Here is a 46604-nt window from a genome sequence, read left to right on the forward strand (position 1 = left end):
CCTCGCGGCGGAGACCGGCGGCCACTACATGGACCAGTTCACCTACGCCGAGCGGGCCACCGACTGGCGGGGCAACAACAACATCGCTGAATCGATCTTCCGCCAGATGGAGTCGGAGCGGTTCCCGGAACCCGCGTGGATCGTCGCCACGGCCGGCACCGGCGGCACCTCGGCGACCCTCGCGCGCTACGTCCACTACATGCAGTACGACACCCGCGTCTGTGTCGCCGACCCGGAGAACTCGTGTTTCTTCCAGGGCTGGACCACCGGCGATCCGGGCGTCGCCTGCGACCGCGGCTCCCGTATCGAGGGCATCGGCCGGCCCCGTATGGAGCCGAGCTTCGTGCCCGGCGCGATCGACCGGATGATGAAGGTGCCCGACGCGGCCAGTGTCGCCGCGGTGCGGGCCCTGGAGCGGGTCATCGGCCGCAAGGCGGGCGGCTCCACCGGCACCGGGCTGTGGAGCGCGCTCAAGATCGTCGCGGAGATGGTGGCGGACGGGCGGCGGGGAAGCGTGGTGACGCTGCTGTGCGACCCGGGGGACCGGTACCTGGACAAGTACTACTCGGACGCCTGGCTGGACGGACAGGGCCTGGACATCGCGCCGTACACGGCGGCGATCGAGTCCCTGCTGCGGACCGGCGTCTGGCCCGGCTGAGAGCTATCCCGCGAGCCTGCGGTCCAGCGAGGTCACCGCGGAGCGGAACGCCCGATCCAGCCCCGGCCGGGCGGCCCTCGGCGCGAGCCGGAAGGGTGCGGTGCCGTCGGCCGCGAACGTCCACCGCACCCGCGTGCCCGTCCCGGCGGGGGCGAGCCGCCACTCCTCGGCCATGGCACGGGCGCCCGGCGCGTTCGTCACGTCGACGCGGTAGGCGTACACACCGGGCTCCTCGGCCACGAGGACCGTCTCGCGGAACCGGGTGCCGCCCCGGAGCCGGATCTCACGCCCCGCGCCGCCGTCGAGGGGGCGGGAGAGCGTGACCGCCCCGAACCACTCCGTCCAGCCGGTCACGTCCTCGGCGAGCGCGCGGTACACCCGTTCCGGCGCGGCGGCGGTCTCCCGCCCGAAGACCAGGCGTACGGGCGCCGCCCGGACGAACTCGTGTCCCACGGGGCGCAGACGGTGGGCCATGGGCGTGTCCCCTTCGACGAGTTCCCCGGCCCCGGCGGTCGGCTGCCGGGCCGTCAGATGTCCGCGGCCTCCGAGGTCTCCGCGTCTTCCGCGGGTTCGCCCGCCACGACCAGCCGCCGCAGATGCTCGGACACCTCCGCGCGCGCCCCCGCGGGCAGCCCGGAATCCGTCACCAGGGTGTCGACCTGCTCCAGGGACGCGAACGAACTCAACCCCACCGTGCCCCACTTGGTGTGGTCGGCGACCACGACCACCCGCCGGGCCGACTGCACCAGACGCCGGTTGGTCTCCGCCTCCGCGAGGTTCGGCGTCGACAGCCCCGCCTCCACCGATATGCCGTGCACCCCGAGGAACAGCAGATCGAAGTGGAGCGCCGCGATCGCCTGGTCGGCCACCGGCCCCACCAGCGAGTCGGACGGCGTGCGCACCCCGCCGGTCAGAACGACCGTGGCCGCGCCCTGCCGGGTCCCCGACGTGCGCTGCGCCGCGTGGAACACATCGGCCACCCGCACCGAGTTGGTGACCACCGTGAGGTCGGGAACGTCGAGCAGCCGGTGCGCCAGCGCGAAGGTCGTCGTACCGCCCGAGAGCGCGATCGCCGCGCCGGGGGAGACCAGTTCGGCCGCCGCCCGCGCGATGTCCTCCTTGGCGGTCGGCTCCAGGCCCGACTTGGCCTCGAAGCCGGGCTCGTGCGTGCTCGCCTCCACCACCGGGACCGCGCCGCCGTGCACCTTCTCCAGCACGCCCTGCCGGGCCAGCGCGTCGAGGTCGCGGCGGACCGTCATGTCCGACACGCCGAGCTTGCGGGTCAGCTCGTTGACCCGGACCCCGCCCCGGCGCCGGACCTCGTCGAGGATCAGGGTGCGCCGCTGCTCCGCGAGCAGGTTCTGATTCTCGCTCACGTACGCTCCGGTCCTTTCGCCGCAAACCGCCCGACACGCCCCGCACCCTCCGCGACGAGCAGGTTCCCGACCGTCATCGGTGCGCGGACGTCCCATCCTCGCATGCCGTGCCCCGCCCGGCGTCACCGGTGGCTCGTCGCGCACATGTCACTGATGTTCCGCATGTCGCTTGCCTGTCACACGGATCGGGGAGATTACGTGACGAGAGGTGCGAGCCGTTCCGCCACGGGAGATCCTGTGCCCGCACGGACGGAGCCGACGGGGCGTCACGGGGGAAGTGCGAATCAGTGAAGAGCGCGCAGCGAAACGGACCGGCCGGGGGCACCGAGGGGACCGCCCTGGAACTCCTGGTCCACGGGGTGGGCGGCACCACCCCCGAGGAGATGCTCGACGACCCGCGCACGGTGCGGATCACCGGTGACGACATCGCCGCCGTGTTCCGCCGCGCCGACGACGCCGACGCGGAGCACCGGCCCGCCGGACGGCGCGAGGGGCCCGTCCCCGAGGCCTACGTCTGGTGCAACCTCACCTCCGGGAACGGCACCCGCGCCCTGTGGCTGCTGCTGCTCCCCTTCATGGTGGTCAACCTCGCCCACTGGATGCGCCCCACCGCCCACGGCCGCCGGCGCGCGGTCCGGCTGTACGGGCTGCTGGTGCGGCTGGCCGGACTCAGCCTGACGGTGCTGCTCGTCGCGGCCGCCTGCGAGGTCGCCCTCGACCTGGCCGCCTGGCAGTGCGCGGGCACGCGCGCGTGCGCCGAACGGCACTCCTGGCTCGGCTTCCTCTCGCCCGGGATGTCCGACGGCGGCTGGTGGAGCACACCGGGCCGCAGGCTGGCGCTGGCCGCCCTGGTGCCGGCCGCCCTCACCGGCCTGCTGTGGTTCCTTTCCCTGCGCACCTGGAGCGCGTACGAGTCCCAGCAGCCGATGACCCACGACCCCGAGCCCGAGGAGGACGGCGGGCGCACCGCACTGAGCCGGCCCGGCTTCTGGTACGGCCGGCGCCTGGTCGCCCGGCTGCGCGCCGCGCACACCGCCGCCGGACTGCTCACCGTCGCCGCCGCGGTCGGCTCCGCCGCCGCCCGCCACGACCGCGAGCCGGGCGGCCCGGCCGTCCTGGGCGTCCTCGGCGTGCTCCTGGAGGCGGCGCTGGCCGCCGGGGCGTGCGCCGTGGTGGGGGTGGTGTGCCGACGGGGCCGCGCCGAACACCGGCTGGACGCCGGACTCGACCGGCACCTGGTGCGGTACCTGCCGCTCGCCGCGCTCGTCCTGCTCGCCCTCACCCTGCTCTACGCCGGGTGGGAGCGTCCCGGCTGGGAGTCGGCGGGCAGGCTGCCGGGCGACGTCACCTTCGGCGCCCTCGCCCTCGCCCAGGGCCTGCTGGTGATCGTGCTCGCCGGAGTCGCCCACAGCCTGCACCGCACCGACCCCGACCGGCGCGCCGCGGTACGGGGCCTGGCCGGACCGGCGGTCGCCATGCTCGCCTGCGCGCTGGGCGGCGTCATGTCCGGCGGTGTCTCCCAGCGGGTCTCCGACTGGCTGGACGGCACCGGGACCTCGATCCCCGGCCCGCCCGTGCTGCTGACCTGGCAGGCGTCCGTGATCCCGCCGCTGCTCGTCCTGGTGCTGCTGCTGTGCGGCCGGCTCGCCCGGCGCGCCTGGCGGACGGCGCGCGCGGAGCGTGCCGCCGTGGAACGCGAGTACCCCGGAGAGACGGGCGACCCCGGCCGCACCCGCCGTATCGCCTCCGTGCGCGCCATGGCCGCCCTCACCGACCGCGCACCACGCGTCCTCGCCGTCACCTCCGCCGCGACCCTGCTGCTGGGCGCCGGCGCCCTCGTCGGCGCCCTGACCACCGACAAGACACCCGGCGAGGCGGCACGGGGCTCGTACGCCGTCGTCCACGGCGCCGCCGAGACCGCGCAGGCGCTGGGCTCCTGGCTGATCGGACTCGGCTTCGTACTCCTCGTCGCCTCGGGCCGCCGCGCCTACAAGGACGCCTCCGCGCGGCGCACCATCGGCATCCTGTGGGACGTCGGCACCTTCTGGCCGCGCGCCGCGCACCCCTTCGCACCGCCCTGCTACGCCGAGCGCGCGGTGCCCGACCTGACCTGGCGGATCGCCACCTGGACCCGGGCCACCGGCGGCCGGCTGGTGATCTCCGGCCACTCCCAGGGCAGCGTCCTCGCCGCCGCCACGGCCTGGCAGCTCGCGCCGTCCACCCGCAGACGCGTCGCGCTGCTGACCTACGGCTCCCCGCTGGAGCGGCTGTACGGCCGCTGGTTCCCCGCCCACTTCGGACCGGACGCGCTCGGCTCCCTGCACCGGGAGGTCGACTGCTGGCGCAACCTCTACCGGCGCACCGACCCCATCGGCGGCCCGATGCGGCTGCCCGGCGACTGCGGCCCCGCCGTGGACCGACCCGCGCTCCAGGACCCCCTCGCCTACGGCCGCACCGAGGCGCACCCCCTGCCCTCGCCGATTCTCGGCCACTCCGACTACCAGGCGGACCCGGCGTTCGCCGAGGAACGGCACCTGCTGCTCGCCCGCCTGCGGCCGGACGTACCGGCACCCCGGCAGGTGGGGGAGCCCGATGACGCTCAGGGCAGCGCGGGCAGGTCCTCGGCGTAGAGCAGCGTCAGGTCGTCGGTGGTCGGCTCGTCGAGCTGGGCCACCCGGCTCGCGTGCCGCTCGACCATCGCCTCGAAGGTCTGCCGCGCGGTGCGCCCGTTGCCGAACGCGGGCCCCTTGGGGATGTCGGTGAAGTACGCGAGCACCGCCTCGTCGGCGCCCGGCGCCAGCCGGTACTCGTGCTCCTCGGCCTGCTGCCGCACGATCCGCAGCAACTCCTCGGGGCCGTAGTCGCCGAAGGTGATCGTCCGCGAGAAACGGGACGCCACACCCGGGTTGACCGACAGGAACCGCTCCATCTCGGCCGTGTAGCCGGCCACGATCACCACCACCGCGTCCCGCTGGTCCTCCATCAGCTTCACCAGCGTGTCGATGGCCTCCTTGCCGAAGTCGCGCCCGGCGTCCTCCGGGGAGAGCGCGTACGCCTCGTCGATGAACAGCACACCGCCGCGCGCCTTCTCGAACGCCTCCTGGGTGCGGATCGCCGTGGAGCCGATGTGCTCGCCGACCAGGTCGACCCGGGACACCTCGACCAGATGCCCCTGCTCCAGCACCCCGAGCGAGGCGAGGATCTCGCCGTACAGGCGGGCCACGGTGGTCTTGCCGGTGCCGGGGGAGCCGGTGAACACCAGATGCCGCTTGACCGACGCCGCCTTCAGGCCCGCCCGCTGACGGCGCCGGCCCACCTCGATCATGTCGGTGAGGGCGCGCACCTCGCGCTTGACGCTCTCCAGGCCCACCAGCGCGTCGAGTTCCCCGAGCACGGCCTTGGAGGCGCGGACCTCCCGCTCAGGCCCGGGGGCGGGCGGTGCCGGCTCGGCCGTGCGGGCGGCGGGAACGGAGCTCAGCAGGCCGGTGGTGTGGCTCACCGTCCGCACGGCGGCCGGCTCCGGTGCCTCCGCCGGCTTCAGGCTCCCGCTCTCGTCGCTGGTGCAGTCCTCCACGACGGGACCGCCCGAACCGGACGCCGCGTCGCCCTCGGCGAACTCGTACCCACCGCGCGCGCAGCGCTCCGTACGGCACTTCCGCAGCGTCGTACGGCTGCCGTCGATCACATGGAAGCCGTAGCCGCCGCTGCCCGTGACCCGGCAGCTCACGAAGGTGCCGCGGCCGCCCGCCGAGACGTAGACACCGGCCTCGGCGGGGGAGTCGACGGTGCAGCGCTCGACGGTCGGGTCGGCGCCCTTGGTGACGATCACGCCGGTCTGCACGCCGTCCAGGGAGCAGTTGTCGAGGGTGCCGCCGCTGCCGTGGTCGCGGAACCAGGCGCCCGTCGCCGCCTCCCGGATCCGGCAGTCGTCGAGCTGCGCGGTGGCGCCGTCGCTCACCGACACGGCCGTGTTGCGCACCTGCGTCAGATCGCTGTCGACGACGTCCGCGCGGGAACCGCGGTCGAGCACGAACAGGGCGTCCGGCACGTCGTGCACCCGGCAGGAGTCCAGTACGGCGGTGGCGCCGTCGCTCACCCACACCGCGGGGTAGTCACCGGTGCTGTCGAAGATCTCGCACTGGTTGGCGTCCACGCGCGTGCCCGGGTCCCACACCGACAGACCGTTGCGGCCGAACCGCCGCACGCTGGTGCGGGTCAGGGTGAGCACCGAACGGGACCGCAGGTCGACCGCGTTCTCCGGGATGTCGTGGATCCGGCAGTCGGCCAGCGTCAGCACCGCGTCCGTGTCGAGCGTGACGCCGTCCCCGGTCGTCCGGTGCACGTCGCAGTCGGTGAGGTGCGCGGTGGCCCGGCCGGTGACCTGGACACCGCTGCCCCGCACCTCGTAGACCTCGCAACCCACCGCCTCCAGCGCCGAGTTGTCTCCGGTCGCGGTCAGTCCCGAGCCCGAGGTGTGGTGCACCCGGCAGCGCTCAAGGCGGGGGTGGGCGCCGCCGTGCACGGTGACCCCCGCCTGCCCCGCGGCGACCACCTCGCACTCCTCGAACACCCCGCCCCCGCCGTCCAGTACGGCGATGCCGGCGCCCGCCGGATTGTCGACCGTGCAGCGGCGCACCGTGGGCCGGGCGCCGCCGCGCACCTCGATGCCGGCCGCGGACCGGGTGACCACGCGTATGTCGCGCAGCTCCGGGGTGCCCCCCTCGACCAGCACGGCCGGGGCGGTGGCGTCCTGCCCCTCCACGTGCAGGTCCTGGACCACCGCCGAGGCGCGCACGGTCAGCGGAACACCGTCCGGGGGCGCGATGCGCACCGAGCCGGGTGAGCCCTCGGGGCCGCGCAGGGTCACCGCCCGCTGCACGACGAGGTTCTCCCGGTAGGTTCCGGGAGCGACGGTGAGGACGTCGCCCTCGGCCGCGGCCTCCAGGGCGGCGGCGAGCGATGCGTACTCACCCGTGCGGCGCCGCCACCTCGATGTGCCGGTGTGCGTCACCTGGACCGTGCCCTGTGCCATGGCGTAGCTGTGCCCCCACCTTGTCGTACGTGGCTCGTTCGCGCGCGTGTCGCCGCCGATCGGTTCGGCCGGACCACCGTAGCGTGCGCGCGGGCACCGGGTTGACCAGAGCCCGAACGCGCGGCCCTAGCTGCCGGTTCCGGTCCTGCCCCAGTCCGGGCCCGCCTTCTCCCATGCCCGGTCCCAACGCGCGTACCGGCGGCGGACCATGCGCCGGACGGTCAGCCGTCTGAAGCCCTCGGCAAGGGCCGCGGTCACCAGGGCGGCGCCGATGCCGGCGAGCACGGCGTGCGTCGTGGCCGTCGCGGTGTCCAGGGGGCGGGCCACCGTTCTCCCGTGCCCGTCGGTCCATATCCGGAAGCGGTCGTCCGGCCGGGGGTCCTTCAGGCGTGTCGGTACCGGCCCGCTCCGCTCGGTGCCGTCCGGCGCGGTCCAGTGGGCGAGGACGCGGTGGCGCGGATCCCCGCCGGCGGATATCTCCGGGTCGCCGGCCGGCGGAGACGGATCGAGCTCGCGCACCACCGTGGCCGTCACCAGGTGCCGGGACTGGTGCTGTGCGCGGACGGAACGCTGAAGGGCGTCCTGGGCGGCACCTCCGACGAGGACGCCGGCCACCGGGGCGGCGACGAGGACGAGCAGCAGTGCCGTGAACGCCACCCATGCCTCGGCCAGGTCGGTCCCGCGGCACAACGGGTTGTGCCGCCAGCGCCAGAGTCCGCTGATCGCTCGCACGGTCCGCGCCCCCTTCCCCCCGCGGGTCCTTTCACGGATCTCTCATGAAAGGCCAACGCGCGAGCCCGGGGCCCGGTTCCCGCGCTCGCGACGGGAACCGCACAGCCGCGGACCTCCACGACGGCGCCGATGCCGGCGTTCCCGCCGCGGACAGCGGGACGCCGCCGGTCAGAAGCCCGGCGGCGTCCTGTACGAAGCCCGACGGCGCCCCGTACGAAGCGCGGCGGTCGGCGCTGTCCGAGGCGGAACTGCGTTTCCCGCCCGGCAGGGCAGAAGTCCGATTCCCTCCCCAGGGACAGCCGGAAGCGGCCTCGGGGCCTCCGGCGAATCGAGTGCGGACGGGCACGCCCGCGGGGCCGTCGTGCCGTACGGCACCGACAGCCCCGGGCAGGCTCAGTACCCGCGGTACTGCTGACTGTTGTACGGGTCCTGGTAGGGAGCGGGACCCGGCCGCGGAGCCGCGGGGCGCATCGCCTCGTAGCCCGCGGGCGGAACCGGACGCGGCGGCTGCGGCTGAGGGCCGGGGTAGCCGCGCGGCGCGGTCGCCTGCTGCGGGATGTACGCCGCGGGCGCCTGCTGGAGCGGGGCGGGCTGCGGCACCTGCGGGTAGCCGTAGGAGGGCTGGGACGGGGCCGCCGGGAGGGCGGGCAACGCCGAGGGGAGGGCGGGCAGATGACTGGCCGGCGCCTCGTACGCGGCGGGGACCCGGATCGGGGCGATCTGCGGGGTACCCCGCTCGGCCACGAGCGAGTCGTAGATCGGGGTGTCCGGGAAGGCAGCGGAGTAGTAGCCGCCGCCATAAGTGGAGCGGGGGGAGGTCATGGCACATAAGTTAAGCCCACGATGTGCTGGTTGGGGAGACCGATAAGAGGGTTGTTTTCCGTGCCCGGCGTGACTGGGGATCCCCAATACGAGCGAACTTGTGGAAAACGGGCACATCGGCAGGCGTATTTCGTGTAAAGGCCGAGTTCCGGGCGGGTTACCGGCGGTTGGCCACCGCTTCCCGCGCACTCCTCATGGGAGTTCCCCGCGCGGGGGAATAAGTTGTGCGCACGAACACCGACGGATGCCGGGTCCCGGCCCGGCGCGGCGACCCGTGATGGGGGCGGACATGTCAATGCCGAAGGGATCCAACACACCGGTGCCGACGACGGCGCTGCGGGTGGACGTGGGCCGGCGCTCCGGCCCCGGCGTACCCGACGCGGACGCCTCGGCCCTCCTGCTGGCCGGCGGGAAGGTCCGCTCCGACGACGACTTCGTCTTCTACAACCAGCCCGCCCACGCCTCCGGCGCCGTGCGCCACGAGGGCAAGCGGGACGCGGGAGGGCGGGTCACCGACACCCTGCTCGTCGACCTCACGCGCGTGGAGCCCGGCATCGGGACGGTGCTCCTGGCCGCCTCCTGCGACGGCGGTACGTTCGGACAGGTCCAGGACCTGTACATCGAGGTCAAGGACGCCGCGAACGGCACCGTGGCGGCCCGCTTCGACAGCACGGGCGCGACCACCGAGACGGCGTTCGTGCTCGGCGAGTTCTACCGGCGCCAGGGCGCCTGGAAGTTCCGCGCCGTCGGCCAGGGCTACAGCAGCGGACTCGAGGGCCTCGCCACCGACTACGGCATCACGGTGGACGAGCCGCAGCACGCCCCCGCGGCGCCCGCCGCCCCCGCGGCCCCGGTGCCGCCCGTCGCGCCCCCGGTCACCGTGCCCCCTCCGGTCGCACCGCCCCCGTCGCCGTCCGCGCCCCCCGCGCCGGTCCGGCTGACGAAGGTGACGCTCACCAAGGCGGCCCCCTCCGTCTCCCTCACCAAGCAGGGCGGCACGTCGGGCGCCCTGCACGTGAACCTCAACTGGGAGATCCGCAAGCAGTTCTCGGGCTGGGCCGGCAAGCTGGGCCGTCCGGTCGCCACGCACTCCGACCTCGACCTCGACCTGTGCGCCCTGTACGAACTCACCGACGGACGCAAGGGCGTCGTCCAGGCCCTCGGCAACGCCTTCGGGGCACTGCACCAGCCCCCCTTCGTCCACCTGGACGGCGACGACCGCACCGGTGCCGTGACCGGCGGCGAGAACCTCACCGTCAACCTCGACCACAAGCACCTCCTCCGGCGCGTCCTCGTCTTCGTCACCATCTACGAGGGCGCCCGCTCCTTCGCCGACCTGCACGCCACGGTCACGCTCAGGCCGCAGCACGGCGCGCCGATCGACTTCTCCCTCGACGAGTGCACCGTCCCCTCGACGGTGTGCGCGCTCGCCCTGATCACCAACACCGGCGGCGGCGAACTCGTCGTCCAGCGCGAGGCCCGCTACCTGGTCCCCGAACGCGGAGTGAGCCCCCAGCGCACCGTCGACCACGCCTACGGGTGGGGCATGAACTGGACCCCCGGCCGCAAGTGAGGTGACGCGTGGTCAGCCCTCGTCGGGCACGGCGTCCGGACGTGCGTAGGTGCGGCCCTTCCAGGCCGCACCGCGCCCCCGGTGATGCTGCACCGCCGAGTCCACCGTCATCAGCAGGTACAGCGCCGCGGTGAACGGCAGCAGGGGAGCGAGCCACAGCGGCTGCCGGTAGTACCGGAGCACCGGCACGTACGTCCCCGACATCACCAGCCAGGCCGCCGCGCCGAGGACCGCCGCCACCCCGTTCCCCGTCACCGCGCCCGCGACCACCGCGACGGGCGGCACCAGGTACACCAGCGCCAGCCCGGCGACCGTACCGGCCAGCACCACCGGGCTGTGCCTCAGCTGCGCGTACGCGCTCCGCGACACCATGCGCCACAGATCGCGCAGCCGCGGATACGGGCGCACGCTGTCCACCCGGTCCGCGAGCCCCAGCCAGACCCGCCCGCCGCTCCGCTTCACCGCGCGGGCGAGCGCCACGTCGTCGATGACGGCCTGCCGGATCGCGTCCGGGACCCTCGCCCGCTCGGCCGCCTCGGTGCGCAGCAGCACACAGCCGCCCGCCGCGGCGGCCGTACGGGTCCCCTCCCGCCCGATCCGGCGGAACGGGTACAGCTGCGCGAAGAAGTAGACGAACGCCGGTACGACCAGGCGTTCCCACAGGCTCGCCACCCGCAGCCGGGCCATCTGCGACACGATGTCGAACCCTCCGGTACGGGCCGCCGCCACCAGCCGGCGCAGACTGTCCGGGGCGTGCGCGATGTCGGCGTCCGTCAGCAGCAGGTACTCGGGGTCACGCGCGCGTGCCAGTCCCATGCCGTGCCGCACCGCCCACAGCTTGCCGGTCCAGCCGGCGGGCGGCTCGCCCGGAGAGCCCACCGTGAGCGGCAGCCCGCCGTGCCGGTCCGCGAGCTCCCGCGCCAGCTCCCCGGTGCCGTCCGTGCTGCCGTCGTCGACGAGGAAGACCTCGGCCCGGCCCGGATAGTCCTGGGCGAGCAGCGAGGGCAGGCTCGCGGGCAGCACCGCCGCCTCGTCACGTGCGGGGACCACGACACACACCGGCGGCCAGGTCTCCGGGTCGCGGGACGGCGGGAGTCGCACATCCGTACGCCAGAAGAAGCCCTGGCAGAACAGCAGCCACCCCCAGGCGGCGAGTGATCCGGCGGCACTCCACACGATGGCGCTCACCTGCCGCAGTCTGCCCCACGGCAGGAGCCCGAAGCGGCTCATCGTCTATCGTGGCCGGGTGAAGATCGCGCTCATGGACTCCGGAATCGGCCTGCTGGCGGCCACCGCCGCGGTGCGGCGCCTGCGCCCCGACGCCGATCTCGTCCTCTCCCTCGACCCCGACGGCATGCCCTGGGGACCCAGGACCCCGGAGGACCTCACCGGACGCGCCCTCGCCGTCGCCGAGGCGGCGGCCGCGCACCGGCCCGACGCGCTGATCGTCGGCTGCAACACCGCCACGGTGCACGCCCTCACCGCCCTGCGCGCCCGCCTCGAGCCCGGCCTGCCGGTCATCGGCACCGTCCCGGCGATCAAACCGGCCGCGGCCGGCGGCGGACCGCTGGCGATCTGGGCCACACCGGCCACGACCGGCAGCCCCTACCAGCGGGACCTGATCGAGAACTTCGCCGACGGCGTCGCCGTCACCGAGGTGCCGTGCCGGGGGCTCGCCGAGGCCGTGGAGCGCGCGGACGAGACGGCGATCGACGCCGCCGTCGCCGCTGCCGCCGAGCTGACCCCGGACGATGTGGCGACCGTCGTCCTGGGCTGCACCCATTACGAACTGGTCGCCGAGCGCATCCGGGCCGCCGTGCAGGGCCCCGGCCGCCCGCCGCTCGCCCTGCACGGCTCCGCCGGAGCGGTGGCCGCCCAGGCCCTGCGCCGCCTCGGTGAGCGGCCCGCCCCCCAGGCGCCGGCGAGCGGCACCCTGACGGTGCTGCTGAGCGGACGCGAGGGCGCGCTGCCCACGGCCGCCCTCACCTACGCGGAGGGCCGACTGCTGCGGCATGCCGCTGTCGCCCGGACGGCCCAGTAACGCTGCGCCACGCGGTACCCGCGGAGCGGATTCTGAGTAACCTCGATTCCATGAGGGACGACCGCCACGGCGAGCATGCCCCGTACTCCGAGGTCTGGACCGGTCGCGCGACCAACCGCTTCCAGTGGTTCCTGGCGCTGATCGGCGCCGCCTGCCTGGCGCTCGGCATCGCGCTGGCCGTCGACTCCCAGTGGACGTCCGGCATCGCGCCGCTGGCCATGGCCGTCGTCGGCTGCATCGCCGCCGGGCTGCTGGTCCTGTTCGGCACCCTCGCCTTCGTGCACGTCGCGCTGCGGGTCGACGAGGACCACCTGGAGGTGCGCTGCGGCCACATCGGCGTGCCCCGCCGCCGCATCCCGCTCTCGCACGTCGCGGGTGCGGAGTTCGCCCCGCACGTCACCCCGCGGCACTGGGGCGGCTGGGGATACCGCTGGCGCCCCGAGAAGGGCACGGCGGTCGTCGTACGTCGCGGTGAGGGCATCATCCTGCGCCTGTGGGACGGCCACACCTTCACGGTGACGGTGGACGACGCGGAAGCAGCGGTGACGGTCATCCGCGACCGCCTCCGCCCCCGCACACCGGGCGCGACCCACTGACCACCCCTCCGCTTCCGCGGGCAGTCGTGCCTCCCCCAGTGCCTCAAGGGCCTGGGAGGTACCCCCCAGGGCGGCACGGGTGGGCGGTGGGGGTCCCGCTCATGGGGGAGAAGCCGAGAGTGGGGGAGGCACCCCGCAAGAGCCGGGCCGGGCGCCCCCGGCCCACGGCGACGGGAGCACTCCGCGAACGCCGCTCACCCGCGCGGCGCGACGCCTCCTCCGCGGACCCCCGCGACGTGGCCGGCCCCGCTACGGGCCGCACGGCCAGGGCGCCGGAGCGCGATGACAGCCGGTGCCCGGTGGGGTACGTGTGGTGACGATCCGCGCGGAAACGACGCGGCGCGCAGCCGGCACACCCGGGGAAGCACGGGCCACCCGGCGTCCTCTGCCCCGCCGACCGTGCTGTCGGCCGCCAGGTCACGCGCCGTAGACTCCCGGAGTGACCGTCACCGCAACCTCCGTCGACGAGTCGGACCCGATGCCGCCGCAGACCGCGCCCCCGGCGCGGGGCGGGCGGCTCGTGCGCCTCCTCCCGGCCGCCGCAGCCGCGCTCTCGGGCCTGCTCCTCTACGTCAGCTTCCCGCCGCGCACCCTGTGGTGGCTGGCCCTGCCTGCCTTCGCCGTCTTCGGCTGGGTGCTGCGCGGCCGGAGCTGGAAGGCGGCGCTCGGCCTCGGCTACCTCTTCGGCCTCGGCTTCCTGCTGCCGCTGCTGGTGTGGACCGGTGTGGAGGTCGGGCCCGGTCCGTGGATCGCCCTCGTGGTGATCGAGGCGGTCTTCGTCGCGCTGGTCGGCGCGGGCGTCGCCGCGGTGTCGAAACTCCCCGGGTGGCCGGTGTGGGCGGCGGCGCTGTGGATCGCCGGCGAGGCGGTACGCGCGCGCGCACCGTTCAGCGGCTTCCCCTGGGGCAAGATCGCGTTCGGGCAGGCGGACGGCGTCTTCCTGCCGCTCGCCGCGCTCGGCGGCACCCCGGTGCTGGGCTTCGCCGTAGTGCTGTGCGGCTTCGGCCTGTACGAGATCGTCCGGCTGGTCCTGCGGGCCCGGCGCACCGGGACCGTACGGCGGGCCGCGGCGGTCGTCGGCGTGCTGAGCGTCGCCGTACCGCTGGTGGCCGCCCTCGCCGCCCGGTCGCTGGTCAGCGACAAGGCGGAGGCCGGCACCGTGACCGTCGCCGTCATCCAGGGGAACGTGCCCCGCCTCGGTCTGGACTTCAACTCCCAGCGGCGCGCGGTCCTCGACTACCACGCGCGGGAGACGGAGCGCCTGGCCGCCGACGTCGCGGCCGGCAGGGCCGAGCACCCCGACATCGTGCTGTGGCCCGAGAACTCCTCCGACATCGACCCCTTCACCAACCCCGACGCGCGCACCGTCATCGACAGGGCGGCCAAGGCCATCGACGCGCCCGTCTCGGTCGGCGGCGTGGTCGACAGGGACGGTGAGCTGCTCAACGAGCAGATCCTCTGGGACCCGGAGAAGGGCCCCGTCGACACCTACGACAAACGGCAGATCCAGCCGTTCGGCGAGTACCTCCCGCTGCGCTCGCTGGTGGGGGCGATCAACGAGAACTGGACGTCGATGGTCAGCCGGGACTTCAGCCGGGGCGGCGAGCCGGGCGTCTTCACCATGAACGGTGCCGGCGTCGGCCTGGTCACCTGCTACGAGGCCGCCTTCGACTGGGCGGTGCGCGACACGGTCACCGCCGGCGCCCAGATGGTCTCGGTGCCCAGCAACAACGCCACGTTCGGCCGCAGCGAGATGACCTACCAGCAGCTCGCCATGTCCCGGGTCCGCGCCGTGGAGCACAGCCGAGCCGTCACCGTGCCGGTGACCAGCGGGGTCAGCGCGATCATCATGCCCGACGGGGAGATCACGCAGAGGACCGGCATGTTCGTCGCCGACTCGCTGGTGCAGGAGGTGCCGCTGCGCACCTCCCGGACCCCCGCCACCCGCCTCGGCATCCTCCCGGAGATCGCCCTCGTCCTGGTCGCCGCGGGCGGACTGGGCTGGTCCGTCGCCGCCGGGGTGCGCGGGCGACGCGCCGGTGACGTGCGGTAGTACGCCCGCCGCACGCCCCCTGAAGCGCCGGGGAGGGCTCTGACCGGCCGGTTAGGGTCGGGGCATGGCTACTCCTGACTTCATCCGCACCCTGCGCGCCTCCGCCGGTCATCAGCTCCTCTGGCTCCCCGGGGTCACCGCCCTCGTCTTCGACGACGAGGGCAGAGTCCTGCTGAACCGCCGGACCGACACCCGCAAGTGGTCGGTGATCGGCGGCATCCCCGACCCCGGGGAGCAGCCCGCGGCCTGCGCCGTGCGGGAGGTCGAGGAGGAGACCGCGGTGCGCTGCGCCGTCGAGCGGGTCGTACTGGTCCAGGCGCTGGACCCGGTGACGTACGGCAATGGCGACGTCTGCCAGTACATGGACATCACCTTCCGCTGCCGTGCCCTCGGCGGCGAGGCACGGGTCAACGACGACGAGTCGCTGGACGTCGGCTGGTTCGCCGTGGACGCGCTGCCGGAGCTGAACGAGTTCGCGCACTTCCGGATCAAGCAAGCCATGTCCGACGCACCCACATGGTTCGACCCCACTGGAACTGGCTGAACTGTAGGGCTTGCCCACATGGGGCACCGTGGGGGTGCTGCCTAGGGTCGAGACATGACCGCGCCCCGTGCCCTCCCGGCCCCCCACGCCACCCCGCTCGACCTCGGTGGCCGTACCGCCCTCGTCACCGGCGCCGCCGGCGGCATCGGCCGCGCCTGCGCGCTGCGGCTCGCGGCCGCCGGGGCCAAGGTCAGAGCCGTCGACCGGGACGCCGCGGGCCTGGAAGCGCTCGCCGAGGCGGCCCGGGACGCCGGGGGCGCCGTCGAGCCGCACGTCCTCGACCTCACCGACCTGGACGCCGCCGAACTCGCCGCCGCCGGCACCGACGTGCTGGTCAACAACGCCGGACTGCAACTGGTCCGCCCCATCGAGGAGTTCCCGCCCGACGTCTTCCACACGGTGCTCACCGTGATGCTGGAGGCACCCTTCCGGCTCATCCGGGGCGCCCTGCCCCATATGTACGGCCAAGGGTGGGGCCGCATCGTCAATGTGTCCTCGGTCCACGGTCTGCGCGCCTCTGCTTATAAGTCCGCCTATGTGGCCGCCAAGCACGGCCTGGAGGGACTGTCCAAGACCACCGCCCTGGAAGGCGCGCCCCACGGCGTCACCTCCAACTGTGTGAACCCCGCCTATGTGCGCACCCCACTGGTCGAGAAGCAGATCGCCGACCAGGCCCGGACCCACGGCATCCCCGAGGAACGTGTCCTGTCCGAGGTGATGCTGCGGGACAGCGCCGTCCGGCGGCTCATCGAACCGGAGGAGGTCGCCGAGGCGGTGGCCTATCTGTGCGGCCCGCAGGCGTCCTTCGTGACCGGCACCTCACTGGTCCTGGACGGCGGCTGGACCGCGCACTGAGACATCGGCCACCAGCGGCCGGCCGTCGGCCGACAGAGTTCTCCACAGGCCTGACGGGGCGGCCGCGGGATGAGGAATCCTGTGAGCATGTCCCGCGATCACCTGCAGTCCGCCGAGCGTCCCGCCCCCGCCGCCGGAGCGCCGGGGCGGGCGTTTCCCGACGCCCGTCCCGTGTCCGGCAGCTCCGAGACGCCGTTCCTGGAGCTGCTGGCCCGCGGCGCCTCCGCCGAGGCGTACGAGCAGCCGGTGCTGCTCGCCCGCGCCGAGGGACTGCCCGCCGAGCGGATCGCCGCCCTCCAGCAGGCCAAGGTGCTCGCCCTGCGGGTGCGTGCGGAACTGGAGGGGCGCCGCCGCCGGGAGGCCGAGCTGTCCGCCCTCTTCGAGACCGCCCACGACCTCGCCGGACTGCGCGACCTGGACGCCGTGCTCCAGGCGATCGTGCAGCGCGCCCGCTCCCTGCTCGGCACCGACGTCGCCTACCTCAGCCTGAACGACCCGGTCAGGGGCGACACCTACATGCGGGTCACCGAGGGCTCGGTCGCCGCCCGCTTCCAGCAACTGCGCCTCGGCATGGGGGAGGGGCTCGGCGGCCTCGTCGCCCAGACCGCCCGCCCCTACGTCACCGACGACTACTTCCGCGACGACCGCTTCCAGCACACCCACAGCATCGACACCGGCGTGCGGGACGAGGGGCTCGTCGCCATCCTCGGCGTGCCGTTGACGCTCGGGCACCACGTCATCGGCGTCCTGTTCGCCGCGGACCGGCGGGCCAGGGTCTTCGAGCGGGAGCAGATCGCCCTGCTCGGTTCCTTCGCCGCCCTCGCCGCGGCCGCCATCGACACCGCCAACCTGCTCGCCGAGACCCGCTCGGCCCTCGCCGGCCTGGAACGCGCCAACGAGATCATCAAGGACCGCAGCGCGGTCATCGAGCGCGCCTCGGACGTCCACGACCGGCTCGCCGAGCTGGTCCTGCGCGGCGGCGGGGTGCACGACGTGGCCGCCGCCGTCTCCCAGGTCCTGGACGGCACGGTCGAGTTCACCGAAGCCACCGCGGCACCCGACCGGGCCCTGGAGTCCTCACGGGCGGAAGGCCACGCGGTACGGCACCGGGACGACTGGATCGCCGCGGTGGCCGCCGGCGACGAACTCCTCGGCGCGCTGGTCCTGCGCGGCCACCCCGGCCTCGACCCCGTCGACCAGCGCACGCTGGAACGCGCGGCCATGGTCACCTCACTGCTGCTGCTCGCCCGCCGCTCCGCCGCCGAGGCCGAACAGCGCGTCCGCGGCGAGCTGCTCGACGAGCTGCTCGACGCCCGCGCCCGCGACCCGCGCCTGCTGCGCGAGCGCGCGGCCCGGCTGCGCGCCGACCTCGACGCCACCCACGCCGTGCTCGCCGCCCGCCTGGAGGGCCCCGCCGCCGACGCCGACGAAGAGGCGGACGCCCGCAGACGGCTGTGGGCCGCGGCCTCCCACCTCGCGGCCACCCGGCAGGGCCTCGCCGCCGCCCGCGACGGCGGCACCGTCCTGCTGCTGCCCCTCGCCTCCGGTGACACCGCCACAGAGCTGGCCCGCCGCACCGCCCGCCACCTGGGCACGGCCGTCCACGGACCGGTCACCGTCGGCGCGTCCGCCCCGGTCGAACACCTCACCGCCCGCCCCGACACCGTGGCGTCGGCCTACGCGGAGGCCCGCCGCTGCCTCGACGCCCTCCGCCTCCTCGGCCGCGCCGGTGACGGCTCCGCCGCCGAGGACTTCGGCTTCCTGGGGCTGCTGCTGGCCGGCGAGCGGGACATCGCCGGCTTCGTGACCCGCACCATCGGCCAGGTCGTGGCGTACGACGAACGACGCGGCACCGAGCTGCTGCGCACCCTCGACGCCTACTTCGCCTGCGGCATGAGCCCCGCCCGCACCAAGGACGAACTGCACGTCCACGTCAACACGGTCGCCCAGCGGCTGGAACGCGTCGGCCGCCTCCTCGGCGACGACTGGCAGAGCCCGGCCCGGGCCCTGGAGATCCAGCTCGCCCTGCGCCTGCACCGCCTGTCCGGAGGCACGCCGCCTCCCGCACGGCACTGACCCCCGTACACGAGGTGCGCACGGGGGCCGGTGTCCTGCGGGATCAGACGGTGCGCGCGTCCTGGACCGCCTCGACCGGTTCGTCCGCGCCACCCGACGGGTCCGTGTCCGCCAGGTCCCGGTGCCGGGTCTCCTTGGCGGCCGCCAAGGCGACGACCGTCAGCAGGCTCGCCGCGATGACGTAGAGCGAGATCGGCGTGGAGCTGCCGTAGTCCGAGAGCAGCGCCGTGGCGATGAGCGGCGCCGGCGCACCCGCGGCGACGGAGGCGAACTGGGCGCCGATGGAGGCACCGGAGTAGCGCATCCGGGTCGCGAACATCTCGGAGAAGAAGGCGGCCTGCGGCGCGTACATCGCCCCGTGCAGCACCAGACCCACGGTCACCGCCAGCAGCAGGCTGCCGAAACCGCCGGTGTCGATCAGCGCGAAGAACGGGAACATCCACAGCCCCACCCCGACCGCGCCGATCAGATACACCGGGCGCCGTCCGAGCCGGTCCGACAGGGCACCCCAGGCCGGGATGACGGCGAAGTGGATCGCCGAGGCGATGAGCACGGCGTTGAGCGCGGTCTGCTTCGAAACCCCGGCGGACGTGGTCGCGTACACGAGGATGAACGCGGTGATCACGTAATAGCTGATGTTCTCCGCCATCCGCGCCCCCATCGCCACCAGCACGTCACGCCAGTGGTGCCGCAGGACCGCCACGACCGGCATCCGTTCGGCGCCCGCGTCCGCCTTGCGGGCCTCGGCCTGCTCCAGCGCCCGCTTGAACACCGGCGATTCGTCGACGGAGAGACGAATCCACAGACCGACGATCACCAGCACCCCGGACAGCAGGAACGGGATCCGCCAGCCCCAGGCCCCGAACGCGGAGTCCGACAGCACGGCGGTCAGCAGCGACAGCACACCGGTCGCCAGCAACTGCCCCGCCGGCGCGCCGGTCTGCGGCCACGAGGCCCAGAACCCGCGCCGCCGGGCGTCCCCGTGCTCGGACACCAGCAGCACGGCACCGCCCCACTCACCGCCGAGCGCGAACCCCTGGACCAGCCGCAGCACGGTGAGCAGCACGGGCGCGGCGCTGCCGATGGTCGCGTGCGTGGGCAGCAACCCGATCGCGAACGTCGCCCCGCCCATCATCAACAGGCTCAGCACCAGCAGCTTCTTGCGCCCGAGCCGGTCCCCGTAGTGCCCGAAGACCAGCGCGCCGAGCGGCCGCGCGGCGAACCCGACGGCGTACGTCAGGAACGACAGCAGCGTCCCGACCAGCGGATCGGAGTCCGGGAAGAACAACTTGTTGAAGACGAGCGCGGCGGCGGAGCCGTAGAGGAAGAAGTCGTACCACTCGATGGTGGTGCCGATGGGGGAGGCTCGTGTGACAGGTCCGGGTGAGCGCTGTTCAGGCGGTGATGGTTCAGGGCCGGATCAGTACACCCCCTCAGCGACGGCTGCGCGCGAGCGGACACCGGGTGTCGGCGGCTGATGTCGTTCGGCGAGCACACGCTCGCGCCGTGCACGGTCCGCAGCGGCGACGATCGTGATCCAGTCGGGCCCGAGACGGGCGATCAGGCGGGTACGCAACACGGTCCGCTGCCGGGCCGTGGTGCCCGCCCAGATACCCGTCGGTGTCTCCTCCGGATGTGCGAGTGCCCACTTGAGGCACTGAGGCGCGACCGGGCACACCGCGCACTGTGCCTGAGCAGCCGCTATGCGCTGGGTGACCTGGTACCCACGTTCTTCGTATTCGTGGACGAAGAGCTCAGGACTTGTCCGGCAGCTGGTCGGTTTGTGAATGCGGGGGAACGGGATGTCGGCGGCAGAAGGATCGGCGGAGCTCATCGGGTGTACCTCGATTCGAAGGTGGGGGCAGGCGGACGAGGGTTTGTGCGGCCGGATCGTGTCGGCGGTGAGCCGGTCACACAGCGTCGGGCGCTCGATTGCGCGCCGGGTGTTCGGTCGAGGGCGGTTCTCTTCGGTGCGGGGCGGGGGCGGTCATGGTGCTTGCGCCGGGTCGCGGGTGCCGGGGCGTCCGGCCCGGCGGCCGTTGACGGACGCATCCGCCCCGTGCCGGGCCCCGGCGAGGGTCGCCCGGCCGGTGTGCTTGCCGTCGTAGAGAGCAGCGTCGGCAGCTCTGAGCAAACGCGACAGGTCGGTGGTGCCGATCGCGCCGGGCGTCGCAGCCCCGACCGAGGCCTCGACGTGGACGACCTGGCCGTCCTCCAGAAGGACCGGCTGGGTGAGCGAAGACATCAGGCGTGCGAGGCATGCGTGCTGGAGACCGGAGCCGAGCCGGGTCGTGAGAGCGAACTCGTCCCCGCCGAGCCGGCCGACGGCGGCCGTGCTGCCCGCCCACTTGGCGAGCCGCTGTGCGGTCGCGGCCAGCACGGCGTCTCCGGCTGGGTGTCCGAGCCTGTCGTTGATCTCTTTGAAGTGATCCAGGTCGCAGATGAGCGTCACGGTGTCGTTGGCGTAGCGGTCGAGGATCTGCTGAGCCTTGGCGGTGTAGCCATCGCGGCGAAGAAGCCCGGTGAGCGGGTCGCGACTGGCAGAGGCGAGCCGGCGCCGAAGTGCTGTGGCGTGCAGCGCCCACCCGAGCAGCGGGACTGCTGGAACAGCCAGAAGAAGCGCACGACGTGCGCAGGAGACGTACGCCTGTGGATGGGCGGCCATGATGACTCCTTCGTGTCGTGCGGTGGCAACGGCTCCGCGCGGGCGGCAGATCGGACGCGGGGATGTGTCCCGTCCGGGGACACTGCAGATCGACGTGGGTGGGCGGATCCCTGTTGTGGAGATCCCTTCAACGGGTGGATTTCGCGACTGAACGGTGGAGCGGCCGGTCGGACAGCGGGCCTTGCTCTCGGCGGGCGCTCGCCTGTGACGACGCGTACTCACGGAGGCCGGGATGGCGGCTGGGGCGAAACGGGATCGTTCGTCATGTGGGGGTGATGTGACGCTGCGGCACTCACCCGGGCCTGGAAGGCTCGGGTGTCGGCCGCGCACATGACGCTCATCAGGAACGTCCGCGGATGGGTGAGGGCTGGCCGGCCTGGACGAGGTTGGGCAGAGGTTTCATGAGTGGTTGTCCTTCGGTGTGCGGAGCTTCCGTCGGCTTTGACTCCGTGACGTAGCGATCGGTCACTGGCGAGGGACGGCGAGGCACTGGCGTCTCTGCTCGTCAGGGAGTCTGCGCATCCGTCACGGCGGGCCGGCGCGGAAAGGCTGTGGCGGCCTGGTACGGAACCGGCGCCGGCCGTACGTCATGGAGGGCGTCGGAGAGTTCGTCCGGCGTCACGCGAACGTCGGTATGGAAGCGCCGAAGCCAGTACGGCCCGAGGGGCTGCTTATGAAACGTTGGTGGAAAAGGAATCCGCCACGGCGCGGAGACCCATGCTCCGTACGGGTTGGCCCAGCGCCTTTCGTGCCGGGCGGGACGATCCAGTACATCCATGGGTGGCCCTCCTCGGCGATGATCGGTCCGCAGCCTCCGGGGTTCGAACCCATGAGGGAGAGCAACTGTTCGCCTGCTTCATGAGCTGCGGTGATCACGACGTCGTGGTGCTTGCCCGGAGATTTGATCGTCGGCAAGTGGGCCACGTTCTCGAGGCGACGTAACAGCGACGTCGGATGGGACCAGTCGTGCACCAGGTGGGAAGTCATGGCTGTAGCGCTTTGTCCGTGATGTGCATGTGGGCCGGGTAGGGGCCCGGCCGGGTTCGGCGACGTAGTCGTCCTGACCGTGCGACGGGTCGGCATCAAGCCGAAGGAACGTCCCCGTTGCAGTGCTCTGCGAGGGTTTACGACGCCACACGACACCCTCGACCTCTGAACTTCCTTACATCGACAACTGGCGAGATCCCGATGGGCCTCGGGGCGAACTAATCTGGTACCTCGACCCTTCCGTCACAGGCTCCCCGCTCGTGGCGGAGCTGAGTTCCCTCTGACTGCGGGGACACGGCGGGGTCGATCGCGTAAGGGCTTGGCGGAAGGCGTTCGGTGGACTCACAGCAGGATTTCGGGATGCAGTTGCGGACGTTCCGGCGCGTTCGGAGCTTGTCACTGAACCAGCTGTCGGCGTTGACCCACTTCAGCAAGGGGTATCTCAGCAAGATCGAGAACGGCGTGAGGCCGCCGACGCGCGAGCTCGCGGTTGCGTGCGACCGGGCCCTCGAACTGGACGGTGTGTTAGAAGCACTGGTGTCCGTTTCCCCGCCGAGAGCGGCGGTCGAGCGCAGAGCACCCGTTTCGGTCCCGGCTCAACTGCCCTCTGCTGCATTGATGGTCGGCCGGTCGGAGACGGCTCGTGACCTGCTTGAGGCGGTGACGGGCGTGACCGGCCGGACCGTGGTGATCGGCATCGACGGGATGGCCGGGGTGGGCAAGACCACGATGGCTCTGCATGTCGCGTACAGCCAGCGGGATCACTACCCCGATGGTGCGTTGTACTGCGACCTGCAGGGCCACTCGGAGGCAGCGGCGCCGCTCCCGCCGGGACAGGTGCTCGGAGACTTTCTGCGTGCGTTGGGCGTTGAGGCCGACGTCATCCCCGACGCCACGGCCGAGCGTTCCAAATTGCTGCGCTCGACACTGAACGGGCGACGCGTCCTCATGGTGCTCGACAATGCGGCGACCAGTGCCCAGGTCCGCCCCCTGCTTCCCGGCGCGGCTGACTGTCTTGTGCTGGTCACGAGTCGCAGCCGGCTCGCCGGTCTTGCCGTCCACGACCACGCGCGCCTCCTCACGCTGGACCCGCTCGAAGACGAGGACGCGTTGGCGCTGTTGCGAGACCGGGTCGGCGGGAGCCGGGTCGATTCCGAGCCCGGCGCGGCCGCGGACATCGTCCGATGGTGCGCGCGTCTTCCCCTTGCCCTGGCGATCGCCGCGGACCTGGCCGCCGAACGCCCTCACGTCGCGCTCGCCGACCTGGCGGCTGACTTGGCGCAGGAACCCAACCGGCTGAATCTGCTGGCCTCCGAGGAAGATCCGAGGACGGCAGTGAGCGCCGCCTTCTCCCGGTCCTACGCCACTCTGGCCGCGCCGGCGGCCCGCGCGTTCCGCCTTCTCGCGCTGCACCCCGGGCGGGGCATCAGCGCGGAGGCGGCCGGTGCCCTGCTGGACACGACCGCCGAAGACGCCCGGCACCAGCTGCGTACGCTCGTGCGCGCACACCTGCTCACAGAGCCGACGCCACACCGCTACGGATTCCACGATCTGCTGCTCCTGTACGCGATGGACAAGGCCAGTCAGGAGGAGCCGGCCGAGACGCGCCAACAGACCGTGCGCCGGTCGCTGGAGTGGTATCTGCACACGGTGAGAGCCGCTTCGCAGGTGATCACTCCGAACCGCTGGCTGAATGAGCTGCGCGATGTGTCGCCTCCCGGTGACGGGGTGCCGACGTTCACCGAGCGTGCGCAGGCCCTGCTGTGGTGCGAGACCGAGCGGCGCAATCTGATCGCCGCAGTGGATGAGGCCGCCGCACTTGGAATGCACGCGGTGGCTTGGCAACTGGCCGCCGCGCTGGTCGGATTCCTCTACCTGCGCAAGCACCGTTCCGACTGGGATCATGTAACTCGGCTGGGGCTCGCCTCGGCCATGCAGGTCGAAGACCTGGAAGCCCAAGCGCGCATGCACACCTACCGGGGTGGCTCCTGCGCGGAGTCGCACGACTACACCGAAGCGACCGCTCAGTTCGAACAGGCGCTCAGCGTGTACCAACGTGTCGGAGACACCTTGGGACAGGTCAACGCGCTCAGTAATCTTGGTGACGTGAACCTCCGGCAGGGGCGCTACGCCGAAGCCCTTGTGCACCTCGAGCCCGCCGCGGCTGCCGGACGCGATGTCCAGCAGCCCTGGGTCATGGGGATCCTCCTCAACAACCTCGGTGAGGCGCGGGTCCACGTCGGCCGCTGCCAGGAGGCGGTGATGGACCTTCAGCAGGCTCTCGTGATGCACCGGGAGATCGACAACACCTGGGTCGAGGCCATCACTCGTACGAACCTGGGCATTGCCCACTACCACCTCGCGGAACCGGAACAGGCGGTCACCTACTTCGATGAGGCCTTGCGACTCCACCATGCCGCCGGAAACGAGTGGGGAGAAGGCTGGACCCTCCACCACCACGCCCTGTGCCTTCAGAAGCAGGGTTACGGGGCCGAGGCGCTCGAGATGTGGAAGAAGGCGTTGACCGTGCTCGAATCTCTCGGCGACCCACTCGCCGACACGGTCCGCGCCCACGTCGAGGAGTCGGCCCTCGCTCCACTGGGACCGGACGTGTGAGTGCGTCCCCGAGTTCAGCCTCCCTTCCGGCGTGATGCGTTCGGCGAGGTCGGGAACACTGGCCGGCTGCGTCCGGCGCGGATGGCGAACGGCACGGCGTGCAGACGGTTGCGCAGCGCGTGGCGGCTCAGGAGGGAAGCCAGGGCGCTCATGAGGGTGCGCGGAGAAGAGCTCGGCCTGACGGCGCGACCGCCTGCTCGGTCCTGTTCCGGAGGAACGGATCCCTGGCGATGGCTTCGCCTGCTCAGTGCTTCCCTGAGCACCGGCAAGTGCGGGTGGGGCGAGGCCGGCCGAGATCCGTGGGTCCGGTGTCCGCGAAGCGGGCCACCGACGCGTCGGGTGGATCGTCGTGGACACTGCCGCATCGGGGCATGAGAAGGATGCGGTCACTGAACTGGTCTCCTCACTGGAGAACGCTCTCCTTCGGACGACAGGACGGGCACAGGCTTCGTGCTCGATGATTGCGCGCTGGGACGCGACCCTCCAGGGTTGCCAAGTGGACAACTGCGTTGGCGACGGCCGCGCCGCTGGGACCGGGACGCGTGGGCGTGGTGGTGCGTGCGATCAGTCCGTCAGGCGCCGCAGGTCCAGTTCGGCCAGGAGGCCGACGAGGACCGGGAGGGCGTTCAGGAGGACCCGGCGCTCCCTGGGCAGGAGGCGTAGTTTTGGCGACCCGCTCGACAGGCTGCTCGTCCGCTGCCCATGCTGTGGCGCCGCGGTCCGAGGGCGCTACCCCGATGCCCGGGGTGCCCAGCCGGGTGCGGGCTTGGGAGCAGCGGACTCCAAAGGCGCGGACGACCAGCAGCGGTGTGCGGGGCGAGGCGGCGTGCAGTGGCGCCGCGGCCTCCTCCAGGCGGTACAGCGGAACGTTGTGCGCGCCGGGCGAGTGTCCCCTGGCGATTCACCGGGGTGCGTGAACTCGCAGAACCGCCAGGCGCCCTGGCCGCCGGCCAGGGCGGCGAAGGTCACGGAGTAACGCCTTTCGGGACGTGTTCTCCCCGCTCCGGGTGGATACGGGCGGGAGTGTGTGAAGGGGCGTCGTGTGGAACTTGACCTGACCGCCGACGAGTTGAAGTCGGCGTTGAACCGGCTGCGGCGTGCCCGGGGTCAGCTTGCGGGGGTGATCAGGATGAGGGAGGAGGGGCGGAACGACGAAGAGGTCATCACGTAGTCGGCCGCCGTCTTCCGCGCCCTGGACCGCGCCGGGTTTTCGATCATTGCAACCGGGCTGCAGCAGTGCGTGATCAGCGATGATCCGATGGTGCGGGTCTCCCTGCGGATGCGGACGCGCCTGGAGGAGTTCTTCCTGTCGCTCGCCTGAGTCCGGGGCCGGTGAGAGTGCTCCCTGGTGGGCGAGCGCTGGTAGCGCTGCGGCGGTGGACAGCGGCTGCTCCGCACAGGCGGGAAGGCACCCCTGGCGGGTACGGCGGAGTGCCGTCGTGGGCAAGGCTCAGGGGTACCCTTGCGCAGCAGAAGCTCGCTCGTGCCTGCTCGCCGCCTTTGTTCACCCCGTGAGTGAAGTCCCTGACCGAAGGCGAGACGGTCGAAGTCGGCAGTCGCGTGGAACGTGCGATCCACACACGGCCGTCGACCGGCAGGGAGCCGGCCGCTCGCCACTGGCAGCGGCGGGCGCCGAAATGGTGTGCAGTCGACCACCCCACCGCAGAGCCGGCTTCGTGGTGAGATGGGTCCCAGCATGCTGTGCGGCGCGAAGTCGACGCCCCCATGGAGTAGTTCGACACCTCGGTACCGGCATGATGTCCCTGCCCATTCGTGGCACCAGGGGTCTCGTGGGCGCCACGGTGCCGAACGGAGGAGGAAAGTGCGTGTCACGCCAGGTACTTGCGGTCAGCCCGGAGCGGCCCGACGGCTTTCGGACGATTGGTGAGGCTCTGGCCAGGGCGCGCAGTGGTGCTGTCGTCAGAGTCTCGCCCGGCGTCTACACCGAGAACCTGACCATCACCACCCCGGTCACCATCGTGGCGGAGCAATCCCGCGGCACCGTGGAGATAGCACCGCGTCGCGGCAGCGCGATCGTGCTCAAGGCGGAGGCCGCGATGCTGACCGACCTGGTGCTGCGCGGGCGGGACGAGGAGCTGCCGGTCGTCGACGCCCCGCGCGGGCAGGTCGCGATGGAGGGCTGCGAGATCACGGGCTCTGCCTGGACGGCCATGTTCGCCCGTGGCAGCGGTTCGCTCGCCCTCCGCGACTGCCGGGTCAGCAACCAGGGCGGTGCCGGGATCGTGGCCACCTCCGAGGTCGAGAGCTCCGTCGAGTCCTGCACCATCGAGCACCTCGGCACCACTGGGGTGGTGATCGGCGATCGAGGCCGGATCACACTGCGTGGCTGCACCATCCGCAACGCCCGCGGGAACGGCGTGCTTGCCAACGGGGAGTCCCAGGGATCGGTCGAGGAGTGCGACATCTCCTCGACCGACAAACCGGCCATCGCCCTGGAGGGCAACAGCACAACTCGGGTGCTGCGCACGGTGGTCCACGACACGAGCACGGGCATCATGCTGAACAGTCAGGCCCGAACGGCACTCGAGGACGTGCGGGTCACCGGCACCACCGGTGTCGGCATCGCGGTCACCGGAGGCAGCAACCCGGTGCTGCGCCGTTGCCGGACCGCGCGTACCAAGGGGCATGGACTGCTGGTCAGCGACCGCTCCCGGGGCACGTTCGAGGACTGCTGGCTGGACGCCGCGCAGTCCCCCGGGCTGCGCGTGAGCGGGCCGTCGTCTCCCGTGCTGGTCGGGCTCACCGTCCGGGACTGCGCCACGACCGCGGTGCTGCTGGAAGAGGAGTCGACGGCCGAGCTGGACCGCCTCGAGGTCATCGACGCCCAGGGAACGGGCGTTTCCATCCGCACGGGAGCCAATCCGCTGATCCGCCGGGCGCGGATCAGCGCTCCGCGCGGTCATGGTGTGGAGACCGTGAAGGACGGCCGGGGGCGGCTGGAGGACTGCACCATCGACGCGGCCGGCCGCTGCGGCATCAGGGTCGAAGACGACGGCAACCTGTACGTCGGCGGCGGCGCCGTCACCTCGGCTGCAGAATCGGGCCTGTCGACCGCCGCCGGGGGAATCGTGACCGTACGGGATCTGGAGATCACCGGTGCCAAGGACTCGGGTGTCACCGTCGACGAGGACGGCGAGGTGACCGCCACCCGCGTCCGGGTGGGCGGCAGCGGCCGCCACGGTGTCCGGATCGCCGAAGGCGGCCGTGGCTCGTTCAACTCCTGTGAGGTCAGCGGAAGCGCCGGCGACGGGTTCCGCATCGAGTCCGCCGCGCCCGTCTCCGTCGTCAACTGCACCGTCCGGGACAACAGTGGCGGCGGGCTCCTCCAGTCCCGGCCCGGTGAGCGGCTCGCCGTCGAAGGGCTGGTCAGCACGGGCAACGGGAAGCAGGACTCCTGGGGCGCCGGGGCCGCCGGGGCCGCCGGCGACAGCGGGATAGGCGGTGAGGACGCGTGGCTGAGCCGCGAGGACGGTCCGCTGTCCGCCCTTGACGCTCTGATCGGCCTCGACAACGTGAAGCAGCAGGTGCGTACGCTGGTCAACCTCACGCGGCTGGCCCAGCATCGCACCCGGTTGGGCATGGCCGCTCCGCCGATGAGCCGGCACCTGGTCTTCGCGGGCCCGCCCGGCACCGGCAAGACCACGGTGGCCCGGCTCTACGGGACGATCCTGGCGGAACTCGGTGCGCTGCGCTCAGGTCACCTGGTGGAGGTCTCCCGGGCCGACCTGGTGGCACAGGTCATCGGTGGTACCGCCATCAAGACCACCGAGGCCTTCAACCGTGCTCTGGGGGGTGTCCTGTTCATCGACGAGGCGTACACCCTGCTGTCCGACGGCCGCGGTTCCGGCGCCGACTTCGGACGGGAAGCGGTCGACACGCTGCTCAAACTGATGGAGGACCACCGCGACGACGTGGTGGTGGTGGCCGCCGGCTACTCCGCCGAGATGCAGAGCTTCCTGGCGTCCAATCCAGGTCTGGCTTCACGCTTCTCCCGCACCGTGGAGTTCGAGAACTATTCGGTGCCCGAACTGGTGGCCATCTTGGAGAGCATGTGTGCGGGACACCAGTACGTGCTCGGTGCCGCCACGCACAAGGCACTCACGGTGCATTTCGAGCGCATGCCCAAGGACGGGTCCTTCGGTAACGGCCGGGCCGCCCGTCAGGTGTTCGAGCAGATGGTGGACCGCCAGGCGTCCCGTCTGGCCGCGCTCACCAACATGACGGCGGAGGACCTGCCACTGCTGCTGCCCGAGGACGTGGGGGAGGAAGCCGCACGAGCCGTCTCCGAGGAGGCCGCACCCGCGGACAGCGAGAACAACCCGCTGGCCCGACTCGGTGACCTGGTGGGACTGGCCGGCGTCAAGCGGGACGTCACCAACCTCGTCAACCTGCTGTCCGTCACGCGCCAGCGGGAGGCCGCGGGACTGCCCGCGCCGCAGATCAGCCACCACCTGGTCTTCACCGGACCGCCCGGCACGGGCAAGACCACGGTGGCACGGCTCTACGGTGAGCTGCTCGTCTCGCTGGGCGTACTGCCCCGCGGCCAGCTCGTCGAGGTGGCCCGCGCCGACCTCGTCGGCCGGTACGTCGGCCATACGGCCCAACTCACCCGGGACGCCTTCGAACGGGCCCTGGGGGGCGTCCTGTTCGTCGACGAGGCGTACACGCTCACGCCCACCGGGCCGGGCTCCTCCTCGGACTTCGGGCAGGAGGCGGTGGACACTTTGCTGAAGCTCATGGAGGACCATCGGGACGAAGTGGTGGTCATCGTCGCCGGCTACACCGAGGAGATGGAGCGCTTCCTCTCCTCCAACCCGGGTCTTTCCTCCCGCTTCTCCCGGCGTGTCGGGTTCACCCACTACTCCTCGGACGAACTCGTCACCATCGTGCGGCAGCATGCGGCCACCTTTGGGTACGAGTGCGGGCCGGGCACCGGCCAGGTACTGCGGGCGTACTTCGAGTCGGTCCCGCGTGACCGCTCATTCGGCAACGGGCGCCTGGCCCGCCAGGTCCTGGAAGGCATGATGACGCGCCAGGCCGGCCGCCTCAGCACGATGACCGCCCCCGGCGTGCAGGACCTGCGCCTGCTCCTTCCCCAGGACGCGGTGCAGGGGGAGGCCGTACCCGAGTGATGAGCGGCGGGTGAGGCGTCCGCGAAGCACACGAGGCTCAACGACCATGACCGGACACTGTCTACGTTTCCAGGATGCACACGATGCGCCGTCACACGCTCCGCCACTCGTCGATGGCGGCCCTGCTCACTCTCCTGTCCACGTCCACGCTGGCCATGGGCGGCACCGCGCAGGCCGGCGCCGTGGCCCGTGAGCCGTTGCGCCTGCCCGCGATGCCGTCCCGGCTGGCGGACGGGGCCGCCTGCACCGGCGGCTCAGGAAAGGTGGTCGACGCGGTGCCTCGGGAGCAGCAGGACCTGCAGCTCGCCAGGGTCCGGCAGTTCGCCGACGGCGACGGGGTGACCGTGGCCGTCGTCGACACGGGGGTGTCGCTCAAGGCGCCGACGCTGAAGGGCAGGGTCGCCGTCGTCGGCGAGGCCGACGACGACTGCGTCGGTCACGGCACCTTTGTGGCCGGGCTGATAGCCGCCGCCACTGCGGAAGGCTCCGGTTTCTCCGGGGTGGCCCAGCAGGCGCACATCCTGGCCGTGCGGGGCACCGACGCCCGCGGCAGGGCGACCGACACCACGGTCGCGGCCGGTATCCGGGCGGCGGTGGACGCCGGAGCGGAAGTCGTCCAGGTGTCCCCGGCCCTGACCCGCAACTCCGCGAAGCTCACGAGTGCCGTCGCCCACGCCGCCGCCCACGACGTGCTGATCGTGGCCGCCGCCGTCCCCGACAGTCCCCAAAGCCCTGCCTCCGCCGCCCCGCCCAGGGACTACTGGCCCGCGGCCGAGCAGGGTGTGCTGTCCGTCATCGACCTCGGTGCGCAAGGCAGCCGTCCACGGGGCGCGCTCACGCCACGGCGCGCGGACCTTGCGGCACCGGGCGACGGTGTGGTCGGCATCGGCCCCACGGGACGGGGCCACTTCATCGGCTCGGGAGCGTCGCTCGCCGCCGGATACGTGGCCGGCACGGCCGCCCTCATCCGGTCCGCCCATCCCGAACTGACCGCCGGGGAGACGGCACGGCGGCTGACCTCGACCGCTTACCCGGCGGGCGTGCCCCGGCTCGACGCGTACGGCGCCGTCACCACGGTTGCCGCTCCCTCTGCCGCGCCGGCGGAGGCGGCGGACGATTCCGAGCCGGTGCGGCTGCCGACGGATGAGGCGGGTGCCCGCGCGACACAGCGAGCTCTGGTGATGGTGGGCGCCGGCGCCGGTCTGCTCGTGTCCATGGCCTGGGCCGCCGTGATCGTCCCGAGAGGCCGCGCCCGCGGATGGCGGCCGGCCCGGGACGACGCTTCGACGACGACCTGAGACGAACGGCGGATCACCACCGCTGGGTACGGGCCTTCGCGTACCTGTGTCCGATTCTGCGACCGCCTGTTGCGCGAGCGGTTCCCGAAAGTCGTTGTCACCGGGGAAATGGCGTCAGTCGGCGCCCGCGTATACACACGGCCGCTGTCCGGACCCGCGGGTCCGGACAGCGGCCTTTGCGCTTCAAGGCCCCGGCGGCGGGCAGGGCACGGCCAGGCACTGCCGGCCTCCCACCGTTCAGACGGTCCACACGGCGACGAGCGCCCCCCCGGGGTCGCGGGCTCACCCGCGACCCCGGAACCGTCAGACCCTCGAACCACATCCGCACACCTCGACCGGGACGAAACGCCGCCCTGCGCGAGGTCACTTCTCGCCCGGCTCCTCCTCGGCCTGTTCGCCGACGATGGCCGTCTGCATCAGTACGGCCTTGCGGCGGGCGATGTAACGTGCCCGGCCGGGCGGCAGGTTGCGCGGCTTGATGTTGTCGAAGACGTAACCCTCCGACGGCGGACACGACATCAGCAGGCCCGGGGTGTTGACCTCGTCGAGGCGCCTGAGCAACTGGTCGCTGAGGCCCCGGCCGGCACCGGTCGCGGAACGCAGCACCACCAGGTGAAGTCCCACCTCGTGTCCCAGAGCCAGGTACTCGAGAAGGGCCTCGAACGGGTGGTCCATGATGCCGCCGGAGCCGACCATGTCGTAGTCGTCCACGAGCACGAACAGCCGTGGCCCCGTCCACCAGTCCGCGAGCCGCATCCGGGCCGGGGAGATGTCCTCACCGGGGAGGCGGGTCTTGAGGGCCCTGGCCGATCCGGCCACCAGCTCCTTCAGCGGATCGAGCGACACCGCGTGCCCGAGGCGGTACTCCTCCGGGACCGCCTCGGCCAGTTCACGCCGGTAGTCCACCACCAGGATGCGCGCTTCACCCGGGCTGTAGCGGGCGGTGACCGCCTTGGCGACCAGCCGCAGCAGATTGGTCTTGCCGCTTTCGGTGTCTCCGATGCCCACCAGGTGGGGCGTGCGGCTGAAGTCGTGCCACACCGGCGACAGGGTCTCCTCGTCGAGCCCGAGAGGAACCCGCAGTCCGTCCGCCAGTTCCGGTTCCGGCAGTTGTGTGAGGGGCAACCGGTGCGGCAGCATCCGCACCGGCGGCGCGGGAGGCCCCGCCCAGTGCTCGGCGACCTGTTCCACCAGCGCGGCAACCCCGTCGCTGAGATCGTCGGAGGTCTCCCTGCCGTCGATACGCGGCAGCGCGGTCAGGAAGTGCAGCTTGCTGTCGACCGTCAGTCCGCGGCCGGGGCTGCGCGGCACGGTGGCGGCCTTGCGGATGTCGACCACGGAATCCATCGAGTCGCCCAGCCGCAGCTCCAGCCGGGTGGCCATCTGGTCACGCAGCTGGGACGACAGCTCCATCCATCGCGCGGTGGAGATGACCAGGTGGATACCGTAGTTCAGGCCCTGGGACGCGATCTGGCCGAAAGCGGGCAGGAGCGCGTCGAACTCCTGACGCATCGTGCCCCACCCGTCCACCACCAGGAAGACGTCACCATGGGATTCGTCCTCGAACTCCCCGGCCGCACGACGTCTGCGGTAGGTCGCCATCGAGTCGATGTTGTGGTCGAGGAAGAGCTGTTCGCGGTGGTTGAGCACGGCCGTGACCTCGGCCACCGCGCGACTGATCCGCTCGCCGTCCATCCGGTTCGCCACTCCACCGACGTGCGGCAGGCCGACCAGCCCGGCCAGCGTGCCGCCACCCAGATCCAGGCAGTAGAACTGCACTTCGCGCGGGGTGTGGGTGAGCGCGAGAGCCGCGATCAGGGTACGCAGCACCGTCGACTTGCCGCTCTGTGAACCACCCGCGACAGCGATGTGCCCACCGCTGCCCGAGAGATCCACCACGAGCGGATCACGCCGCTGCTCGAACGGCCTGTCCACCAGCCCGACCGGCACCCGCAGAGAGCCGACGCCCGGCCAGCCGGCGGAGACGAGCCCGCGCTCCGGATCGGCGGTCAGCCCCGGCAGCAGGGCGTCCAGGGCCGGCGGCTCGGCCAGCGGCGGAAGCCACACCTGGAGGGCCGGCAGCCCCGCCCCCCGCAGCCGCTCCACGGCGACCGACAGCAACGACGCCCCGTTCTCGTTCTCCTCGACCTGCTCCTCCTCCGGCTCTGCTTCCGGCAGCTCAGCAGGCGCGCGCGGCACCACATAACCGGCCGTCCACGGAACCACCTGGCTGGCGACCCGTGCCTGAGCCACCGCCCCGCGCCGCGGTTGGTACACCCCGGACACGTACGCCGCCCGGAACCGGGTCAGCGCTTCCACGCCGCTCTTGAGGAAACCGGCGCCCGGCTGCGACGGCAGCTGGTAGGCGTCCGGCACGCCCAGTACGCCACGGCTCTCCATGGCGGAGAAGGTACGCAGACCGATGCGGTAGGACAGGTGGCTCTCCAACTGGTGCATACGCCCTTCGTCGAGGCGCTGCGACGCCAGCAGCAGATGGACGCCGAGGGAACGGCCCAGCCGGCCGATCATCACGAACAGCTCCATGAAGTCCCGGTGTGCCGAGAGTAGTTCACTGAACTCGTCGACGACGATGAACAGGCTCGGCAGCGGATCCAAAGGCGTCCCCGCGGCGCGGGCCTTCTCGTACTCGAGCGCCGAGGAGTAGTTGCCGGCCGCCCGGAGAAGTTCCTGACGGCGTATCAGCTCGCCGTGCAGGGCGTCCCGCATCCGCTCGACCAGAGCAGCCTCGTCGGCCAGGTTGGTGATCACGGCGGAGGTGTGCGGCAGTTCGTCCAGGCCCAGGAACGTGGCGCCGCCCTTGAAGTCCACCAGGACGAAGTTCAGGGTCTCCGAGGAGTTCGTCAGCGCCAGGCCCAGCACCAAGGTGCGCAGCAACTCGCTCTTGCCCGAACCGGTCGCGCCGATCAGCATGCCGTGCGGACCCATGCCCCCCTGCGCCGCCTCCTTGATGTCCAGCTCCACCGGAACTCCGTCGCCACCCACCGCGATCGGGACCCGCAGCCGGGCAGCGCCCTTGTTGCGCCCCCACAGGGCGGCCGGCTGATGTCGGGACAGGTCGGGGATGCCCAGCAGAGCCGTCAGCTCCACATCCGTCGACAGCGGCTCGGCGGTCTCCGTGGTCAGCCCCGTGCGATACGGGGCGAGCATCCGCGCAAGGGCCTCGGCGCCGACCGGGCCGACCGCGTCGGGACGACCCAGCGGGGTCGACTGCTCCTTGCGGTTCCGGTCCGTGCGCACCAGCCGCACCCCGTCCGGCTGCACATCCAGCCGCAGCGTCGTTCGTCCCGGACGCCACCGCAGGGACTCCGACAGGTCGAACACGATCACGTTGCGGAACCCGGGGCCGTCGAGCCGGTGCCCGGACGGCACCTGGACCCCGTCCACCACGAGCACGGTGAACGGCTCGTCGCGGCCGGGCACGGCCTCGGGGTCGAATGCCGGACGCTCGGTGAACTCCCCTCCGAGCAGGTCCTCCAGGCCGTTGAAGTCCGACGCCACCATGCGGGCCGGCCCGGCGCCGTCCTGCTCGTGCGGGTGCAGGTTGTGCGGCAGCCACTTGACCCAGTCCCACCCGGCCCGGCGCTCGTCGCTGACGGCCAGCGCGATCCGCACGTCTTCAGGGGTGTGGAAGAGAGCCAGTTGGCACAGGGCGGCCCGCACCATGCCGCGCACCGCCGCCTCGTCCCCGCGCAGCAGCACCCGTGCCCAGGACCGCAGGTAGAGCGCGATGGGCTGGTCCGGCACGGTGCTGTAGGCGCGCATGAACCGTCGCAGCGCGTGTGCTGACAGGGGCTCGAGGTCCTCCACCGGCTTGGTGGACAGCGGGGTCAACCGCAGCGCCAGTTGCTGGTCACCGACGGCCACCCGCACCTCGGCGAAGTCGTCGTCCTTGACCCGGCGCTCCCAGAGCCGCGTCGTCCGCACCAGCGAACGCATCGACGCCGGCTCCGGGTGACGCCAGGCGAGCGCCAGTTGCTGCTCGCTCACAGCCCGGTGGACCTGCCGCCGGGTCTGCGTCAGGTAGCGCAGGTAGTCCCGGCGCTCGCCCCTGAGGCGCTGTTTGCGCTCGCTGCTCTGGCGCATCACCTGGCCGATCATCATCACTGCCGAGGCCAGGACCATTATGCCCAGGGCGATGTACGTGAAGACACTGCCGGACCCACCGGGCCGCAGGAAAGCCAGCATCATGGAAACGGACATCATCGCCATGGGCAGATACGTCCACACCGCCGAGCTGTCCGGCACAGTCTCCGGCAGTGTCGGCGGCTCCTGGAGGGTCAGTTCACCCTCGGGCATGTCCGGCCCGCGCCGACGGGCAGGGCGACGGAAAAGGACGATACTCAACTACTGACTCCTTAACGAGCGCACGGCTCCTGGACGGGGTCATCAACGGGAAGTCGCGTAGCGGGCCATGAGCGGCCCGAGGTCTCAGTACTCTGCAGGCGTTCAGAACCAAGCCCAGCGGATGAACCCCGGGAAGCGTGGCCCCCCACCAATGACTGAGAGCTCTGTGGCCGGCCTGTGCCACATCACCGTTCGTGCCCCTGCCAAGACGATAGACCTGGCTGTACCCGCCGATGTGCCGGTTGCCGACCTTCTGCCGACCGTACTGAGTTACGCGGACGGCGACCTGGAGGAAAACGGCCTGGAACACGGCGGCTGGGTCCTGCAACGTCTGGGCGGAGCCCCACTCGACGAGGAAGCAACTCTCGAGACGCTGGACCTCAAGGACGGGGAGGTAATGTACCTTCGTCCCCAAGCCGATGCCCTGCCGGAGGTGCGCCTCGACGACCTCGTCGACGGGATCGCCGGGGTCACAGGGGAACGGCTGCACGGCTGGAACCCTCAAGGCAGCCGCCGTGTGCTGCGCTGTGCGGTGGTCGTCTGTGTGTTGACGTCCCTGGGAATACTGGCCTGGCCGTCGGGCTCGCTCGCCCTGCGCGTCGCGACCACCGTCGTCGCCGGTCTGCTGCTCCTCGCGGGTGCGGCCTCGGCGAGCCGGGCAGTGGGCGATGCGGCAGCCGGTGCGACGCTGGGAATCCTGGCGGCGCCGTGCCTGGCGTTGGCGGGCTGGCTGCTGCCCGGAGGAGAGATAGCGGGCCCCCAGGCGCACCACGTGCTCGGCGCCCGGCTGATGGCCGCCGGCGCGGCGGCTGCCGGAGCAGCCGTGCTGGCGGTCGCGGCGGCGGCCGTGTACACGCCTTTCTTCATCGCCACAGCGCTGATCGCGATCCTCTCCGCGGCCGCCGGGGCGCTGATGAGCGTCTTCCACCTGCCCGTGGACAGTGCCGGCGCGGGGGTGGCCGCAGCGGTCGTCGTTTTCGGCAGCTTCATACCGGTGCTGTCCTTCAAACTCGCCGGCATGCGGATGCCCGCTCTGCCCAACAGCGCCCGGCAGTTGCAGGAGGACATCGAGCCCTACAGTGGCAGTGACGTCGCCGTCAGGACCGAACTGGCCAGCGACTGGATGACCGCCCTGTACACGGCCACCGGGGTCATCTGCGCCGGCGCCCTGGTCGCTTTGGCCCACGCGCCCGGCCTGGCCGAGACGCTGACCGCGGCGGCACTCTCCCTGCTCCTGCTGCTGCACGGACGAGGCATGGTCAACGTATGGCAGCGTCTGGCCCTGGTGGTGCCGGGCATGTGGGGAGCCGTCCTGCTGGCCGTCGGCAGCGCGGCGAGCCTTGCTCCGGCCGACCGGCCGGCCCTGGTCATAGGGCTGCTGGTACTGGCCGCGGCGCTGGCCGTCGCCTCATGGACCGTGCCCGGCAGGCGCATGGCGCCGCACTGGGGCCGCGCGGCCGAACTGCTGCAGTCGCTCCTGGCCATCAGCCTGCTGCCGCTGACGCTCTGGGTGCTGGGCGTCTTCGGCGCCCTCCGGGCGATGAACGGCTGAACCAGGCAAGGACCGGGAGGACACGAACCGATGCAGTCCAAGCGTGACCAGGTACAGGCCCACACGTTCGCCATGGGCAGACTCACCGCGGGCATGCTGCTCGCCGACCCCGATGCTCCCGAAAGTCCGACGGGACGTACCACCCGTGGTGTGCTCATCGGCCTGCTCGTCGCGGTGCTGATCTCCGCGGGCGCTTTCGTCTACGGGCTGATCGTGCCGGGCGGGAACGACTCCTGGCAGGACGGGAAGAGTCTGATCGTCAACAAGGACACCGGAGCCCGCTACCTGTACATCGACGGCCGCCTCAGGCCGGTACGCAACTACGCCTCGGCCAGACTCATCGGCGGCGCAGACCTGAAGACCACCGACGTGCGCACGCCGTCGCTGCGGGGAACCCCGGTCGGGGCCCCGGTGGGCATCCCCGGCGCCCCTGAATCCGTTCCAGCGGCGGACGACCTGGACAACGGCGCCTGGCACGTCTGCTCCTCCATCAACGTGTCCGGCACCGCGGACGGCGCGGACACGACACCGACCGCGGTCACGACGCTCGTCGTGGGCGCCCCCCTGGAGAACAAGGGGGTCTCCGGTGACCAGGGACTTTTGGTGACCGGCCCGGACAAGGTGACCTATCTGGTCTGGAGGGGGCGTCGCCTCGAACTGGACAAGGCCTCCGGCGCCGCCGTCTCCCTGGGCTACGGCTCCGTGACACCGCGGCCGGTGTCCGCAGCCTTCCTCGACGCCCTGGTCGCCGGACCGGACCTGGCCTCACCCGACGTACCCGGCCGGGGCGCCGCCGGGCCGTCCTTTGCCGGCCGCAGCAGCACGGTGGGACGGGTGTACCTGGCCGAACCGCCTGGCTCGGCCGAGCAGTACTACCTACTGCGGAAGGAAGGCCTGGTGCCCCTGACGGCCACGGAGGCGGCCCTCGTCCTCGGTGATCCGGCCACCCGCGAGAAGGCCTACGGGGGAGCCTCTCCCACGGCCGCGCCGCTGAGCGCCGACATTCTCAGGGAGCACCTGGCGCCCGGCACCGCCGACACGCCACCGGTCTCCAAGGGGCTGCCCGAATCGCCGCCCCGCGCGGTTTCCGTGCCGGAGGGAATGTCCGCCTGCGCCCGGGGGGAGTCGGCCGACGGCCTCACACGCATCACCATGGTGCTGGTGCCGCTGAGTTCCCTGGCCCCGGTCACCCAGACCGCCCCCGGGGAGTTTGCACCGGCCTGCCTGCCGGTTGACGACGTCGTCGTCCGGCCCGGCCACGGTGCCCTGGTGAGGGCGCTGGGCGCAGGTGGCACGCCGGTGGGCGACACGACGTACCTCGTGGCCGACAACGGCGTGAAGTACCGGGTGCCGTCCCGGGCCGCACTCGAGGCGCTGGGATACGCGAGCGGCGATGTGGTGGCGCTGCCCTCCCCGCTGCTCTCCATGCTGAGGTCCGGACCGGACCTGGCCCCGGGCGCCGCCGCACAGGGTCGTACCGCCTCCAGCACCCGGCCTTCCTGCGAAGACGCCACGGGAGAGCCGGGCTAGGCCGTAGAGCAGCCCGCCGGCGATCGAGCTGTGCGAACAGAGGGACGCAAGCCCCGGTCGTTCGATCACCGAACCTCCTTCATCCTGTGCTGCAGGGGTGAAATGAGCTGGTCAGTGGGGGCGGTGACGAGGCAGGGCCCCTCGTCGTCGGCGTGGTGATTCCACTCAGCACGCCGACGACCGGAGGGGCCCTGTTGGTTCCGTATCGAGCCATGCTCGACGTTCCTCACGAGCTGGTCGAGCATGGCTCCTGGCTCATCTACGCCCGAAGGTGTGAACCGAACTCGCCGTGGCGGAAACGGGGCTGCTTCCCACAGGCCTTGCTCGCCCTGGCCCATCTCCGGAAGAACGAGACATTCGCCCAGCTCGGCGTCGGTTGCGGTGTCCCAGAGGCAACTGCCTGACGCTGTGCCGACGAGGTCCTGGACGTTCTCGCCTCGTGGGCACCCGGCCTGCACGAGGCCCTGACCGGTCCGGGCGAGGTCGACTTCGTCATCGTGGACGGCACGCCGATCCCGATCGACCGCATCGCTGCAAACGAGCCGTACCACTCGATGAAGCACCGCAGACACGGCATGAACGTGCGGGTCATCGCCCGTCCGGACGGCACCCGGCTCCGGTTCTCGCACGCAGCCCCGGGACGCGCCCATGTCCTGACCGCGGCTCGCGCCCACCGCATCGTCCAAGCCTGCCCGGCCCGGCAGATCCCCGTGCTCGCGGACCGCGCCTACCAGGGTGCCGGCGCCACCGTCCGCACCCCCTGCTACCGCCACCACGAACTGCCCGAGCACTACCAGCACCACAACCGCGACCACGCCCGCCTGCGCGCACCCGGCGAACGCGCCTTCGCCCGGCTGAAGTCCTGGCGGGCACTGCGCAGAGCGCGCTGCTCAACCCGATGCGCCAGCCGTACCGTCCAAGCCGTCCACACCCTCTTGACCTGCGACTACACAGGATGGAAGAGGTTCACCGAGGAAAGTTCCTCAGATAAACCTCAACCGAAGACGCCCTCAAGTGGAGCAGCCCTACTCTCTTCCCCATCCCGCAGGTACCTCCTCAACCACCAAGGGACAGGACCATGACAGGCAACATGCAGCAGTCGGACGCACGACTGACTCAGAACGGCATCGAGTCCCTCAACCAGGCTCGCAACGAAATCGTGAAGTCCCGACGGCACGTGGAGACCTTGAAGGAGGTCCTCAGGAGCAAGTACAAGGGCGGCGACGGCGCGGCGTACGGCGAGTTGCTGAGGTTGTGGGACGAGAAGTGCGCGATCGTCCAGAGGAACGTCGAGGACATGATCGACAAACTCGGCGGCAGCCGGCAGACGCAGGCAAGGACACAGGCCGCTGCGATGGACTCCATCGCCCAGGGCTCTGCCACCTCCCAGGCGGTCTTCGACGCTCTCAAGAACGTCTGACCCGATTCCTCGGCCCCCGCCACACCTACGACTGAGAAGAGATTTGTGATGGACGACGGCTACATCTACGTCGATTACACGCACCTGAACGATGTCGGTGACTCCATGGCCCAGCAGACCAAGCTCATCGCCGGAATCGTGGAACGCCTGGAGACGGAGCTCCAGCCACTCAAGAACACGTGGATCGGCCTCGACGCCACGGAGTACCAGAACAGGCAGCGGGAGTGGGACGGGGCGGTCCTGGGGATGCAGCGGCTGCTCACCTCGCACGCCGGCCTGCTGGCGGAGATCGGATCCAGCTACAAGCAGAGCGAAAACCAACTGGCCGATCTCTGGTCCCAGGTCACCATAGGCCGCTGAGTCGCTGAATTCTTCGGTCCGAAGCTGTTCGCCGTCCGGCCGCCGGGCCGGACGGCGAACAACCATCAGGAGAAAAGATATGACCGATCTGACGCAATTGGACGCCTCGCACCTGCAGACCTTCGTCGACACCGAAGTGGCTGACTTCAACAAGGACCTTGTAGACATCGGAAAGGACGTACCCGAAGGCACCCGGGCCCTGAAAAGTCTCGTAGAGGGGTACCACACCCCCGAGGGGAAACACCTCCAGGAAAATCCTTATCTGACCATTGGGCTCATGGCGGCTGAAGGTGGGCTGGTGAAGGGAAATACCCTCGTCAGCCGGATAGCAGATGTTTCCAAGGGGATCGTCGATGTCCTGGCGGCTGAGCAAAACCTGTTCAAGCACATCGCCAGAAACCTGGAGGAGACGATCAAGGTCTTGCAGAAGAATCAGGACCAGAGTCTCACCGCGATCAGTGCGGAGAAGATGCTCGACCTCTTCTCCGATGTCGACAGCGATCTGAGCGGCACACCTGCTTCGGACAACTCCACCTCCAAGGCGGCGTAGTTGCCGTCCCTCCCTCCTCTTCCTACCCCAGGAGCGTGCTGCTGTGGCTGCCGAGCCTTCCTTTGAGGCCGACCCCGATGACTACTGGGGGAGGGCCGTCTCCCTCCTCACCGGCTACATGATGCCGAAGAGGAGCGCGCTCTTCGACAAACTCAAGAGCGAAGGCGACATTCCCCTTTTCCGTATGGGCTTCAAGGACATGGTCATGAGACCGGTCATGCCCGAGGACTATGCGGCGATCAGTGGGTGGATGACCCATGAGGGAGAGGATTACGACCTGGTCTTCTACACGGCGAAGGGTCGCGACAACGTGAAGATGCAGCGGGCCCGGATCGTGTTCATCGGGGTGCTCACCGATGAGAACGGCAGGGCGGTGCTGTTCACGGGGCCCGAGACCAGAAGGACGGGCGGCGAGTTCACGAGCGTCGTTGAGAAGGATGCGCAGTGGGACAACCGGCCGCCGCAACGCTACATCTTCGGAGGCAGAGCGGCGCTCGAGGCGTTGCAAACAGGTGATCGGAGCACCAAGGGTTTCGCCTACAACGGGTTGTCGGTCGCGGACGTCCATGCTGTCGATATCAAGGCGTTCACGCGCACGGCGCAGGCGTTCGACCGGGTGAAAAGTTTCTTTGTGAGCCAGAGTGACACGCTGGAGCGATGGGAGAAGTCGCTGGGCGACGAGCAGGCGTCGTGGAAGGGAAAGGCGGCCCAGGTCTTCCACAACCTCATCGTTCAGGTGCGATCGAACTATGCCGACTACGTGGATCAGTTCGGAGGCAAGGATTACGAGCCCTCCCACACCACGCTCGACGGCTACCGGCCCCGCTCTCGCTTCGCCGCTGCCCTTGCGGGAGCTCAGCTGGACCTGTCGATTCAGGTCAACGTGCTCCTGAACGCATGGAACGCATGGGCCGCCGACGGCAAGAACGACCCACACCGGGCAGTGCTGGAAGAGCTGAATGAGGTGTGGGATTGGGTAGTGAAGAACAACATCAGTCAGATAGGCAAGGTCGAGCATCACGACAGCCGCTCAGGCATTTCGACTACGTACCACACCACCGAGGCCTTCAGCCAAGTCCACCCCAAGTACGGAGACCTCGCGGAACGCAGCACCTACAGGAAGATCGCCGAGGCGGCGGTGGAACGGTGGAACAAGCGTGTTGAAGATGAACTCGAATACTATGCCCGTTATGCCCTGGCCAAGCTCAACAACCATTGGCTCGACGCTGCGGCAGTCTTCACTCAGCCGGTGGAGACCACCAGTCGCACCTCGCTGACGGAGGCCTGGCAGAAGGAACAGACTCAGCTCACCCAGGAGAAGCTCGGCCAGACCAACGACGCCCTCACTAAGAGCTTTGACGGCCTCGGCAAGGCGTTCAACGACTTGATCAGCGGATTGAACGACTTCGGGAGTGAGCAGGGCGGCAGCCCCCAAAGCGACAACGTCAATACGGACGGCCTTGCCAGAGAACTCCCCCAAAGCCCGAACGGCCCGAAGGCCGGGCTCGATGATATCGGCACCGGCGGCGGGTCCACGGATTCGGCAGGGACGCCGACGATCGTGCCGCTGAACCCCCTGCTCGGAATCGGCTCGGCCTCCAGCCTGAACTCCGACCCGGCCGGTACGAACAGCAGCCTCCGAAACCCGGACGGCAGCACCACCGTCCTCAACTCCGACGGGTCGTTGGCCACCATGCACCCGGGCGGTGGCCTGAGCGTCTTCAACCCGGCCACCGGCACCATGACCACGACCTCGCGGGACGGGAAGACAAGCAGCACCTCTCTTGACCCGGGTGTGGTGCTCGAGAATCCGGACGGCAGTACGACGACGCTGAACCCTGAGGGGAAGCTGACCACAATGTCCCCGGACGGGAGCAGCATGGTGGTTGATCCGTCGTCCGGTGAGGCTGTGACGACCCGCCCCGACGGCTCGGTGATCACTGAGTTTCTGAATCCGTCGGTGGCCACTGGCCCCACGCCCGATGACAGCACGGGGCTGCCGTCGCATGCCGAGATCTCGGCCTGGCGCCCGGATCTGACTCGTCTGAACGACTTGGTGACCAGCACCGATCTCCATGGTGATGCCGGCGTGGGAAGGGCCGGCATGACCCTTCCAGCCGCCGCATCCGTGGCGGACGCGACCCATTCCTCCTTCACATCCGACGACTTCGCGACTTCTCAGCTCAACCCAGCGGTCAGCCAGAGCGGTGACGACGGCACGTTGTCGTACGAGGAGTACGACAGCACTCCCTATTCCGGAGGCGCGTTGGGGGCGCCCCCGCCCAACGGGTTTGCCTCCGAGACGGGGCTGCCGAGCGGCGCCGTTCCTCTGAATCCGGACCTCGCTGGTGTAACGGATGGTGCCGGCAGCGGCAGCGGCAGCGGCAGCGGCAGCGGCGGCACGGGCATGCCCATGATGCCGATGGGCATGGGCGGCATGGGCGGACCCGGCGGAGCCGGAGGGGGCGGTGGCTCGTCGAACAGCGAACGGGTCCGCAACGTGTTGACCGATGGCGACGGCGCCGCCGTGCGCAGGCCGAAGCCGCGTGCTGACACGGCCGAGGACGGCGAGGACAGGGCCTACGCCAGAAGAGGACGGACCACCACGTCGTCGTCCTATCTCCCGGCGGGCGGCCAGGGCACCCAGGGTGCCCAGCGGACGGAGACGAGCGGCCGGGATCGGTCCGGTTGGGAGCCCGAGGACGGGGACGTCTGGGGCGCGGACGAAGGCGGCGCTCCGGCGGTCATCGGCCGGTGACGTCGGCCAACGGACAGGACGACAAGGCGAAGGAGGATCCGGTGACTGAACCGGCATCGATGGAGAAGAAGCTGGCCGATGCGATGGCCGAGCTCGAAGCGACCCAGGAGGCGGTGGCCAAGGCGGAGGCGGAGCTGAGGGAGGCGTCGTTCACCGTGCGGTCCAGGGACCGGGCGGTGGAGGTGACCGTCGGTCACCAGGGCGAGCTCACAGCACTGAGGTTTCTGGAGGGCAAGTACCGGAGCATGGCGGCGGGGGAGCTTGCCGCGAGCGTCCTGGACGCGGCGGAACGTGCCAGGACACAGATGTCCCGACATGTGATGGAGACGTTCCAGCCTTTCACCCAGCCGAGCACGGCGGTGTCGGAGCTGGCGGGAGTGGACATCGACTGGGCCGAGATCTTCGGTCCCGCGGTCCTGGAGGCACCGGAGCGGGCGGCCGGTCGCAGGGGCAGTGGCCGACTGCGTGACGAGATCAACGAGGACGGGGAGGACGATCACGATGTCTGATGCCAACGCCTATACCGCTGATACGGCCCGGATCCAGGGTGGTATCCGGCAGGTTCACGAGATCAGCACGGCGGCGCAGAGCATGCTGCGGAATTTCGAGAACCGCCTGAAGCCGACCGCGGGCTGGCCCGGCGAAGACGACAGTTTCGCCAAAGCGACAAAGCCGCATGCGCAGAGGGAGAACGTGACGGCTGCGGAAACCATGCGGGCGATAGTGGAAGCGATCGTCGCCATCGCCGATGGCACCAGCGAGAACGTGAAGAACATCCGGTCCACGCAGGCCGGGAACCTGGATGCCATCCTCCGGTCGCCGGGCGGCAACTCCACTGGAACCAACGGCAGGAAGCACTGACTCCGGCACGGCAATCCCATTCCCACCGCTGGTGAACAATCTGTTTGTTCGTCCTTGGAGGCGGGCGGCCGTCCATGGAGTCCGGTGCTCCGCCCTGGGGGATATTCCCGGACCGTGCCGCCGGGTGTCGAGCCCCTGCCGCATATCCAGGGCAATGTTCGTATGATCCCGTCGCACCGTAGGAATGACACGATGACCACAGCACGGCCTCAGGGCACCCAGAACATTCCGTCGCAGGCCGGGGAATCGGCAGCGGCGCAAGGAGACACGGCAACGGGGACGGTGGAGGCTGCGGGTTCACCGGCGGTGCTGCCGGCTTCCCCGGCCGGAGGCGTTACGACTGTGCTTCCCGTCGTAGGGAGTGCCGAGCAGGGGACTCCCGGTCCGGAGCCGGCGTCGCCGGTCGTCGGGGAGCCGGAAGCGGCAGGTGTCGCGGCGACCGCCGGGAAGGGCGGTGAGGCGGGAGCGGAGCCTGCTGCAGCGGTCGATGTGGAGGAAGAGGCAGGTGAGACGGCTGGTGGCACGGACAAGGCTGCCGCGGACGTCCCGCCTGGGCGGCCGCACAAGAGTCTGCTGGCCGGGGCTGCGATCGTGGGAACTCTTCTGATGGCGGTGCCGTTCCTGGTGAGCAGCGGCGATGAGGAGGAGGGAGTGGCTCCTGCTGGTGCGATGCCCGGCACGGTGCTGGGGTCTCCGGCGGGTGGCGTCATGGTCGGCCCCATCGAGACAGCGTCGCCGACCGCGAACAGTACCTCTCAGAAGGCGCGTTCGGGCAAGAGTCCCGCTGGGCAAGGGGATGCTGGTGGGCCCCGGGTGGGAGGGGAAAGCACTGCCGGGACACCTGTAGCCCGTGAGGTGGGGGGCAGTGGCCCTGCGTCGGCGGGTAAGAATCCGAAGCCGTTGCCGCGGCCCACGGTGGGTGAGGATCCGAAGCCGTCGCCGCGGCCCAGCGCGGCTCAGACTCTGGGTAAGTCCAAGTCGTCCAGGAAGTCCTCCGGTGTGCCCGGTGTTTCCATCCGCAGCCACCACTCGGGCCAGTGCATCGATGTCACGGACGGTGGGGGTGACGGTACGCCGTTGCAGATCTGGGGCTGTAGCGGAGCGGCACAGCAGACGTGGCGTTTCATGGGCGACGGGACGGTGCGTTCCATGGGGCTGTGTATGGATGTCGCCTGGGGGGCGACGGGCAACGGTGCCGTGATTCAACTGGCCCGATGCAGTGGCCATCCCGCCCAGCAGTTCCGGCTGAACTCCTCGCACGACCTGGTCAATCCGCAGGCTGACAAGTGCGTTGACGTGAGGGAGCAGCAGGTGGCCAACGGCAGCCGGTTGCAACTGTGGGATTGCAACGGACAGGACAACCAGAAGTGGAGCGTCGGCTGAGGCTACCAGTTGCGTCGCTTGTGGCAGAGAGAAGTTGGCCGATGCTTTGGCCGAGTTTGAAGCGACGCAGGAGGCTCTGGCCTGGGCTGAGGCGGAGCTGAGACTTTCCAGCCCTTTCATGCAGTCGAGCGAGGCGGTGCCGGAGCTGGCGGACTTGGACATCGAGGATCCAGGCCGGTATCCGGCAGGTTCATGAGATCGGCACTGCGGCGCAGAGCATGCCGCGGAGGTTGAGCGCGGTCTGAGGCTGATTGCGGGCGGCCGTCGCGACCGCCGATGGCACCAGCGAAAACGTGAGGAATAGCCGGTCCGCGCGGGCCGGGAGCCTGGCCGCGGGCCTTCGGTCGCCGGGTGGCAACTCCACCGGAAACAAGAGCAGGAAGTACTGAATTTTTCATGGCAATCCAGGTCTCACCGCTGGTGAACAATATGCTGTTCGTCCTTATTGGCGAGCGGTTGATGCAGGCGAATGAGGACCTGGCTCGTGACAGTCATGCGGCGTTCAGGAGCTTGGCTCATGATGTCCGTGGTCTGTCGGATGTCATTGAGCGTACGGTTTCGGGTACTGCGAGGGCGCTGCCGCCGCAGGTGGGGAACGATTATGTGCGTGCCATGGGCATGTTCGTGGATTCGGGTGGTACGGGGTATCTGAAGCAGTTCGCGGGGCGGTTGGACGATATTGCCGATGGCCGGGTGAAGACTTCGTACGACATTATGGAAGGCAAGTGGCAGATCAGTGCTGAGGTCA

Annotated in this window: 31 protein-coding genes and 3 pseudogenes (1 of these 34 running past the window's edge); 24 read left to right on the forward strand and 10 right to left on the reverse strand. The window is 70.9% G+C overall.

Translation table 11 applies throughout. The annotated features are described in order from the left end of the window. On the forward strand, nucleotides 1–658 hold the 3' portion of the coding sequence (locus ACIA6T_RS20595) for a PLP-dependent cysteine synthase family protein (protein WP_399447905.1). 467 nt of this gene lie to the left of the window's left edge; the window shows 658 of its 1125 coding nt (coding positions 468–1125); its start codon lies off the left edge, out of view; the stop codon is at nucleotides 656–658. A 3-nt stretch (nucleotides 659–661) separates the two neighbouring features. Here ACIA6T_RS20595 and ACIA6T_RS20600 read toward each other — a convergent pair whose 3' ends face one another. Together ACIA6T_RS20600 and ACIA6T_RS20605 are read right to left on the reverse strand one after the other, a co-directional pair. Further along, nucleotides 662–1132 carry an SRPBCC family protein gene (locus ACIA6T_RS20600; RefSeq protein WP_399447906.1) on the reverse strand — a complete coding sequence of 157 codons (471 nt, stop codon included), beginning with the start codon at nucleotides 1130–1132 and terminating at the stop codon, nucleotides 662–664. A gap of 53 nt (nucleotides 1133–1185) precedes the next feature. Beyond that, nucleotides 1186–2034 carry a DeoR/GlpR family DNA-binding transcription regulator gene (locus tag ACIA6T_RS20605; protein WP_085573928.1) on the reverse strand — a complete coding sequence of 283 codons (849 nt, stop codon included), beginning with the start codon at nucleotides 2032–2034 and terminating at the stop codon, nucleotides 1186–1188. 287 nt (nucleotides 2035–2321) lie between these two features. Between ACIA6T_RS20605 and ACIA6T_RS20610 the strand changes: the two genes are divergently transcribed. Beyond that, nucleotides 2322–4664 carry a hypothetical protein gene (locus ACIA6T_RS20610; RefSeq protein ID WP_399447907.1) on the forward strand — a complete coding sequence of 781 codons (2343 nt, stop codon included), beginning with the start codon at nucleotides 2322–2324 and terminating at the stop codon, nucleotides 4662–4664. On the opposite strand, the gene ACIA6T_RS20615 is transcribed toward ACIA6T_RS20610, so the two are convergent. The 3 genes from ACIA6T_RS20615 to ACIA6T_RS20625 form a co-directional block, all read right to left on the reverse strand. Further along, nucleotides 4634–7066, reverse strand: a complete 2433-nt coding sequence (locus ACIA6T_RS20615; protein WP_399447908.1) for a right-handed parallel beta-helix repeat-containing protein — start codon at nucleotides 7064–7066, stop codon at nucleotides 4634–4636. The two genes, ACIA6T_RS20610 and ACIA6T_RS20615, sit on opposite strands and share 31 nt — an antisense overlap. Nucleotides 7067–7192: 126 nt before the next feature. Then, nucleotides 7193–7798, reverse strand: a complete 606-nt coding sequence (locus ACIA6T_RS20620; protein ID WP_399447909.1) for a hypothetical protein — start codon at nucleotides 7796–7798, stop codon at nucleotides 7193–7195. Between the two features lie 393 nt (nucleotides 7799–8191). After that, nucleotides 8192–8620 (reverse strand): DUF6643 family protein, encoded by a 429-nt coding sequence (locus ACIA6T_RS20625; RefSeq protein ID WP_073934830.1) that lies wholly within the window; start codon nucleotides 8618–8620, stop codon nucleotides 8192–8194. Between the two features lie 295 nt (nucleotides 8621–8915). Here ACIA6T_RS20625 and ACIA6T_RS20630 point away from each other — a divergent pair, with 295 nt between their 5' ends. Next, nucleotides 8916–10193, forward strand: coding sequence for a TerD family protein (locus ACIA6T_RS20630; protein WP_399447910.1), 1278 nt, complete (start codon nucleotides 8916–8918; stop codon nucleotides 10191–10193). A 12-nt stretch (nucleotides 10194–10205) separates the two neighbouring features. Here ACIA6T_RS20630 and ACIA6T_RS20635 read toward each other — a convergent pair whose 3' ends face one another. Beyond that, the gene (locus ACIA6T_RS20635) at nucleotides 10206–11423 is read right to left on the reverse strand and encodes a glycosyltransferase (RefSeq protein ID WP_399447911.1); all 1218 of its coding nucleotides are present in this window, start codon (nucleotides 11421–11423) and stop codon (nucleotides 10206–10208) included. A gap of 16 nt (nucleotides 11424–11439) precedes the next feature. Between ACIA6T_RS20635 and ACIA6T_RS20640 the strand changes: the two genes are divergently transcribed. From ACIA6T_RS20640 to ACIA6T_RS20665, 6 genes are all read left to right on the forward strand, one after another. Next, the gene (locus tag ACIA6T_RS20640) at nucleotides 11440–12234 is read left to right on the forward strand and encodes a glutamate racemase (protein WP_399447912.1); all 795 of its coding nucleotides are present in this window, start codon (nucleotides 11440–11442) and stop codon (nucleotides 12232–12234) included. A gap of 50 nt (nucleotides 12235–12284) precedes the next feature. Beyond that, nucleotides 12285–12830, forward strand: a complete 546-nt coding sequence (locus tag ACIA6T_RS20645) for a hypothetical protein (protein ID WP_399447913.1) — start codon at nucleotides 12285–12287, stop codon at nucleotides 12828–12830. A gap of 439 nt (nucleotides 12831–13269) precedes the next feature. Beyond that, entirely contained in the window at nucleotides 13270–14883 is a 1614-nt protein-coding gene (lnt, locus tag ACIA6T_RS20650) for an apolipoprotein N-acyltransferase (protein ID WP_399447914.1), read from the forward strand. A gap of 64 nt (nucleotides 14884–14947) precedes the next feature. After that, on the forward strand, nucleotides 14948–15427 hold the full coding sequence (locus ACIA6T_RS20655) for an NUDIX domain-containing protein (protein WP_073934837.1): 480 nt from the start codon (nucleotides 14948–14950) through the stop codon (nucleotides 15425–15427). Nucleotides 15428–15481: 54 nt separating this feature from the next. Then, nucleotides 15482–16282, forward strand: a complete 801-nt coding sequence (locus tag ACIA6T_RS20660) for a 3-hydroxybutyrate dehydrogenase (RefSeq protein ID WP_399447915.1) — start codon at nucleotides 15482–15484, stop codon at nucleotides 16280–16282. Nucleotides 16283–16369: 87 nt separating this feature from the next. Further along, complete coding sequence (locus tag ACIA6T_RS20665; protein ID WP_399447916.1) at nucleotides 16370–18358, forward strand: helix-turn-helix domain-containing protein; 1989 nt, start codon at nucleotides 16370–16372, stop codon at nucleotides 18356–18358. A 43-nt stretch (nucleotides 18359–18401) separates the two neighbouring features. On the opposite strand, the pseudogene ACIA6T_RS20670 reads toward ACIA6T_RS20665, so the two are convergent. From ACIA6T_RS20670 to ACIA6T_RS20680, 3 genes and pseudogenes are all read right to left on the reverse strand, one after another. Continuing rightward, nucleotides 18402–19724: pseudogene (locus ACIA6T_RS20670) on the reverse strand (MFS transporter); the annotation flags it as partial. A gap of 54 nt (nucleotides 19725–19778) precedes the next feature. After that, nucleotides 19779–20192, reverse strand: coding sequence for a WhiB family transcriptional regulator (locus ACIA6T_RS20675; protein WP_399447917.1), 414 nt, complete (start codon nucleotides 20190–20192; stop codon nucleotides 19779–19781). Nucleotides 20193–20345: 153 nt separating this feature from the next. Next, entirely contained in the window at nucleotides 20346–21023 is a 678-nt protein-coding gene (locus ACIA6T_RS20680; RefSeq protein ID WP_399447918.1) for a GGDEF domain-containing protein, read from the reverse strand. 1323 nt (nucleotides 21024–22346) lie between these two features. Between ACIA6T_RS20680 and ACIA6T_RS20685 the strand changes: the two genes are divergently transcribed. The 4 genes and pseudogenes from ACIA6T_RS20685 to ACIA6T_RS20700 all read left to right on the forward strand — a co-directional run bounded on the left by ACIA6T_RS20685 (nucleotide 22347) and on the right by ACIA6T_RS20700 (nucleotide 31077). Beyond that, nucleotides 22347–24626 carry a tetratricopeptide repeat protein gene (locus tag ACIA6T_RS20685; protein WP_399447919.1) on the forward strand — a complete coding sequence of 760 codons (2280 nt, stop codon included), beginning with the start codon at nucleotides 22347–22349 and terminating at the stop codon, nucleotides 24624–24626. 1042 nt (nucleotides 24627–25668) lie between these two features. Further along, nucleotides 25669–25947, forward strand: a pseudogene (locus ACIA6T_RS20690) (metal-sensitive transcriptional regulator). Nucleotides 25948–26452: 505 nt separating this feature from the next. Then, nucleotides 26453–29779: a right-handed parallel beta-helix repeat-containing protein gene (locus ACIA6T_RS20695; RefSeq protein ID WP_398019358.1), complete on the forward strand. Its 3327-nt coding sequence runs from the start codon at nucleotides 26453–26455 to the stop codon at nucleotides 29777–29779. A gap of 74 nt (nucleotides 29780–29853) precedes the next feature. Continuing rightward, on the forward strand, nucleotides 29854–31077 hold the full coding sequence (locus ACIA6T_RS20700; RefSeq protein WP_399447920.1) for a S8 family serine peptidase: 1224 nt from the start codon (nucleotides 29854–29856) through the stop codon (nucleotides 31075–31077). Between the two features lie 363 nt (nucleotides 31078–31440). On the opposite strand, the gene eccCa is transcribed toward ACIA6T_RS20700, so the two are convergent. Further along, nucleotides 31441–35394, reverse strand: coding sequence for a type VII secretion protein EccCa (gene eccCa / locus ACIA6T_RS20705; RefSeq protein ID WP_398214649.1), 3954 nt, complete (start codon nucleotides 35392–35394; stop codon nucleotides 31441–31443). A 199-nt stretch (nucleotides 35395–35593) separates the two neighbouring features. On the opposite strand from eccCa, the gene eccD reads away from it, so the two are divergent. The 11 genes and pseudogenes from eccD to ACIA6T_RS20760 form a co-directional block, all read left to right on the forward strand. Next, nucleotides 35594–36994, forward strand: a complete 1401-nt coding sequence (gene eccD / locus ACIA6T_RS20710) for a type VII secretion integral membrane protein EccD (RefSeq protein ID WP_398019361.1) — start codon at nucleotides 35594–35596, stop codon at nucleotides 36992–36994. Nucleotides 36995–37024: 30 nt separating this feature from the next. Continuing rightward, nucleotides 37025–38524, forward strand: a complete 1500-nt coding sequence (gene eccB / locus ACIA6T_RS20715; protein ID WP_398126714.1) for a type VII secretion protein EccB — start codon at nucleotides 37025–37027, stop codon at nucleotides 38522–38524. A 152-nt stretch (nucleotides 38525–38676) separates the two neighbouring features. Next, a pseudogene (locus tag ACIA6T_RS20720) lies at nucleotides 38677–39480 on the forward strand (transposase family protein); the annotation flags it as partial. Nucleotides 39481–39602: 122 nt separating this feature from the next. Next, nucleotides 39603–39944 (forward strand): hypothetical protein, encoded by a 342-nt coding sequence (locus ACIA6T_RS20725; protein ID WP_390817565.1) that lies wholly within the window; start codon nucleotides 39603–39605, stop codon nucleotides 39942–39944. 48 nt (nucleotides 39945–39992) lie between these two features. Further along, complete coding sequence (locus ACIA6T_RS20730; protein WP_390817566.1) at nucleotides 39993–40304, forward strand: WXG100 family type VII secretion target; 312 nt, start codon at nucleotides 39993–39995, stop codon at nucleotides 40302–40304. A gap of 79 nt (nucleotides 40305–40383) precedes the next feature. Next, nucleotides 40384–40854, forward strand: coding sequence for a type VII secretion system-associated protein (locus ACIA6T_RS20735; RefSeq protein WP_399447921.1), 471 nt, complete (start codon nucleotides 40384–40386; stop codon nucleotides 40852–40854). A 43-nt stretch (nucleotides 40855–40897) separates the two neighbouring features. Beyond that, on the forward strand, nucleotides 40898–43612 hold the full coding sequence (locus ACIA6T_RS20740; protein WP_399447922.1) for an AAWKG family protein: 2715 nt from the start codon (nucleotides 40898–40900) through the stop codon (nucleotides 43610–43612). Between the two features lie 59 nt (nucleotides 43613–43671). After that, complete coding sequence (locus ACIA6T_RS20745; protein ID WP_398019372.1) at nucleotides 43672–44121, forward strand: YbaB/EbfC family nucleoid-associated protein; 450 nt, start codon at nucleotides 43672–43674, stop codon at nucleotides 44119–44121. After that, nucleotides 44114–44473, forward strand: coding sequence for a hypothetical protein (locus tag ACIA6T_RS20750; protein WP_398019367.1), 360 nt, complete (start codon nucleotides 44114–44116; stop codon nucleotides 44471–44473). The genes ACIA6T_RS20745 and ACIA6T_RS20750 overlap by 8 nt, the downstream gene beginning before the upstream one ends. Before the next feature lie 999 nt (nucleotides 44474–45472). Beyond that, complete coding sequence (locus ACIA6T_RS20755; RefSeq protein ID WP_398019368.1) at nucleotides 45473–45856, forward strand: ricin-type beta-trefoil lectin domain protein; 384 nt, start codon at nucleotides 45473–45475, stop codon at nucleotides 45854–45856. A gap of 396 nt (nucleotides 45857–46252) precedes the next feature. Continuing rightward, nucleotides 46253–46604: hypothetical protein (locus ACIA6T_RS20760; protein WP_399447923.1), on the forward strand; the 352-nt coding region annotated here is incomplete at its 3' end.

Origin of the sequence: Streptomyces sp. NPDC051740 (assembly GCF_044453165.1) — a bacterium.
Lineage (GTDB): Bacteria > Actinomycetota > Actinomycetes > Streptomycetales > Streptomycetaceae > Streptomyces > Streptomyces atrovirens.

Excerpts from the sequence above, each read along its gene's own strand:
- ACIA6T_RS20600 (WP_399447906.1), bottom strand. The coding sequence starts at position 1,132 with ATGGCCCACCGTCTGCGCCCCGTGGGACACGAGTTCGTCCGGGCGGCG.
- ACIA6T_RS20615 (WP_399447908.1), bottom strand. The coding sequence starts at position 7,066 with ATGGCACAGGGCACGGTCCAGGTGACGCACACCGGCACATCGAGGTGG.
- ACIA6T_RS20625 (WP_073934830.1), bottom strand. The coding sequence starts at position 8,620 with ATGACCTCCCCCCGCTCCACTTATGGCGGCGGCTACTACTCCGCTGCC.
- ACIA6T_RS20630 (WP_399447910.1), top strand. The coding sequence starts at position 8,916 with ATGCCGAAGGGATCCAACACACCGGTGCCGACGACGGCGCTGCGGGTG.
- ACIA6T_RS20635 (WP_399447911.1), bottom strand. The coding sequence starts at position 11,423 with ATGAGCCGCTTCGGGCTCCTGCCGTGGGGCAGACTGCGGCAGGTGAGC.
- ACIA6T_RS20645 (WP_399447913.1), top strand. The coding sequence starts at position 12,285 with ATGAGGGACGACCGCCACGGCGAGCATGCCCCGTACTCCGAGGTCTGG.
- ACIA6T_RS20655 (WP_073934837.1), top strand. The coding sequence starts at position 14,948 with ATGGCTACTCCTGACTTCATCCGCACCCTGCGCGCCTCCGCCGGTCAT.
- ACIA6T_RS20660 (WP_399447915.1), top strand. The coding sequence starts at position 15,482 with ATGACCGCGCCCCGTGCCCTCCCGGCCCCCCACGCCACCCCGCTCGAC.
- ACIA6T_RS20665 (WP_399447916.1), top strand. The coding sequence starts at position 16,370 with ATGTCCCGCGATCACCTGCAGTCCGCCGAGCGTCCCGCCCCCGCCGCC.
- ACIA6T_RS20675 (WP_399447917.1), bottom strand. The coding sequence starts at position 20,192 with ATGAGCTCCGCCGATCCTTCTGCCGCCGACATCCCGTTCCCCCGCATT.
- ACIA6T_RS20680 (WP_399447918.1), bottom strand. The coding sequence starts at position 21,023 with ATGGCCGCCCATCCACAGGCGTACGTCTCCTGCGCACGTCGTGCGCTT.
- ACIA6T_RS20700 (WP_399447920.1), top strand. The coding sequence starts at position 29,854 with ATGCACACGATGCGCCGTCACACGCTCCGCCACTCGTCGATGGCGGCC.
- eccCa (WP_398214649.1), bottom strand. The coding sequence starts at position 35,394 with ATGCCCGAGGGTGAACTGACCCTCCAGGAGCCGCCGACACTGCCGGAG.
- eccD (WP_398019361.1), top strand. The coding sequence starts at position 35,594 with ATGACTGAGAGCTCTGTGGCCGGCCTGTGCCACATCACCGTTCGTGCC.
- eccB (WP_398126714.1), top strand. The coding sequence starts at position 37,025 with ATGCAGTCCAAGCGTGACCAGGTACAGGCCCACACGTTCGCCATGGGC.
- ACIA6T_RS20725 (WP_390817565.1), top strand. The coding sequence starts at position 39,603 with ATGACAGGCAACATGCAGCAGTCGGACGCACGACTGACTCAGAACGGC.
- ACIA6T_RS20730 (WP_390817566.1), top strand. The coding sequence starts at position 39,993 with ATGGACGACGGCTACATCTACGTCGATTACACGCACCTGAACGATGTC.
- ACIA6T_RS20735 (WP_399447921.1), top strand. The coding sequence starts at position 40,384 with ATGACCGATCTGACGCAATTGGACGCCTCGCACCTGCAGACCTTCGTC.
- ACIA6T_RS20745 (WP_398019372.1), top strand. The coding sequence starts at position 43,672 with ATGGAGAAGAAGCTGGCCGATGCGATGGCCGAGCTCGAAGCGACCCAG.
- ACIA6T_RS20750 (WP_398019367.1), top strand. The coding sequence starts at position 44,114 with ATGTCTGATGCCAACGCCTATACCGCTGATACGGCCCGGATCCAGGGT.